Source organism: Sporomusa sp. (assembly GCF_035561155.1).
Taxonomy (GTDB): Bacteria; Bacillota; Negativicutes; order Sporomusales; family Sporomusaceae; genus Sporomusa.
Genome location: NZ_DATMYD010000100.1, coordinates 1 through 48,666 on the forward strand (window position 1 = coordinate 1; position 48,666 = coordinate 48,666).

44 protein-coding genes, 1 pseudogene and 1 riboswitch are annotated in these 48,666 nt (G+C 45.7%); of the genes and pseudogenes, 9 read left to right on the top strand and 36 right to left on the bottom strand.

Annotated features, from left to right (window positions below):
- Position 1 precedes the first annotated feature (1 nt).
- The 25 genes and pseudogenes from mttB to VN447_RS13890 form a co-directional block, all read right to left on the bottom strand.
- Positions 2–1,483: pseudogene (mttB, locus tag VN447_RS13770) on the bottom strand ([trimethylamine--corrinoid protein] Co-methyltransferase).
- A gap of 299 nt (positions 1,484–1,782) precedes the next feature.
- Positions 1,783–2,838, bottom strand: a complete 1,056-nt coding sequence (locus tag VN447_RS13775; RefSeq protein WP_325525917.1) for a 2,3-butanediol dehydrogenase — start codon at positions 2,836–2,838, stop codon at positions 1,783–1,785.
- Positions 2,839–3,096: 258 nt separating this feature from the next.
- On the bottom strand, positions 3,097–4,695 hold the full coding sequence (locus VN447_RS13780) for a lipoyl protein ligase domain-containing protein (protein WP_325525918.1): 1,599 nt from the start codon (positions 4,693–4,695) through the stop codon (positions 3,097–3,099).
- Positions 4,696–4,767: 72 nt separating this feature from the next.
- Entirely contained in the window at positions 4,768–5,652 is an 885-nt protein-coding gene (locus VN447_RS13785; RefSeq protein ID WP_325525919.1) for a radical SAM protein, read from the bottom strand.
- On the bottom strand, positions 5,645–6,718 hold the full coding sequence (locus tag VN447_RS13790) for a radical SAM protein (protein WP_325525920.1): 1,074 nt from the start codon (positions 6,716–6,718) through the stop codon (positions 5,645–5,647). The genes VN447_RS13785 and VN447_RS13790 overlap by 8 nt, the downstream gene beginning before the upstream one ends.
- 45 nt (positions 6,719–6,763) lie before the next feature.
- Positions 6,764–7,843, bottom strand: a complete 1,080-nt coding sequence (locus tag VN447_RS13795; protein ID WP_325525921.1) for a geranylgeranyl reductase family protein — start codon at positions 7,841–7,843, stop codon at positions 6,764–6,766.
- Positions 7,827–8,966 (bottom strand): lipoate--protein ligase, encoded by a 1,140-nt coding sequence (locus tag VN447_RS13800; protein ID WP_325525922.1) that lies wholly within the window; start codon positions 8,964–8,966, stop codon positions 7,827–7,829. The genes VN447_RS13795 and VN447_RS13800 overlap by 17 nt, the downstream gene beginning before the upstream one ends.
- A complete protein-coding gene (locus VN447_RS13805) occupies positions 8,959–9,369 on the bottom strand; it encodes a glycine cleavage system protein H (protein ID WP_325525923.1) in 411 nt (136 codons plus the stop codon). Before VN447_RS13805 ends, VN447_RS13800 begins: the two co-directional genes overlap by 8 nt.
- A gap of 32 nt (positions 9,370–9,401) precedes the next feature.
- The gene (locus VN447_RS13810) at positions 9,402–10,571 is read right to left on the bottom strand and encodes a (Fe-S)-binding protein (protein WP_325525924.1); all 1,170 of its coding nucleotides are present in this window, start codon (positions 10,569–10,571) and stop codon (positions 9,402–9,404) included.
- On the bottom strand, positions 10,568–12,028 hold the full coding sequence (locus VN447_RS13815) for an FAD-binding oxidoreductase (protein WP_325525925.1): 1,461 nt from the start codon (positions 12,026–12,028) through the stop codon (positions 10,568–10,570). The genes VN447_RS13810 and VN447_RS13815 overlap by 4 nt, the downstream gene beginning before the upstream one ends.
- A gap of 44 nt (positions 12,029–12,072) precedes the next feature.
- Positions 12,073–12,492 (bottom strand): glycine cleavage system protein H, encoded by a 420-nt coding sequence (locus VN447_RS13820; protein ID WP_325525926.1) that lies wholly within the window; start codon positions 12,490–12,492, stop codon positions 12,073–12,075.
- A gap of 19 nt (positions 12,493–12,511) precedes the next feature.
- Positions 12,512–13,603: a biotin/lipoate A/B protein ligase family protein gene (locus VN447_RS13825; protein ID WP_325525927.1), complete on the bottom strand. Its 1,092-nt coding sequence runs from the start codon at positions 13,601–13,603 to the stop codon at positions 12,512–12,514.
- 3 nt (positions 13,604–13,606) lie between these two features.
- A complete protein-coding gene (gene lipB, locus VN447_RS13830) occupies positions 13,607–14,317 on the bottom strand; it encodes a lipoyl(octanoyl) transferase LipB (RefSeq protein ID WP_325525928.1) in 711 nt (236 codons plus the stop codon).
- Complete coding sequence (locus VN447_RS13835; protein WP_325525929.1) at positions 14,314–14,613, bottom strand: DUF6506 family protein; 300 nt, start codon at positions 14,611–14,613, stop codon at positions 14,314–14,316. Before VN447_RS13835 ends, lipB begins: the two co-directional genes overlap by 4 nt.
- Positions 14,614–14,652: 39 nt before the next feature.
- Positions 14,653–15,516, bottom strand: a complete 864-nt coding sequence (gene lipA, locus VN447_RS13840; protein ID WP_325525930.1) for a lipoyl synthase — start codon at positions 15,514–15,516, stop codon at positions 14,653–14,655.
- A gap of 17 nt (positions 15,517–15,533) precedes the next feature.
- On the bottom strand, positions 15,534–15,860 hold the full coding sequence (locus tag VN447_RS13845) for a carboxymuconolactone decarboxylase family protein (protein ID WP_325525931.1): 327 nt from the start codon (positions 15,858–15,860) through the stop codon (positions 15,534–15,536).
- A gap of 57 nt (positions 15,861–15,917) precedes the next feature.
- A complete protein-coding gene (locus VN447_RS13850) occupies positions 15,918–17,114 on the bottom strand; it encodes a dihydrolipoamide acetyltransferase family protein (RefSeq protein WP_325525932.1) in 1,197 nt (398 codons plus the stop codon).
- Positions 17,115–17,143: 29 nt separating this feature from the next.
- Positions 17,144–18,142: an ATP-NAD kinase family protein gene (locus VN447_RS13855; protein ID WP_325525933.1), complete on the bottom strand. Its 999-nt coding sequence runs from the start codon at positions 18,140–18,142 to the stop codon at positions 17,144–17,146.
- A gap of 27 nt (positions 18,143–18,169) precedes the next feature.
- Complete coding sequence (locus tag VN447_RS13860; protein ID WP_349255166.1) at positions 18,170–19,138, bottom strand: alpha-ketoacid dehydrogenase subunit beta; 969 nt, start codon at positions 19,136–19,138, stop codon at positions 18,170–18,172.
- Positions 19,139–19,164: 26 nt separating this feature from the next.
- Positions 19,165–20,127, bottom strand: a complete 963-nt coding sequence (locus VN447_RS13865; RefSeq protein ID WP_325525935.1) for a thiamine pyrophosphate-dependent dehydrogenase E1 component subunit alpha — start codon at positions 20,125–20,127, stop codon at positions 19,165–19,167.
- 47 nt (positions 20,128–20,174) lie between these two features.
- Positions 20,175–20,546 (bottom strand): Lin0512 family protein, encoded by a 372-nt coding sequence (locus VN447_RS13870; RefSeq protein ID WP_325525936.1) that lies wholly within the window; start codon positions 20,544–20,546, stop codon positions 20,175–20,177.
- Positions 20,547–20,929: 383 nt separating this feature from the next.
- The gene (locus tag VN447_RS13875) at positions 20,930–22,909 is read right to left on the bottom strand and encodes a sigma-54-dependent Fis family transcriptional regulator (RefSeq protein ID WP_325525937.1); all 1,980 of its coding nucleotides are present in this window, start codon (positions 22,907–22,909) and stop codon (positions 20,930–20,932) included.
- A gap of 268 nt (positions 22,910–23,177) precedes the next feature.
- On the bottom strand, positions 23,178–23,675 hold the full coding sequence (gene msrA / locus VN447_RS13880; protein WP_325525938.1) for a peptide-methionine (S)-S-oxide reductase MsrA: 498 nt from the start codon (positions 23,673–23,675) through the stop codon (positions 23,178–23,180).
- A gap of 143 nt (positions 23,676–23,818) precedes the next feature.
- A complete protein-coding gene (locus VN447_RS13885; RefSeq protein ID WP_325525939.1) occupies positions 23,819–25,087 on the bottom strand; it encodes an MFS transporter in 1,269 nt (422 codons plus the stop codon).
- A gap of 183 nt (positions 25,088–25,270) precedes the next feature.
- A complete protein-coding gene (locus VN447_RS13890; RefSeq protein ID WP_325525940.1) occupies positions 25,271–26,035 on the bottom strand; it encodes an N-acetylmuramoyl-L-alanine amidase in 765 nt (254 codons plus the stop codon).
- Positions 26,036–26,186: 151 nt separating this feature from the next.
- Here VN447_RS13890 and VN447_RS13895 point away from each other — a divergent pair, with 151 nt between their 5' ends.
- The 3 genes from VN447_RS13895 (at position 26,187) to VN447_RS13905 (ending at position 28,297) form a co-directional block, all read left to right on the top strand.
- Positions 26,187–26,609 carry a PaaI family thioesterase gene (locus VN447_RS13895; protein WP_325525941.1) on the top strand — a complete coding sequence of 141 codons (423 nt, stop codon included), beginning with the start codon at positions 26,187–26,189 and terminating at the stop codon, positions 26,607–26,609.
- Between the two features lie 34 nt (positions 26,610–26,643).
- A complete protein-coding gene (locus VN447_RS13900) occupies positions 26,644–27,153 on the top strand; it encodes a hypothetical protein (RefSeq protein WP_325525942.1) in 510 nt (169 codons plus the stop codon).
- Between the two features lie 178 nt (positions 27,154–27,331).
- Complete coding sequence (locus tag VN447_RS13905; RefSeq protein ID WP_325525943.1) at positions 27,332–28,297, top strand: alpha/beta hydrolase; 966 nt, start codon at positions 27,332–27,334, stop codon at positions 28,295–28,297.
- 136 nt (positions 28,298–28,433) lie between these two features.
- On the opposite strand, the gene VN447_RS13910 is transcribed toward VN447_RS13905, so the two are convergent.
- The 5 genes from VN447_RS13910 to VN447_RS13930 form a co-directional block, all read right to left on the bottom strand.
- The gene (locus tag VN447_RS13910; RefSeq protein ID WP_325525944.1) at positions 28,434–28,748 is read right to left on the bottom strand and encodes a zinc-ribbon domain containing protein; all 315 of its coding nucleotides are present in this window, start codon (positions 28,746–28,748) and stop codon (positions 28,434–28,436) included.
- 290 nt (positions 28,749–29,038) lie between these two features.
- Complete coding sequence (locus tag VN447_RS13915) at positions 29,039–29,761, bottom strand: polysaccharide deacetylase family protein (RefSeq protein ID WP_325525945.1); 723 nt, start codon at positions 29,759–29,761, stop codon at positions 29,039–29,041.
- A 192-nt stretch (positions 29,762–29,953) separates the two neighbouring features.
- On the bottom strand, positions 29,954–32,560 hold the full coding sequence (locus VN447_RS13920; RefSeq protein WP_325525946.1) for a PAS domain S-box protein: 2,607 nt from the start codon (positions 32,558–32,560) through the stop codon (positions 29,954–29,956).
- Positions 32,561–32,685: 125 nt separating this feature from the next.
- Complete coding sequence (locus VN447_RS13925) at positions 32,686–32,988, bottom strand: STAS domain-containing protein (RefSeq protein ID WP_325525947.1); 303 nt, start codon at positions 32,986–32,988, stop codon at positions 32,686–32,688.
- Between the two features lie 22 nt (positions 32,989–33,010).
- Positions 33,011–34,702, bottom strand: a complete 1,692-nt coding sequence (locus tag VN447_RS13930; protein ID WP_325525948.1) for a methyl-accepting chemotaxis protein — start codon at positions 34,700–34,702, stop codon at positions 33,011–33,013.
- A gap of 440 nt (positions 34,703–35,142) precedes the next feature.
- Here VN447_RS13930 and VN447_RS13935 point away from each other — a divergent pair, with 440 nt between their 5' ends.
- The 4 genes from VN447_RS13935 to VN447_RS13950 are packed head-to-tail and all read left to right on the top strand — an operon-like array spanning position 35,143 to position 38,046.
- Entirely contained in the window at positions 35,143–35,868 is a 726-nt protein-coding gene (locus VN447_RS13935; protein WP_325525949.1) for an amino acid ABC transporter ATP-binding protein, read from the top strand.
- Positions 35,869–35,903: 35 nt separating this feature from the next.
- On the top strand, positions 35,904–36,728 hold the full coding sequence (locus VN447_RS13940; protein ID WP_325525950.1) for a transporter substrate-binding domain-containing protein: 825 nt from the start codon (positions 35,904–35,906) through the stop codon (positions 36,726–36,728).
- Positions 36,728–37,399, top strand: a complete 672-nt coding sequence (locus tag VN447_RS13945) for an amino acid ABC transporter permease (protein WP_325525951.1) — start codon at positions 36,728–36,730, stop codon at positions 37,397–37,399. Before VN447_RS13940 ends, VN447_RS13945 begins: the two co-directional genes overlap by 1 nt.
- Positions 37,396–38,046, top strand: coding sequence for an amino acid ABC transporter permease (locus VN447_RS13950; protein WP_325525952.1), 651 nt, complete (start codon positions 37,396–37,398; stop codon positions 38,044–38,046). The genes VN447_RS13945 and VN447_RS13950 overlap by 4 nt, the downstream gene beginning before the upstream one ends.
- 122 nt (positions 38,047–38,168) lie before the next feature.
- On the opposite strand, the gene VN447_RS13955 is transcribed toward VN447_RS13950, so the two are convergent.
- Positions 38,169–39,881, bottom strand: a complete 1,713-nt coding sequence (locus VN447_RS13955; RefSeq protein WP_325525953.1) for a HAMP domain-containing methyl-accepting chemotaxis protein — start codon at positions 39,879–39,881, stop codon at positions 38,169–38,171.
- Between the two features lie 249 nt (positions 39,882–40,130).
- Between VN447_RS13955 and VN447_RS13960 the strand changes: the two genes are divergently transcribed.
- Positions 40,131–40,640 (top strand): hypothetical protein, encoded by a 510-nt coding sequence (locus tag VN447_RS13960; protein ID WP_325525954.1) that lies wholly within the window; start codon positions 40,131–40,133, stop codon positions 40,638–40,640.
- A gap of 134 nt (positions 40,641–40,774) precedes the next feature.
- Here the strand turns inward: VN447_RS13960 and VN447_RS13965 are convergent, their stop codons facing one another.
- The 5 genes from VN447_RS13965 to VN447_RS13985 all read right to left on the bottom strand — a co-directional run bounded on the left by VN447_RS13965 (position 40,775) and on the right by VN447_RS13985 (position 47,416).
- The gene (locus VN447_RS13965; RefSeq protein WP_325525960.1) at positions 40,775–41,707 is read right to left on the bottom strand and encodes an ABC transporter permease; all 933 of its coding nucleotides are present in this window, start codon (positions 41,705–41,707) and stop codon (positions 40,775–40,777) included.
- Positions 41,707–42,768 carry an ABC transporter permease gene (locus VN447_RS13970; RefSeq protein ID WP_325525955.1) on the bottom strand — a complete coding sequence of 354 codons (1,062 nt, stop codon included), beginning with the start codon at positions 42,766–42,768 and terminating at the stop codon, positions 41,707–41,709. Before VN447_RS13970 ends, VN447_RS13965 begins: the two co-directional genes overlap by 1 nt.
- Positions 42,758–44,272, bottom strand: coding sequence for an ABC transporter ATP-binding protein (locus VN447_RS13975; RefSeq protein WP_325525956.1), 1,515 nt, complete (start codon positions 44,270–44,272; stop codon positions 42,758–42,760). The genes VN447_RS13970 and VN447_RS13975 overlap by 11 nt, the downstream gene beginning before the upstream one ends.
- Before the next feature lie 170 nt (positions 44,273–44,442).
- On the bottom strand, positions 44,443–45,561 hold the full coding sequence (locus VN447_RS13980; protein WP_325525957.1) for a BMP family ABC transporter substrate-binding protein: 1,119 nt from the start codon (positions 45,559–45,561) through the stop codon (positions 44,443–44,445).
- Positions 45,562–45,715: 154 nt separating this feature from the next.
- A riboswitch (purine riboswitch) is annotated at positions 45,716–45,817 on the bottom strand.
- Positions 45,818–45,940: 123 nt separating this feature from the next.
- On the bottom strand, positions 45,941–47,416 hold the full coding sequence (locus VN447_RS13985; protein WP_325525958.1) for an ATP-binding protein: 1,476 nt from the start codon (positions 47,414–47,416) through the stop codon (positions 45,941–45,943).
- A 217-nt stretch (positions 47,417–47,633) separates the two neighbouring features.
- Between VN447_RS13985 and VN447_RS13990 the strand changes: the two genes are divergently transcribed.
- Positions 47,634–48,494 carry an EamA family transporter gene (locus VN447_RS13990; protein WP_325525959.1) on the top strand — a complete coding sequence of 287 codons (861 nt, stop codon included), beginning with the start codon at positions 47,634–47,636 and terminating at the stop codon, positions 48,492–48,494.
- Positions 48,495–48,666 lie beyond the last annotated feature (172 nt).

Genomic DNA, 48,666 nt, shown 5'->3' on the forward strand with positions numbered 1-48,666 from the left:
ATTAGAACTTCGCTTTTTTCCTGGAAGCCTCTTTTTCTTTAGCCTTAATCTCAGTGGTTTCGGCTTCAGCTTCTTTAACAATTTCTTGGAGTTGCCGCTGAATACTCTCGGGTAGTGGGCTTGGATTCTTGAAGTTTTCGAGAATATCTTGCGCTTTAGTATAAGAGGTTTCGACGATATCTTTGCCGCCATCAGCTAACCAAGCCTCTCGGTTTCTGCGGTCAAGCAATTGTGATCTCGAAAGCTCTTTGAAATTCTTGAACGTATGATCATGGCTAATAAATTCTCCGCCGGGTCCTACCGAGCGAACAACTTCGATTGCCATTTTCTCATCTGTTACAGGAATTCCTTTAACTGTGTGCAGGATCATGCGGGCCATTTCATTCTGCATCACGAGTTGAGCATAGTCCCACGTGAGGCCACCTTCGAGCATCCCTAAGCCGTAAATCATGTTAGCGCCTGCTAACGCTGGTAATAAGGCAGTTAGAGTAAACTCATGGGCTGCTTGGGCATCAGGGACTTTGCTATCAGTCTATCCCCCGGCGACCCAGCTCGGCAAATTATAGAACTGGGAGAGTTTGGCTACCGCAGAACTAAAGAGTGCAAGCTCTGGGGTACCCACACAGGCAACTGTCGTCCGGAGGTCAATCATGGTCGTGGAAGTTCCATAGACCATTGGATAGCCCTTTTTCACCAACTGGGCAAGTACAAACATGCTAAGGATCTCAGCATTATGTGTCACCAGGGTGCTTGCTAAGTGGACACAAGTGGTTCCGCCTGCTAAGCCCATCGAGTTGATTTTCGCTGGGACTCCACAGCGAATGGCTTCGAGCAGCGTATCTGTCGCTCCTTTGGAATGAACTAAAGGACTGACAGGGTCAGTGCTTTGTGAGAAGAGCGGCCGTTCGCGGAACTTATCCTCGCCACCGGAGACCACATACCCCATCTTGGCAACAGCGCGCATATTCTCAGGACGATTCATCCCGATGTAGGCATGCTTTGTTGAGTAATTATAGAAGGACTCGGCAATGTGGACTTGAGCAACATCAGGATCTACTTCTGATGGGCCAATGGCCCGTTCAAAGATAATGATTTGATCCATCGCCTCGCAGAAGCGGGTAACGTCATCGACGTCTTTTTTAAATGGCTTGCGCAATTCACGGGAATAGGGGTCGATCATGCGCACTGCTTCACCAAAGTTGACGAAACCTGTGCGATTACCCTCATTCAACCAATCGTTTTCAGGATTTCTCCCACAAGCCCGAAAGGTTTTGGGAATAGAGTGCAGGGCGTCCTCTACTAAGTAAGCGGGGATCTTAACAATATTGGTCTCACGGTTTAAAGTACAACCATTACTGTAAAAAATCTCGCGGGCCTCTTCGCTCTCGACTTTGACACCGATGTTCCAAAGAACATCAAGAGTGGCAAGATGGATATCATAGAGCTCATCATAGGTAAACATGTTGAGTCCGATTCCTTCCATGCGGGTGGAACCGGCGCGTACCCCTCTGACTGTCAAATACTTCACCTCCGAAATTACTTATCATAAGCTAAAGTGTTGCCGTAGTACGGATTGAGAGAAAAGGGTTCACCTCCTTCAGATAACCATGCTTACACCATTACATTTCTATTTGATGCAATAAATATGCCAACTTATAACCGATAAAGTAGACTTAGCTTCAGGTGGGGTTTTAACCCCATCTGAAGGTTAGTCATCGGATAAACCAGGCCATAGGATGTAAGTTTCTTTTCTAACTTACATTCTATGGCCTTACTTCTATCCTAAAACGGTTTTACTATAATCTTGATATTTTGTTCTTTGCGATTTATTAACTCCTCAAAACCCTTTTCCACAATGTCATCAACGCTTATCTTGCCGGTAATCAACGGCTCAACGTCAATCCTGCCGTCAGAAACAAGTTGAATAGCCGGAGCAAACTCACCGTAATAGGCCAAAGATCCCACAACTTCTCGTTCCGTGAAAGACAAAGCATTGAAATTCAACGAAGAGGCTTTTTCAAAGATACCCACAATGACCACCTTCCCTGCTGAACGGGCAAGTTCTATGGCAACAGGGGCAGTTTTGTCACTTCCCACACACTCAAATACTACATCAGCACCCCCATTGGTAAGTTCCTTCACTTTTGCAATTACATCGACTTCCGTAGGGTCTAAAACAGCGGTAGCACCAGCCTTTAAGGCATACTCTTTCCTTGCCTTGGCAACCTCTACCGTATATACCTTACTGGCACCGGCGGCCTTTGCACACATTAAAGTAGCAAGACCGATTGTCCCCGCCCCCATAATTACTGCAGTATCCCCCTGAACCAGGGGCGCGCGTCGTACGGCATGCATCCCTACCGCCAACGGCTCAATGAGTGCGGCAACCTCATAGGACATGTCGTCCGGAATCTTGTATATTGTGTAGGCCGGTACATTTACATACTCTGCGAAAGCCCCGTCAGTCATTAGCCCGGTAAAGGCAAGTTTTTCACACAGACTGTAACGATTCTCTTTGCAACGCGGGCATTCCCAGCACACCTGACAGGCGTCAGGAGCAACCCGATCACCAATCTTTACGTTTGTTACCCCAGGTCCAACCTCTACTACATCGCCGGAAAACTCGTGACCGAGAATTACTGGGGCTGTACCACCGGTTAGGGCATGTGGCTCATCTACAGGAATAAAAATCGGACCGGCGAGGTATTCGTGAAGATCTGAGCCACAAATTCCACACCACTGTACTTTTACCTTGACCCAGCCTTCTTTCGGGCTGGGCGGTTCGGGAACATCCATAACCCGCACGTCTTTTTTACCATACCATACCGCTGCTTTCATTCAAACTCCTCCTTATAGTAAAGGAATATATATCCTCACAGTTTCTACTTTTGCAAAAAACGTGCCATAATGAAGCGTTATATTTAACAGCAAAAAAGCCATAAAATTGGCCTAATATTTTTATAATTAGCAATATTCAAAACATATGTTTGTTCTATTGTGTTCCATAATTATCCATAAATGTAGCCCTGCCGATCACCTTTGCTACACACAAAAAAATACCCCTGGCATTTAAGCCGGGATATCAAACAGTAATTTCTAACTGAAACCATGTAACGCTTCACCGCTATAGTTTGAAAGACCCTGCAAAATTCGTAAAAGCAGCTCATTTTTTAACCTAGTCTGGTTTTCAAAGCTGCCTTGGTAAGCTTCTTGCTCTTTTCCAAGGTCATAGCATGTACTGTTATCAACATTAACGAGTATACCTGGTAATCCAATTCGCTCGAAATCCTTGGCATGCTTGACCCAAAAAGATTCACAGCAAGTTCCTATAAAAAACCTACAGCCATTCTTCTTTAAATTTTCCAACTTTTCCTCAAGCATTTCGTAATTTTGGATGGTAATCGTCTCCAAGCCGTATTGTTCTGCCAGTATGTAAGCGCCGCTAATGTCACATTTTCCACACCGTCCGCAGCCCTCTATATAACGAAATTTGCAGCCTCTATCTTTTGCGCAGTAAGGAATAAGCAAAGGCGTTACCGGTTGCTTAAAAATATCTTTTGCTATACAATCACCAACTATCGTTATCTCGTTTAGTTCTTCGGGATAGGCGCCCCAGTCAAGGAATCGTAGTTTTTCGGCAGCCCTAATTATTGTTTGACTAAAACGGTCTGGTACTAATCCCGGTACATAGCCTTGGTGTTTGCTGAAACAATCATTCACTGTTTTTCTGATTAAACCAGGGTTAGCCATAATACCACATAACCCCCCCTCTAGCTCTTTAACTAATTCAAGGGGATAAGCATAAAAGTCTCCAGCTATGGATACAGCGTCAATCCGTTGTTGATGGACATCCATAGCTATCGAAACTGTAACTACAGCCTGTTCCTTTGAGGTATCCCGAAGTTGGTAATGCTCTGGATTGATGACTTCAGATTGACCGGAAACCCATTCTTGCGAAGAAGCCTCACTATATGCCGCCGAATAATAGTTGTCTTCGATGTCTTTAAGTCTCCCCGGAGTAGCAGCAGCATTAAAAACCTCGCAAAAACCTTCAACTATCGCCCACTTGACGCTAGCCAGCGGGGGAGGTTCACTGAGCACCCATTTAAGACTGGTACACTTCTTGCTGAACAAATCAACCTCTTTGTTTTTTAGCTTTTCCGTAGGAATACGCAAGGCATACAGCATTCTCTCAATATTAACATCCTTAACGCGAATATAGCCTTGATAAAGAACTGCGTTCCCGTGCCGGGTGCCACCAACCCAACAGAGTTCACGTCCAGCCACTTCTACAGTGCCAGGGTGTTTATATTGGGCATCTACCCCAAGTATGTTAAGACCCCGGGTGATAGCCACACTAAGCTGCATCGTCAATGTTTCTAGCTGTTCACCTGTAGCCAAGCCTTCACGATACACCACAATCTCCCAACCAAGGGTGGATTCATCGCAATAAACAGTATTGCCGCCTGTCAACCTGCGATTAATCTCAATACCCTGCTCGTAACAGAAGCTTAGCCTGACCTCCTGTTCGGCTATTTGATGGTAACCAAGCAAAACACAGTCAGACGTAAACTGAAAGAAACGTAGCGTGTCGGGAATTAATTGTTCTTTGCAAGCCATTAACAAAGCCTTATCCAATGCCACATTTTGAGCGCTCGTTCGGGGTCCAGTGTCTATTACGCGCACTGGTCTCATCTTTTAATCTCCCTCCAAAACGAATGTCCCGGCTACGCCGTTCGAAGCCGGGACTCTCTGGTAATATCCTACTTATGCCAATATGCCGCAACAGGTCTCCTGATAGGACACAGTGTATCCGAGTGAATGTACATAATCTACTGTTTCACGGGCCGGATAGGCAATCGCGTTAAAACCGGCTTCTACCGCCAGCCGTTCTACCGTTCGGGCATATAGTCCTGGCGGGCGGGCACACCCTAAAGCAATCGGGGTATTCGGCAATAGCTCTCTGGCAGTCTTAAAAATCTTAGCTACCGACTCGGTCGGCGGGGGAACAACATCTCGCATTGGGGTACTCCGTAAGGGATTCAGTAGTACTAAGACCAAACTTTCCGCCCCTTCAGCTGCGACCATCTTAAGAGCTTCATATTCTCCGCGAATTTCACCATAATGAAGTCCGATGACAATATGCGGTGAAGCCTTCAGACCTGCGAGACGTGCTGCTCGCAAGCTGTTCTGATAGTCTTCAGGGGTACGCGTTAGGTGATATACCTCGCGAATTGTAGCACTATCCCCAATTAAATCAAGGGCTACCCGCGTTACCGCTGAATGAGCCAATACTTTTGCCAGATCATCTGTCAGCAGCCCTGGGTGAACTACAACCGCCAAACCCATGCTGGCAACTTCTTTTAGTGCTCCGGCAAAACGCAGTAACGGCACACTGCCGTCCTGGCAGGCCCCACCGCTTATGAGCACACCGCGACAGTCACGCCTCCGTAAATCAGCGGCCAGTTCCACTAACAGTTCAGGCTCTGTAGCTGATAGCATGCTATTTAGCAACTGTCCCTGGCAGTGTTCACAGCGGCATTGACACTCGGAGCCGGTGATACTTATGTTAACAAAAGAGTTTGCGCTATTTTGATATAAGCCATTGTCATAGTGCCGTACTCCTGGCGCATAAAACGCAATATTATTCATCCCATATCTGTCCTTTAATGGTATCTATATCACTGTCCTCCGGCTGGAAAGGATAGTTACGCAAAACAGGGCCTGGCCGTTCGTTTCCATACGGACGATTGCAAGCTACACAGCCCTCCTTGTTAGGGCAGCCTGAGGTTCTGAAGGGCTCGCCTGCTGCCAGATCATCACCTAATAGTTCATGCAACCGGCTACCATAGCTAACTATTTTCCCATGAGAATTAAACTCAAAAGCATCAATTGTACTTTGTTTTTTATTAAGCAGGTATGCCGCCAATTGAATACGCCTGTATTGACCGTATGACGGCGGTTTATAGCTGCTCAACTTGCTGCCAGGTTCCGGACAGAATGAGAACAAGTGTGCCTGCGCACCGTATTGATTAGCTCTAGATATTGTCTGTACCATCGCTTGTTCTGTTTCACCAAGCCCTACAATCAAATGTACGCTTACATTATCGCGACCAAATACCATAACGGCTTGTTCGATTGCCTCCCAGTAGGTCTCCCACCGGTGAGGTCCTCCTACAGCTTGCCCCCGCATATCAAAAAACAATTCTGGGGTTGCAGCATCTACCGCTATCCCCACCCGGTCTGCACCGGCAGATTTAATTCTGTTAAAAAAGGCACTCGCTCCCTGCAATATGGTTGGTGATGCCAGTACACTAATCGGTAACTGAGTTGAAGCACTTAACCGTTTAACAATATCGATACAGTCATCCGCCGCGCGGGGATGAGTAATCATCGATATACAAATCCGGCCTAGTTTTTGAACTTTAGCGGCCGCAGCCTGCGGTGGCCGTGTCAAAATATCAATTATATTTGAAAGTTCATAAACCGGCCATTTTACTCTGATGAAGGTATTTTTATCAGGTTCAGCATACCGTTCTCTGGCTAATCCGCAGTAGCTGCAATTGGCCCGGCATCCGTCTTGATATGTCATTAATAAATTCAAGCTTCCCGGATAGGCGTTACGGTAAAAACTTCCTGGTTCCAGACCTAACGCCATAGCACCAGCCAAGCTGGTCTGCACATAATCCGGGCTTTCCAGTCTGCCAATATTGTCCATGAACCGGAACCCCCTCAACTTAAATAGTTCTTACTATGAAATTCACTATTGCATATAGTACTCCGGAAAAGCAATCCAACTGCGCCTTATGAGCGCACTGAATTCTTCCTGGTTATCTGTCCACCTTTGGTTACGGCTCATCAATCGGTCACTTGCAATAGTAAACTGTGTCCCGTACTCTTCAAGTAACGTGCGTGTGTAATTCTTGGAAACCTGCTCTCTACCGCTACTGCTAACTTGCAAGATCACTGCCCTGGCAGCCAAATCACCACTGACAACAGCATTCATAATGCCGGCACCGGTAATTGGATGAGTACAGCCGGCAGCATCACCAGCTACCAGCATATGGTCATTTGCCAGATTTTTTACTAAGCCGCCCGCCGGTATCAATCCACCTGTTGCGACTGAAGCGGCCCCAGCTTGTATTACCCCCATGCTAACAGTTTTCCGGCAGAAATCCGCTAATGCAGATTTCAATTTATCTTTATAAGAAGCATGGATGGCCACTCCGACATTGGCAGTTTTGCCTTTTGGAAAAACCCAGGCATAGCCACCGTAATAGGCCGGGTCAAAGTAAATCTCAGCATGGTCCAATGGCTTAGTGAGCATCCTTTCAACCTGTAGTGCAACACACATTTCCTGGGGTTCATTTTCCAACTTTTTGCTGACGATAGAACGCGGGCCATCGCAGCCAAGAATGAAGTCTGCGCTAATCTCCCTAGACTGAGCACCATTTGATACTCTTAAATCCTTACCGTCAATACCACTGACGCGTGTTGCGGTCATAATTGAAACTCCTGCTGCTTTTGCCAGCTGTGCCTGATATTCATCCCATAACACCCGATTAAGTACATAACCTGGGGCACGAAGTGTACTTACCAGCTTACCATTAATAAAGGTTTTAATTCCCTGGACATGCTGGGCTATATCGCTTGCCCGCAAAGCTGCATGGCGCGAAATAGTAAGTGGAACGAACTCCGCACACTGGACATTACTGCCGATTACCCTGCGTTGTTCAATCATCAACACTTTCAGCCCACCCTGCCCCAGACGTTTTGCAGCAATGCATCCAGCCGGTCCCGCCCCGACAACGATGACGTCATAGTGTTCACTTGTTGTTTTCACAGCAAACCTCCGTCGAGACTTTCTCTGCCAGGTGAGCTTCTTTGGCCTTCTCTACAGCAAGCAAGACGGCCTCAACAAAGTGTTCAGGCGAAACACCAGGAATCTCAGCCTGATTGGTAAGAAAAAAATTCTTAATAGTGTCAGTAATACGCTGTTCGCCAATAGGGGTGTTTTTAAGAGCAGCCTCAAGGTCGTTGATAACCCTGGCCGGGTAAGCGAAAAAGTCACCGCTGATAATCAAATATTTGATGACGCGGACACCTTCATCCAAGCGCATCTGAACCCTTATCAAACCTCCTGGCGCCTTATAATTGGCTATACAATCAACAGTATTTATTACACTGTCGGCTTTGCCATAAATCCAAGCCTCACTCTGAAAGTACGGCAAATATTCAGTGAGCATGTCGGTTTCCTGCGAAGTAAGGCCGCCGGGAGAAAATTCATAACCCAAGGTTTTCTGCAAACCTAGTAAGATTGCTTGCTTAATTAAACTAGCTTCAGGGACATAGCCTAGTTGCTCTTTAATCGAGGTTACCCGCTCCCTCATGGATTTGACAGCTTTGTCGCCCAGTTTTTCCAGAGGGAACCGCAAAACCCGCAACATTTGATCCACATCAAAATCAACCAGCAAACTGCATTGGAATACAAAAGAATCCGCTAATTCAGTTCCACCAGTACCGGATATTTTACGTCCCTTTATTTCAATATCATTGACCGGCCTATAGGCAGCATCTAGTCCTATTGTCTTTAGTCCCCGTGCCATTGCCTCACATAACAGACGATACATGCTTTCTACCTTCCGGGGAATGCCAGGGGTATTTTTACCGGCATACAGCTCCCAGCCTAATTCCAGCCGGCCCCAATATAGGCTTCCCCCTCCAGTAATCCGCCGGTTTATTTCAATGCCATTCTGCAGACAATAGGGGACATTTACTTCTAAAAACGTGTTTTGATGCGCCCCGACCAGAACGCAGGGTTTGAACTGCAAAAACCGCATCGTATTAGGAATGATGCCTTGACTGTGGGCACTTATGATTACCTTATCCAAAGCCATATGTTCAGCAGCAGTATAAGGCGCAGAATCCAAGACCCGGAAAGCGGTACTGTTGTCCACGCTAGGCATTTGCTTTCATATCCTCTGCTAGCCAACTGCGCAAATCGGCAGCTGACATCAGCTCACCAAGCTCCTCAGGCCGGGATATCTCAATTTCCGCAAACCAACAACTATAAGGAGAACGGCTAATAAGAGCAGGGCTGCAAAGTACTGCTTCATTTACGGTGGTTACCTTGCCGCTTACCGGGGCATATACACGACCTACCCATTTTCCTGCCTCCAGTGAACCGCAGGTACCGCCGCCATCCACCTCTGTTCCAACCGGTGGTAAAGATAGATATAAAACATCCCCGGTGATCTCAAGGCCATAAGGAGTCAATCCGAATAAAATTTTGTTTCCAGCTTTTTTAATCCACTGGTAATGTGTGTCATATAATAGTTCTTCAGGGAAATTCAACGTATTTGCATTCATCGGTCATACTCCTTTCTTACCACCTAACAAGACTACCCATCTATAGCCATTAACAACAATTCGGAAACATCCATCACCTGTAAAGGCAGTTTTTCCGTTCTTGCAGCTTTCTCCAGCATCTGTTCACACTGTTGACATGCTGATACTACAATCGACGCCCTTGTTGCGGCAGCCTCTTTGATACGCTTTTGGGCAATAGATTCAGCCAGCCCTTGGTCAGCTCCCTGTAAATTCCCCCCGCCGCCGCAACAGGTGGATTCTTCACCATAAGTAGCCATTTCAATAAACTTAACTCCAGGGATACTGTTAATAATAGCTCGCGGCGCATGTATAACCCCGCTGTTACGCCCCAAATCACAGGGGTCATGATAGGTAACCGTTTTATTTAACTCATTGGGAACTAATTTACCTTCATTGATCAACTCAGATAACATTTCTGTCGCGTGAACCAGCCGGAACCCAAGACTTTCTCCCAAAATTTCCGGATATACATGGCTCCATACGTGATAACAGGATGCACAGCCAGTGACTAAGGTTTTCGCACCAAGACTCCGCACCTTTTCTACATTATGCCGGGCAAACTCAGCGATCTCATCCCCATGTCCGGCAGCCAGCATAGGAAACCCGCAGCACCATTCTTCCGGCCCCAATGTTGTAAAGCTAACTTCTGCTTTTTCCAGTAATTGCACCATGGCAACAGGCACTTGTGCGGCACGAGGAAAAAAGGAAGATACACAACCAACAAAATAGACGATTTCAGCCCCTTGCTCCTGGTCGAGATAATCTGGCAGCTCATCGAGGTCCTCAGCCCAGTCAAGTCTGGTTGTATTCGCGAAGTTAGAAATATTTTTTCTGGTCTTTAAATTCCCGATCATAGCATTATAGGCTTCGGGCGCCTTGCCTGCTGTTACTAATTTTGTCCGTAGATCCTTCCATAGGCTTTGCAGATCAATCCTGGCGGCACAAGCCCGGGTACAAGCACCGCACATAGTGCATTGTGTAATCCGTTTGGCATATTCCGCACTAATCTTCGCATCGCCCTGTCTGGCAAATAACTCGCGAGCCATCGAAATCTTAGCTCGTGGCGCAGCCGACTCCCAGCCGATTTCCTGGTATACCGGGCAGTCACTGCGACAATTGCCACATCGGCCACAGATTAGGGTTTCATCAATTAGATTTTTATAAAAGCTGCCTGAGCTCATAGCTGTTCCCTCCCAACCTTACCCTTGTATACCAATGTAGTGGCTGCTAACAAATCCATGCCCAAACCAAAAAGTGCCGGTTGTAGCAGCAAGGGAGGCTGATATCTTTTGCCGGGATTCATAATATTGTTGGGGTCAAGCAACTTCTTCCGCCCTTTAAGTTCAGCAAGTTCCTCAGACGTTTGGCATCTGTTCAAATAGGGTGTGTTCCATAGGCCTATTCCGTAAGGGTTGCCGCCATGCCTTGCTCCGATGTCATGCAGTTTTTTTACTAAAGCCAAGCCTTGCAAATAGCCAATCGTATCGCGTTCATCGGCATTAAACATGGTCATGACCATCGCATGCCTTGCTGATACAATATGCCCGTAGCTTTTTAGGCCCAGACTCTTTTTACCTTCAAAAACAGCCACATCTGACAAATAGCCATCCAGGCTTTTAATGGGCAGCCAAATCTCTGCCCCTAATAATGATGGACCTTCGCGTTTTAGTACTAAAGAAAAGAAACGGTGCTGCCACTCGTGAGCGGCTTCTTCACCTAAGTCACAACCTTCTGCCCTCTGTAAACAGCGTTGATAGTCAAGGCACGCCGCATCGGTTTCCGCTTTTGAGCCATCTATATCGAACGCAACCGTGTAGGCAGCAGCGGCACGTTCACTTGCCATCCCCAGCCGCTGCCTGAGCGAGTTGCAACCAGGATCGCTGAAGTGCAGGTTAAAGGGTTTGTTACTTAATGCTACAGCATTTTCAATAAAACTCTGCATTTGTTCGGCATTCTGGAATTCCGCTAATCCATGCCACTCACTTTCAGGGTACGGCCGCACCTGCAATTCGACTTCGGTGACAATGCCTAATGTTCCCTCAGAAGCGGCAAGCCAGGAAACTGGCGGTTGACTTATTTTATTTAATTCTCTGACACTGCCGTCAGGCATGACTACCTGTGCTGAAATGACCTGTTCCATTACTGAACCGTATTTTAAACTACCAAGCCCATACCCCATCATAACCAGCCAGCCACCAACAGTAGCTGACTGAGCACTGCTCGGGTAGGAACAAGTAGCCAAACCAACTCTGTTTAGAGCACGTTCCAGTTTCCACCAAGTCAATCCTGCCCCCACCCTGACAAGGTTGTGCTCTTTGTCAACCACTAGTAGGCCGTCCATACCGTTTATGTCTACAACTATGCCTTTACGTGTACATACAGTGTTGAAATAGACGGTAGATCCCCCAGCCCTTGTAGTTACCGGAATATGCTGCTCAGCAGCCGTCTTCACGATGAAAGCTACTTCCTCGGTGGTTTTGGGTCTTATTACAATATCCGGCAGTGTATCCGCAATTGGCTTAACTAAAAAATCCGGTACTGGTGCCAGATCCCGCTCATAAAAACCTCGCTCGAATAAATCTGCAGTAGCACGATCTCCAAATGTTTGCTTTAATCTTTCCACTGTTTGAGCGTCCATATCTATACTCCTTCCTTAGAAAAGGTTGGATTTAGCCATTAATATTACTCTGTTTTTACAAACTTTGCATGTTCCTCAGTAAAAAATTTGTCGGCGTCATCACCGTGAATTAGGCTTTGCAGCCCTTCAGCCAGATTATCGGGTTCCATAACGCAAATCCAACCCGCACCATAGCTGTCGTTATTTAAAAGCTTAGGATTACCCGGCAATTCACTATTGGCCTCAAGAACCTTTCCCGCCATTGGCACCTGAATCTTGCCAGCCCACTTACCTGACTGGATTGAGCTGAGCGTTGCACCGGCCGCAAGTGCTTTTCCCACACGGGGAATCCGGATAAAGGTAATCTCTCCAGCCAATTTTTGCATAAAGTCGGTGATGCCAATACGAATTGTGTTCCCTTCCACCTTCACCCACGCATGATCGCTTGTATAATAGAGTCCTTGCGGAATCTCATACTGTGCCACTAAAAATCACTCCTATTTTCTATCTAGCTAGTATCCAATCGATTAGTGTATCTTTAAAAACTTTAACTGCGCCACTCTCATCATTGTGGAGCCATTGCGCCAAAGCATTCCTGACATCACGCTCGTGCCAATAGCTGCCAATCAGACTGGTTGCCAGCGAGTTTAAATTGTATTCCTCCAGGCATGTTAGCTCATGACTCTCAAATTCAACTATTTTATTATTCTGGACCACTAGGATAGCGTAACCTGAGCATGGCCCGCCGAGCCTGTTGCCGCAGCCACTTTGACCGGCAACGGTTGTCTTGATGCATTGGGGAAATGGATGCAGGCGTACATAAGTTCCTTCATTGATCTTTACCTGACGTACCCTGGTCTGCTTGCCGGGTAGATTTAAAAACTCTTGACTGGTTAAGTACTTCGACGCCTTACTGACGGCTTTCTGCAGATCTACGGAGTATTCACCCCGTTTTAGATCCAGCCATGCTGAAAAATGATAAACCAACCAGTCTTCGACTGTCTCGTAGTCCGGCATATAACCAAGTTCTTCACTCATAGATGTTAAATTCCGCTCCATAGACAACCTGAGCTGCTCTCGAAACCGGCTGCTGGGGACATTGAGGACATTGGCCATGGCTGTTCGGTCAAAGGCAAGTAGAATATTACCTGTATACACTGAAAAACCATTAATATCGCCGGCACCGTTCCCGGAAATTTTTTTACCGTTAACAACAATGTCGGCAGGAAGTTTAATTGAAGCCTTGATCGAAAAGTCTGCTAATGTTTTTATGGCAGGTTGTAAAAACTGTACAAAAAATGCCTCTCTCCGACCTGTCAGGAGCGGATTACCGGCACGTAGTACCAATTGAAAAAAGATTTGCTCCCCGGCCAGCAGCACCATACCACCGCCGATATCCCGCCTGATGATTGGAATATTATTTCCCTGGCAATAGTTCGTGTCGACTTCTTGCCGCAAGTCATCATGCAGCCCCAGACAAACACATCGTCCGGCAGGGCGGCAGATGACCAACCCTTCTTGTTGATTTTGTGCCAATGCATGATATATAGCCTGTGTCTCATCCCACGGTATAGCCCCCAGCCGATATAGGTCCATTCATTACCCTCCGTACCGGCTTCCCGGCCCAGCGTGTAAGCAATCACGCTTTATTAACGAAAACTCTACACCGAAAATATCGGCAAACTGCTCAACCATCTTTTTGCTAACTTCATCAAGGGTCACATCAACACCCAGCGCTTGCATTGACACAACTGGTCGATTGGTTATACCACAAGGATTAATTAAGCCAAAATAATTCATATCAGGATTTACATTCAAGGCAAAACCGTGCATGGTTACCCAGCCACGAGCCCCGATGCCGATAGCAGCTATTTTTCCACTATCGGTCCATACCCCAGTTAATCCATTTTCCCGGAAGCCCTTTATCCCATATTGGTCCAGTGTCCTGATAATGACTTCCTCAAGCATCTCTGAATAGCGGTGCAAGTCCTGTTTGTATCCTCTGAGGTCCAAAATCGGATACCCTACCAGTTGACCGGGGCCATGATAAGTGACATCCCCGCCCCGATCAACTTCAATGACCTCAAGTCCCTCTGTTAACAGGACCTCATCTGAGACCTTAATATTTGACTTACTGCCAGACCTTCCCATCGTGTACACAGGCATATGCTCAACAAGCAGTAAGGTATCTTTGCCGCTGCCGCAGCGGCGTGCCGCTGCAATCTCTTGTTGTAATTGCCACGCCTCAGTGTAAGGAATGCGTCCTAACAGTAATAACTTGCAGGCTTTACGTCTAATCTTCTCTCTCAAAAAACATCATCGCCGCTTTTTCCATCAAGTCCGGGGTGAACATCAAACCGTACTACGCCGACAACCGCCTTCTTATTAGCCGCCTTTTTAACGGCTGCCACCCCTTGATGTCCAAAACCACCGCATAATTCAATAGCTCCTATGCCTTGTTCAACAAGCTCTTCCACTGCCGCAACAGCAGACTGAACATCGCTTACCCCCACAACGGTCAATTCCACAGCAGGGGTAGTTATGACCGACCTATGCTGCTTGCTGTTGGCCTCAGGCGCAACAAAAACAAAGGCTGCTTTAAGCATTCGTGTCCCTCCTAATGAATACTGATAAAACTGGTTGTCTCACGCCTGGCTAAGTTCGGCAAAAGAATAACCGGCGTGATAAGAACTACGCACCATCGGTCCGGCACTCACATGAGAAAAGCCGATTCTTTGAGCTTCTTGCCCCAGCCATTTAAATACATCGGGATGTATGTATTCCTCAACAGGTAAATGATCTGGTGATGGGCTAAGATATTGTCCAAGGGTCAGCATCTTACAGCCGCAATTATACAAATCTTTCATTACCTCAACTACTTCAGCGATTTCTTCACCTAGTCCCAGCATCAATCCTGATTTTGGCAGTATCCCTGAACCAACTCGACTGGTCCGGTTTATTAGTTCCAATGAGCGCGAATAGACCGCCTGCGGCCTAACAACCGAATAAAGTCTAGGAACAGTTTCAATATTATGGTTAAGAATGTTGGGTTTAGCCTGGAGCACTGTTTGCAAGGCTTCCATACTTCCTTTAAAATCCGGAATAAGTACCTCTATACCGGCCTTAGGCAACTGCGCCCGCACCGCCCCTATAGCAGCGGCAAACTGCCCAGCCCCCCCATCAGAGAGGTCATCACGGGTTACCGATGTAATAACAACGTGTTTTAACCCTAAATGCTTAGCAGTCGCCGCCAGCATGTGTGGTTCATTACTATCTACCGCATCCGGGATCCCGTGGTTCACGGCGCAAAAGCGGCAATTCCGGGTACAGTGGTTTCCTAAAATCATAAACGTACATGTCTTGTTGCCAAAGCATTCGCCGATATTGGGACAGTCGGCGCTTTCACACACGGTATGTAACCGGCCTTGGTCCAGAAGCTCTTTCATACGGTTGAGCGCCAGTTCTTCAGGAACTGGCAAAGTCAACCACTGTGGTCTGTCTGTATGCATACCGGCAGTTTTGTCCACTACTCGAAAGCGTCAAGCGCTTTCATAATAGTGGTGGATAAGTAGGCCATTGCCGGTGACCCGCCAAAGGCTACTGCAACAGCTGCCGCTTCCAGGATTTCCTCTCTGGTAGCTCCCTCGGCCAAGGCATTTTTAACATGAATATTCATACAATATTCGCAGCGTACCGCAAGGGCGATGCCTATACCAATCAGTTCTTTATACTTGCGCTCTAATTCCCCTTCCACATAAGCTGCCTGATCCATCTGCACGAACGCGGCCATAAGCTCCGGGCTCTCAGCTTGCACTTGACCCATTCCAGCCTGTAGTTCACTCACTAATTCCATGCAATCTCCTGCCATTGTATCTCCCTGCCTTTTCTTTTTTTATTTTCAGAGTAAAGATTAAATAAAGATTTTGTGTGGTTGTTCTATAAGTTTAATTAACAAGGCCAAAAATTCGGCAGCAGGTGCACCGTCAATCACCCTGTGGTCAAATGCGAGCGACAAACCCATGATTGGTTTAATCACAATCTGTTCTCCTTGGACAACAGGCTGCCTGACAGTCCTGCCAACACCCAAGATGGCCGACTCAGGTTGATTGATGATGGGAGTAAAGTAATCGACTGATCCATATCCTCCCAGGTTAGTAATCGTAAAGGTACCACCGGTCATCTCTTCAGGATCCAGCTTATTTTTCCGGGCTCGTTTAGCAAAATCCTTAACTTGCTTGCTTACATCGGCCAAACTCTTCTGATTGGCGTTTTTAACGACCGGAACGACTAATCCATCCGGAATAGCGATAGCAACCCCGACATTGATATCTTGCAACACTCTGATCTCATCCCCGCTCAAGGTCGAGTTAATCTTGGGGTAAGCCTGCAGCACTTTAGCAACAGCTTTAACAAGAATGTCGGTGACGGAGATTTTTTCGGTATCTTTTACATCGGCATTGATGGTGGCACGCAAAGTCTGCAGTGCAGATAAGTCAACGCCGACATGGTGAGTAACCTTAGGCGCTACAGCCCAACTATTGGCCATGTTTTCACCGATAGCCTGACGCATTCCCTCATAGGGAATGACCTCGATGACAGCGCGGTCGTCTGCTGCTGCACTCAGGTCAGCTATGGCCTGTTCTACATCTTCTCTGACAATCCGCCCTTCGGGACCTGTTCCTGCAATCACGGTGTAATCAATTCCATTTGCTTCAGCCAACGCCCGGGCTGCCGGAGAAATCTTAACCCTTGCTCCCGGTACGGCTACGACAGTCTTATTCGCGACTTTGGCTTGTGCCCCCTTAGCAGACGGCGCCGCCTTGGCAGAACTACTGGCAGAAGCTTTCAGCAATTCACTAATATCTTCACCTGCCGCGCCGATGACTCCTAAGAGACCGCCAACCGGAAGCTTAGCTTTCTTATTAGCAACAATCTTCAGCAATACCCCATCCGCAGGAGCGTCAATTTTATTAGCGATTTTGTCTGTCATAACTTCGAGCAGAGCATCGCCCTTTTTGACTGTGTCCCCCTCATTTATTAACCATTTGCCGACAGTGCCTTCTTTCATGGACAGGCCTAGTTTCGGCATGTTTATTTCTGTTGCCATTACTGCTCCTCCTCATAGTTGAACTGTTTTCAGTTGATGTTTACGTTACTGTAGCCTTTTGTGACGGCTGCCCGTAGCGCCGCCTCGGCATCTATCACTTTAGGCCCGTCAAAAGTCAGCTCAATTTGTGCCTTTTCGCCTTCACGGATTTCAACTTCCCGCTCTCCGTCCAAAGCAATTACACAAGCTTCACTGACGTCAATAACCTGACCAATCTCGATATATCCATAATTCCGGACCGGTACACGTTCAATCAGGCCTGGTGCAATCGGTGCGCGTAATTGAATATTGCCTGTACCGACTTCAATATCAACCCCTCTGGGGTCACTAGGCAATACCGGTGCCAGATTACCTGCAATCGAAGATATTCCTATATTGTGCGGCTCTCCTCTGGTCACTACGATGCGCCTTATTTTTGCGGCATCCCAGATTGCCCTTGAGCCGATAAAGGGTTCATTAAGTACGACCGCGTCAACAATTGCAATATCAATCAGTTGACCATTTTTATAGATGTTCAACTTTTTACTGGGGTTTATCGCCGGAGTTCCAGCGATCAACCCTTTAGCGACAACTGCGGCCGCCAGACCAGCGATTGTGCCTTCGACCAAAGTGGGAAAAACATTGTTAGTCCCAGTGGAAATAGGAAGAATGGGCACATCCCGGCATCCCTTTGCCACCATTCGGTTCGTGCCATCACCGCCCAGCGTAATTATGCAGCTAACCCCGCATTTGGCCATAAAGTCTGCGGCATGAAAGCTATCAATCTGTGTACCTGTCATGCATATGTCTGCCGCAACAAATTCCATATCAGGCCGGTGCTGACTGCAAATACTCTCTGCCGCACCCGGGACAATGCCATAGTACTCAGGCATATACGTGATTTTGGTAATTCCAGTAGCGGCTAGACTTAAGATCAGGCGCCGGACAATATTCACTTTCTCAAGATTATCCACAACAGTTCCATAGGCTACAAGCCGCCGGATATCTTTACCAGATGCCGGGTTAGCGATTATACCAACATGCCCCATACTTCCCTCACCACCTTGTACCGCTAGTTAGAACAAGCTTTTAACTGCAGCAATAATTTTTTCTTCGCTCGGAATAACAGTGCCTTCCAGCGCCGGGCTGAACGGAATAGGGGCAAAAGGCATGGCAACCCGCTTAATCGGGCCATCCAAAAGATCCATTCCTTCTTCAGCAACAATCGCTGCGATTTCTCCACCAAAGCCGCTGGTTTTAACCGCTTCATGGACGATAACCAGTTTACCGGTCTTACCTACCGATTGTAAGATGCTTTCGGTATCAAGCGGGATAAGGGTACGCGGATCAAGCACTTCAGCATTAATGCCTTCTTCCGCGAGAGCTTCGGCGGCAGCTAAGGCTTTTTGTACCATCCACGACCAGGCCACGATAGTGACATCAGAGCCGGCTTTCTTTATATCAGCCTTGCCGAGCGGAATAATGTACTCGCCCTCAGGCACATCGCCTTTGACACCTAAAAGCTGTTTGTGTTCAATGTACATCACCGGGTTGTCATCCCTGATAGCGGCAGCCATCAGGCCCTTGGCATCAGCCGGGGTCGAAGGCATAACCGTTTTTACGCCGGGAATATGAGTAAACCAGGCTTCCATGGACTGCGAATGCTGAGCTGCCGCGCCCATACCGGCGCCACAAGGAGTTCTGAGCACCATAGGAATTTTGGCCTTGCCGCCGAACATATAATGCATCTTTGCCGCCTGATTGAATAACTCATCCATGCAAACGCCCATAAAGTCTACAAACATAATTTCGGCAATCGGACGAAGACCGGCGGCAGCCGCGCCTACGGCCGCCCCGACAATGGCCGTTTCACTGATCGGAGTGTCAAGAACCCGACCGGGGAACTCTGCAAACAAGTTGCCTGTCACGCCAAAACAGCCGCCAAACTTGGCCACATCCTCGCCCCAAATGAATACATTGGGATCTCTTTGCATCTCAACGCGCATTCCATCTCTAATGGCTTCAGAATAAGTCATTTCTTTCATCATATTTCACCCTCTCCTAAATTAGATTATTCTGCGTATACGTCGGTTAAAGCGTCTTCCGGGTTAGGATACGGACTGTCTTGAGAGAATTTAATAGCCGCAGCAATTTGAGCGTCCACTTTGGCCTTGATTTCCTCTAATTCAGCAATGGTAGCATATTTAAGTTCCACCAGTTTTTGTTCAAACCGGGGAATGGGATCTTTCTGTATCCAGGCTTCTTGCTCTGCCGGGTCTTTGTACGCGCCGGGGTCGCCCTCAAAGTGGCCGCGCCATCTCCAGGTCTTGCATTCAATCAGGCTGGGACCATCCCCTTTTCTTGCCCGTGCAATAGCCTCAGCGGCCGCTTCGTAAACAGCAATCACATCATTGCCGTCCACCGTCACGCCCGGTATGCCATAAGCGCCGGCCCGATCTGAGACATCAGTAAGCCGCATATGATCCCGCTGACAATTGGAAATACCGTACATATTATTTTCACAAATAAAGACCAGCGGCAGCTTCCATATGGAAGCCATATTCAAGGCTTCATGGAAAGTACCGCGGTTGGATGCAGCATCGCCGAAGAAGCATACGGCCACAGCGTCGGTTTTCTTGTACTGGCAGGCAAACGCCGCACCGGCCGAAATCGGTTGTCCGGCGCCAACAATGCCGTTAGCTCCCAAAATTCCCAGTTCAACGTCAGCGATATGCATGGAACCGCCTTTGCCTTTGCAATAGCCGGTTGCCTTGCCAAACAATTCAGCCATCATCAGGTCAACCTTGCCGCCTTTGGCGAGCAAGTGCCCATGGCCACGGTGCGTACTGGTAATATAGTCTTTATCTGTTAAACTGCCACAGACACCGGTGGCGACTGCCTCTTCACCAAGATACAAATGCACGAACCCCGGCAGTTGATTGTCGGCAAACAACTCTACCGCTTTGCTCTCAAACGCTCTGATTGTGAGCATGGTTTCATAAAACCCCAGCAATTTCTCCTTCGTAAGTTCCATAATTCTCCCCCCGTTTTTCTATTCTTTGATAGTACATGGTACTAAACCTAAACAGTTTGAGGCATTTCAACATATACAGTAAGTGCTGCTACAGCAACAACAATGGTATCCCCTTCTCCTAATGCCGGCAGGTGTAGGCCTTTTACATCAATCCCCCCTAATACAGTTTCCACAGTTACAGAGCCAAATGGTACTATCCCTTTTACCTCATCGCGTTTGACTTTTTCCGGTTGCGGACAACCGATCCTCACTTCAACATGCATCTGGTTTGGATCACTGATTTTAGCAATATCAAATAAACCACAGAGACAACTTCTTGACATTGCGTCTTTTACTGCCCGCTGAGCGGCTTTAGTGACATCTCCTCCATGCAAATCAGCGCCCATACCTATCTCGACAATAAATCGCTTGCGTTTCACCCTATCACCTCCGTTTCAAAAAAGTTTTATCCGATGACTAACCCGCTCTAAGACTCCCAATGGGAGTTAAGAGCGGCTAAGTCCCTGGATAAGGGCGACTAACCTTCAGATGGGGTTAAAACCCCACCTGAAGCTAAGTCTTCTTTATACTGTAGCTGCAAGAATGACCATGCAACCTACTATAATTGCAAATCTTATGCCAACAATAAAAAAGGAACTGATTATCTCCCGTTCAGGAGCTTCAGTTCCTTTTATTATCACTATTCTGAAATATCTATTTGTTTTCCGCTAACAGTACTGATATATCTGTTACTGTAGCGTTGATTGTAGCACGCTGTAGCGTTCACGTACTACACGCTACACTTTGCAACAATGGTGTAGCATTAGTTAATTGAGTGTTTCCGTATTTTGCGATAGAGCGTACTGCGGGCAATACCAAGTATACCTGCCACCCTGCTTATATTCCCACGTTCTGACTCAAGTAAGGCTCTAATTTCCTCGATCTCCTGTTCAAGTATTCCCCGCTTTATCTCCTTATTGCCTGCTATTGCCGGGTTTCCGGTATTGCGGGAACAGCAAAGCTCAGGCGGCAAACATAGAATTGAAATAACACCGTTTTCTGCCATATTGCAGGCTCTTTCGGCTACATTGTGAAGTTCTCGAACATTCCCTGGCCAATTATACCGGTTTATCAGATCCACTACACTTGCATTGATCGTATACTCATGTCCCTGCTCACTCGCGATCTGATTAACAAAACTACGAAACAGTAATTCGATGTCATCGCGACGCTGCCGTAAAGGCGGAATTTCAATCTTAAATACATTCAGACGGTAGTATAAATCTTGCCGGAAAGTCCCGTTTTCAACAAGCTTGTTTAAATCTTTATTAGTGGCACAGATGATTCGCACATCAACAGGGATAACTTTATTACTGCCAATACGGGCAACTTTCTTTTCTTGCAGTACCCTGAGTAGAGCAACCTGCTGTTCTAAAGGCATATCACCAATTTCATCAAGAAACAATGTACCACCTGAAGCTAATTCAAAATTGCCAGGCCTACCACCACGCTTTGCCCCGGTAAATGCGCCGTCTTCGTAGCCAAACAATTCGCTTCCTACCAATTCTCTGGGGATGGCGCCGCAGTTTAACGCAATAAAAGGACCGCTACACCTTGCGCTCTTGTTGTGGATTGCCTGGGCAAACATCTCTTTTCCAGTACCGCTTTCCCCCTGCAAAATGACATTAGATGCGGTAACGGCAGCCGCGGACGCTTGACGCACAGCCTCTAAAATCGCAATACTGTTTCCTAGGATGCTCTTGAATTGAAAAGTCGTATAATGACCGCTTAACCTGTTGATTAAGCTATGTACTTTTTCAGCAGGCCGCAAGATAATAACCCCGCCATTGATGCAGCCTTGTTTATCAACTATGGACTCACCCGAGATGACGCACCGGTTTGGCCCTGAATCAAAGACAGTCTGAAACTCTATCTCAGAGTGTGTCTCTTTGCCGTTTAGCAACTTTTGTATCAATTGATTATTGCCTTTGAAAATTGTCTGCACCGAAGCTCCACAGAGCATATCTCCGCTCTGTCCCAGTAGTTTTTTTGCAATTGGGTTGTACTCTTTTACTAAGCCTAATCGATCAAATAAAATTACACCATCTGACATTGTGTTAAATATACTCGATAGGTGCTTATTCATCAGAGACAGTTCGTAATTCTTTTGCTGAATGCCGATTTGCATGCTAATTGCGTTTGCTGCAGCCGCAACCATACCCAATGTATGAGAGTAGGCTGCTTGAGCCGGTCCTGATAAATCGAGAAAGGCTACAATTTGACCATCAGCCCCATAAATAGGTGCAGCAGAACAAGTCCACCAGTGATGCTTTGCACAGTAGTGCTCTGCACCAGAAACTTGTACCGGTTTACCGGTAGCTAACCCAATTGCAATTGCATTTGTTCCTACGTCACACTCCCGCCAGCTTGCTCCCCGTACAAAGTGCAACTTCTTCGCGCTTGTTAAAGAATCTCTATCGCCAAAGCATTCCATTACATAACCGTTCACATCAGCCAACACTACAATAAATCCTGAGTTGCGAAAAAACTCGTAAATATTAGCCATAAACGGCTTTGCTATATTAATAATCTCCTGATTCTTTTCCAATAATCTACAGACATCTGCGTGTTCCAGAACGTTTTGAGCTCTGCCATCATCGGGATTAAGACCTACCTGGGAGCATCTTACCCACGAGTCTGCAATCTCCGGCAAGATGATCTGGCTTTCTATTTTTCCATTATTAATAAACTTTTTCCAAACCAAATCTTTACTAGGCATGTCTGCCGGTTTGTCTCTAAACATTTACAACAACCACCTATCTGTGCAAAAAGCAATTTCCTGCTTTTCTCCAAATCCTTTTCACACTGAATCCATACATAAACCGAATACTATTGTTGTAGAATTCTAAGACCATCACTAAATTCCTGCAATAGCAGCACTTGAATTAAAGTATTAACCTATCCCTAACACTATTAATAGGCCATATAAAAAAACTTAAGCACCTGTTCTGCGAGGAACAGGTGCTTACACATAATATTGCGCGCCATAAATTCTATTAGAAATGGTATTCTTATTTACGCTCCTCAGGCTTGGCTAAGCCAAGGTCTATATGGCAGTACCCTCCAGGCGTCTTCCGCAAGTAATCCTGATGATAGTCTTCTGCAGGGTAAAAGTTCTTTAACTGCCCGACTTCTACAACAATTGGGGCCTCATATTGAGACTGCATTGTCTGAATAAATTCAACTATGACTTGCTTTTCTGTTTCATCATTATAATACACACCAGATCTATACTGTGTTCCCCGGTCCGGGCCCTGACGGTTAAGACTGGTTGGGTCGATGATCCGGAAAAAGTTCTCCAGCACCTTCCTGGTTGGCAACAGATCTTCATCGTAAACTATTTCGCATATCTCAGTATGTCCAGTTCTCCCCGAACATACCTGCTCATAAGTGGGTTTGTCCGTATTGCCCTGCCCATACCCTACCCTTGTGCCCAAAACGCCTTTGAGTTGTTGAAAGTATGCCTCTACTCCCCAGAAGCAGCCTCCTGCAAGCCATAGTTTCTTCATTAGTCAATCCCCCTCACATATGAAATTATGAATCCCTAGCTACTTCAAAACCTAAAGAATTGTTACTACCCAGCAATATATACTTTACCAGCTGCCACTATTTTAATCATCGCTGCTTTGTGCAAATCCAGCAATATATCATTTTAAAAACGACATTCATCACGTGAGGATAGACTGCCTGACTGGACGTAAATAGGGCAGGCCTGAAGACGGAACACTGCCAGATGCCTTGCAAAGTAAGCCGCACCTGCTAAAGAGCACACACCCCCTATCGCCAGGGTATAGATTACACCAATCTGGCTTGCCAGAAAACCGGCAAGCAGGCTGCCGATCGGCCCCACCCCCATCAGAGTCATAGTATAAAAACTCATTACCCTGCCACGCATTGAATCATTTACCATACATTGCAGCAAGGTATTACTGCCGACTACCAGAATTAAAAAACCTACACCGAGAATAAACATCAGCACACTAGAAAACCAGAGGCTGCCGGGTAGCATAAAACTAATCAATCCGAAGCCAATGGTTGCCGCTGCCACCACTAATAGCTTTTCCAGCCCCTGAAATTCAGACCGGGCGGTAACTCCGATAGCCGCAACGAGTGAACCACAGCCGGCAACCGCCATTAAGAACCCCATAGTTCCCGCGCTCGCTCCTAATTTTTGGGATACGAAAACCGGCAGCAGTACCGTATACTGCATAGCGGTCAGGCTGATAATACCGAGAAGTACCAGGATATTTCGCAGTGGCAGTTGTTTAAAGGTATATGCATAGCCTGCTTGAAAATGCTGAAGCATATTATCATGCTGCTTTTCGTCATTACTTACCTTCAGCCGTAAGGCAGCGAGTGATATAACCGAAATAAAATAGCTGGCGACATTCAGCAGAAAACAATAGCCTTCGCCGATAATAGGGATAAGGATGCCTGCTGCCGAGGGACCAAGCAGTCGTGCCATATTGTATGTAACCGAATTTAAAGCAATGGCATTCTGGCGTTCGTCCTGGGTATCCATCATCTCTACAGAGATAGCATTGCGGGCCGGTACGTCAAAAGCAGTAACACAACCAAGCAATAGACTTAAGAGCAAGATATGCTCAATCTCCAGCCTGTTTCCGAGGGTAAGCCAGGCTAACAGGGAAGCTTGAACAAGACTGAGCAGCTGAGTGACAACAAGGACACTGCGTTTGCTCCACCGGTCAATCCATACTCCGGCAAAGGGCACCAGAACAAAGTTTGGGATCTGCCCTATAAAAGCCACTAATCCCAGCATGAAAGCTGAATCAGTCAGGCGATAAATCAACCAGCTTAAGGCAATATTCTGGATCCATGTTCCAATAATTGACAGTCCCTGTCCGGCAAAAAAAATCCGGTAGTTCCGGTTGTAGAGAGCCTTTATCATATTCTTCAACATATGAATTCCCTCCTGAATGGTACTATTCGCGGCAGGAAGAAAATATCCTACCTTTCGCCATAGCAACACCAAAATCCAGATTTAAAGCCTGGAATCCAATCACTTCCTTCTTGCAAATACAAAGGCGACCCTTTCACAGATCGCCCAGTGTTCCAGTTCCCACACTCTTCATGGAGGTATAGTTTATTGTGTTAAAAAGTATTGACTAATACCGTTATATAAACCTGCTGCCACTTTTTTATCAAAACTACGGTTGGCGAGTAGCTTCGCTTCTTTGGGGTTAGAGATGAACGCTGCCTCAACCAAGACAGCGGGCATGTTGGCCATCTCGAGAACAAGATAGTCATTTTGCTGGACACCACGGTCATATAGCTGCAATTTTGCAACCATATTGTTCTGCACTACACGGGCAAGTTCATCGTCGCTTTCCGTTGCATCATAAAAGTAGGTTGTCGTACCACCGGCAGACCCGTCAAAAGCATCGGCATGGATGCTGATAAACAAGTCCGCTTTAGCTTGATTGGCAATACCGATCCGGGCTGCCAATTCCTCCTTATCAGACGCTCCGGAGTAAGCCACATCCTGATCGGCTGCCCGGGTCATAATTACGGTTGCGCCATCGGCTGTAAGCAAATTACGCAGTTCTTGGGCAATCGCCAGTGTAATATTTTTTTCCATAACATGATTAGGACCAATCGCCCCGGTATCACTGCCGCCGTGGCCAGGATCAACCACAATAAGTTTGCTTTGAAGTGAAGTGTTCCGGGACTGATATATTTGTTTATTTGCGGGGTATGTAGACGGTTGCCTACTTTCCAAAGACCACCAAGTACCAGTAATCTGAGTTCGCGCATCATTAGCTGCCGCGTTCACTGGTGACGCCACTAACAATAAAATAAGCAGTAATACAGTCGCCAATGTGGTGGGGATCGATATTGCTCTTTTCATACTCTCATCCTTGCCAATTACTAAGTTTATAAGACAATACTTAGTATACTTTATCCTAGCGCTACAGGGCAAAGCGTAATATTTTCCGTTTTCTATATGGAGCGTGCAAGATTGTGGTAAAATAATATCACTAATTTATAGGAGGCAGAATATGACAGAGCAACTTTCGCTGCTAAAAGACCACGTAACTACACTTTATTCGCACAACCCTTTTGTAACCTTGCTTCAAATGGAAATAGTAGAACTGGAAGCAGGTATGGCAAAATTGTCGATGCCGGTGATCGATGGCAAACATACTAACTTTTACAATATGGCCCACGGCGGCGCGTTGGCCTCTCTGGCAGATACCGCCATGGGAATGGCCTGTGTAACTACTGGTAAAAAAGTAGTTACACTAGATATGAATCTAAATTATATCCGCAGCGCCGAATGTCAAGAAGCCATCATCGCTGTTGGTACCCTAATACACAATGGCAGCCAGACGATGGTTGCAGAGGCAGATATTTTTGACGGCACACATAACCTGATCGTTAAAGCCAGAGGCACTTTTTTCGTAACAGGAACGTTTTTGTAAGAATATCATGTAGTAAACAAACAAGGGTGGGCGTATGCATAACCGAAATATCGCAGGCTTGTGGAGTATTCAAGCACGGGCCTTCAAAATTCCATATACGCCATTTAGTCACAATTTTTGGGCCCTTACTGACCCATCTGGACAAGTTGTCGACCAAATTCACGGTCTGGCCTTTGACCCAAAAGCAGGCACGACCAAAGCAATCGGCAATTCTTCGCATTTTCTGCGAGTTGTTCATGATCCCACCATTATCTGGTCATTGCAGCCAGATCAACCAACTGTAGTGTGCACCGCCGGACCCGAATCGGAAATTCGCGAGCGTTGGCAAGCAGCATTAAATTCGATTTTTGCCATCAATGCATTAAACCTGCATTATCCAAATTTATGGCAGCATCTGTACAAAAAGAATAGCAATACAATATTTAATACAATTGGCCAAATTATGGGGTATTCTCAACCTGCAAAACTCCTCCCGACACTGGCCCCGGGAATAAAACTGGTTGTTTCCCAGGATATTATTGATCTTTATTGCTATAAGTCCTAGCATGAAAAATGAGCAGTTGCCAATCGATTAGAGCCCTACAATCCACAAGGAATGTAGGGCTCTTTTGATTTACGGTGTTTTTTTCATCCTGTTAGAAGTATAACTTTCCGCCTGGATAATGACAACATATTCGCCGCCGATTTGTGAAATACTTTTACAGTATCGGAGGTTACTGCGGATGGACACTGCCCTACAAGCACACAAGCGCAAAGTTTATTACAACACCTTCATAGTTCTTTCAGTATTGATCCTGGTCATTTTAAATATTATACTTCTTTTTCTTGGCTTAATACTCCACAATGAGCTCAGTGTATTGAACACAAGGGTTGATTTCATACATTATACCAATGTACAAGCCCGACTAAAACAAGGACTACAAACTAAAGGCTGGCAAACTGTCAGCCTAAATTCGCGTTTTGGCTATGTTCTTGAAGGTACCTTTATACCAAATTCAAAACCCTCGAACAAAACTATCATCTTTGTCCATGGGATAGCGGCCACTCAAGCCATGGGGATACACTGTCTGGAGATGTACCTTAACAGAGGGTACAACCTGCTAATTTATGATTCTCGCGGCCACGGCGTAAGCGGCGGTTCTTGCGTAACATGGGGCTATTATGAGCAGTATGATCTTGACAAATGGGTCGACTGGCTCGAAAAAAAACACCCTGACGGCATCATCGGAGTACATGGTGTGTCAATGGGTGCGGCAACAGCGTTAATGCATGCAGCTCTGAATGAATCCTCAAAGCGTGTGAAATTCTATATTGCTGATAGTGCCTATAGTGAACTATCAAAGTTGCTAGCCCAACAGCTCGCTAAACACACCAAGTCACATCACCCGCTGTGGATAAATATACTTTTGAAATACGCCAGCCTCGTTGCTTATATTCAGTCTGACTTCTCCTACGAAGAGATATCTCCTATTACCGCAGTGAATAATGTCACTACTCCCATTTTATATCTTCATGGTGAAGCGGACGCAGTTGTACCTGTAGAAATGAGCCTTGATTTATACCAAGCCACAAGAGGTTACCGGGAGCTACACACATTTCCTGGTATTAAACATGGCCGCGCTGTTTTGGATCGAAAATATGACTATCAAGACATAGTTACAAACTTCTTAAACTCGATAGACCGTTAGTTATCATTAACCTGACAAATGCTAATTTACAAAATGCCGCCGGCATGGCCGGGACAAGCTATTCTGCAACTCTTTGTCTCTAGAAAGCTGCCTTAAACAGAAAACTCCCCTGCTGAACGCAGGGGAGTTGAAAATTCTAGTATCTGTTGTTGTTTTGAGTGAAGCAATCTCTGCAGTAAACAGGACGATCGCTGCTTGGACGGAACGGAACTTGGGTTTGTACGCCACAAGCTGCACAGGTTACATTGTGCATTTCACGTTGTTGGAAGTTATTGCTGCGGCCGCCGAAACCACCGCGGTTATTGTTTTGTTGTTTACGAGCTGCTCTGCACTCAGGGCAACGGCCTGGTTCGTTGGTGAAACCTTTCTCTGCAAAGAAATCTTGCTCAGATGCTGTGAATACGAATCCAGCACCACAGTCACGGCAGGTTAAGTTTTTGTCTTGATTCATTATAAAATTCCTCCTAAATTAAGATTGTACCCGGATAGCTTTTCGTAAATTACTCACTGGGCTTCTCTTAATGAGAAGGACTAATGATCAATTAACTGGGCCTTCAACTGGGCTATTTCATTATACTTCTATTCAAAATAAAAGTAAAGGGCTAAACTGGTTTTTTTTTGTTATTTTTGCATTTTTTTGATTAAATTCCTTCCTTGCTGCCCATACTTCCAGCTAGATTGACCAGCAACCAGCCTTTCTGCCATAGTGGCAGCCGTATTACAGCATTTATGAACGGCTTATCAGAAACTCCCGTTGACCAAACTGAACGAATGCCGAACTTCATTGTACTGAAATAGCTCGCTTACAGTGACAAACTCATAGCCTCGTTCGCGAAGACGATCAATGATAATCCCTAGTGCTTTTGGTGTAGGTAACGGGTACTGACCATCATGCAGCAAGATGATGCTGCCAGGTTTAATATCTGTTAACACTTTTTCAACAACTCTATCCGTAGGTGGGCAACTCCAATCTTTCGGGTCAATTGACCATAGAACTACAGTATAGCCTCGCTGGCGGGCTATCTCAATTACCTGGGTATTGTAAAAACCTCCAGGCGGCCGGAATAATGTAGGCTTAGGCGCTATCGCTAAAATTGCCTTCTCTGCCTTGTCAAATTCCTCTGATATTTCTTGGGGGCTCAATTTAGGTAATGACAGGTGGCTGTAAGTATGAGCGCCAATCTCGTGACCATCAGCCACTTCTTGAGCCAGAAAATCTGGAAAGCGCTCGACATTCTGTCCAAGAACGAAAAAGGTTGCTCTAACGTGCTTTTCTCTTAGAACTGCTAAAATCTCCGGTGTTGCCTTATAATTAGGTCCGTCATCGATAGTCAATGCCACTACTTTATGAGTAGTAGGAACCTTAGAGATTGTCTGAGCGTCGTCTGATAAATGCTTCTCAGACACACTGGCTAAAGCTACAGTAAGGGCTATCGTGCAAACCATCAAATAACGTCTTTTCACAAGGAGCTCCCCTTTCAGTTAGCCGCACTTAATCATTATTAATACTTACAGCAATCGATTCGGCCAGTTTTATCCTAGCGGATTTCACTTCATGGCTAAATATATGCAAGAATCAATAAGATATATCTGCAGCGCGCGGCTAATGACGATTTTACACCGCTCCGTGTTGGGAAGGATGAAGTACGTAGCTATTTAAATCCTCTTCATCAGCAGAACTTCGTTTCCCTTAGCATTATAGATCAGTTGATCACAAAACATTTTCATCATCATCATCCCTCGGCCTCTTTCTGCCAGCCCTAACTGGTCAAACTCATTATCTAAGTCATTTTTTAATTGAGTGTTTATCTTTCCAGGGCTAAAACCAGGACCGGTGTCCTTGATCCTTACGATAATTCTACCACCTGCCCGTCTCATTTTGACATCAACCCGTCCACCGGCACATAGGCCATTGTTGACGGCTTCATTAACGGCTACCTCCAGCAGACCAGCACAAGTTGGCGCGTTGTGCTCAAGAAATTCAGCAATCATTTCTTGAGCCTTTTCAACCTCGTCCTGTTTTTGGATATCGCGTATGCTTATCCCCGTACTTTTCTCAAGAATTTCGATACAAACAACAGAGAAATCGTCACTCCGCTCTGGGCTTTGGGCTAGTTTTTCCAACCATTCTTTATACCGGATAAACCCTGTCTGCCTGCTTATGCCATGTGTTTCGATCAGATCTGATACGCCATCGCTCATCATGCAATATATTTCTCCCGGTTTAAAGGGCGTTGTCATTGTTTGGACCTCAGCCTTATCAAACATCCCCAGGTAGCCACTAAATACAGATATTAATTCACACCCATCCGGTTTTGCTCCCAGGAAAAAATGTATACCGCCTGTAATAACTTTAAGCATGAAAGAACTAAAGTCAAATTCAAAGTATATTAAACCGGCAAAAGATTCTTCGTATAAATACTGTACCATACTCCGGTTGATATGCTGGAAGTCCTCCTCATTAATCGCCCTGCCGCCAAGCAGCCTCTGATCCAGCAGCATTTTAACCGTGGCTGTTTGCAGTGCCGTAGCCATACCGTGTCCGCTCACATCAACAATATAGCCCCGCAGTTTTTGTTGCTCTTCAAACCACTGATAGTTAATAAGGTCGCCACTGACAGTATGGTAGGGCAGAAAAATTGGGCTGACGCGAACTTTTGTCCCGTTAAATGGCTGCGGTAGAGCATCCTGTTGCACCCGAGCCGCCAAATTAAGTTCACGCTGGGTTTGTTCATCTCGCTGGCGAAGTTGTTCTTCTATGCGTTTGCGATCAGTTATATCAGCAATAGTAATCGCCTTCTGCTTTCCGCTTCCTACCCCGGCAAGAATAGGATACGACCGCAGCCATGCCCATCGTATATCACCGTCTGACCGAAAAAACCTAAACTCCTCATTGCTGGATTCATCCATATGCTGACCGTCTTGGATCAAATTGGCCCGCACTTTTTCACGATCATCCGGATGAGCGATCTCAGTCATCGCCATGGGATTGTCTAAACAGCTCTGTATAGAGTGACCAGTTAATTTTTCGTACGCCGGACTAACATAGAGAAATTTTTCTTCATCCCTAATCATTAGAACCTCATTGATGTTTTCGACAACCTGCCTGAATCTTTCCTCGCTTTCCCGCAGCTTTGCCTCTACTTTTTTCTTTTCGGTCACATCAATTAAAACCATTAAATTGGCCTGTTCACCCCCCAATGTTATTCTTGCGGCTTTCACAAGCCCGTTCCTAATATCTCCGAATTTATCCCTAAATTCAATATCATAGGCAGCAACTGCTTCTCCCTTGGATGTTTTTTTCATGGCTTCAGCAACACACGCTATCGATGTTTTAGTAAGAAAACAATTTATATGGCTGCCAACAATGATATCTCGAGTATATCCTATGGTCTTTATTCCGACATCATTGATAAACCTAATAATACCATCGCGATGGATAATGACAATTTCCGGCGCGTTATTTACAATGGCAGCATATCTTTCCTGACTTTCCTTTAGCTGTCGTTCAAGCCTTTTCCTGGCGGTAATATCTCTGGAGATGCCTATAAGCCCTGCTACTTTGCCATCATCATCGAAAAAAGGGCTCTTAATTGTTTCAAACTCAAGTATAGTACCATCAACTAACGCCATCTTTTCTTCATTTTTCACCATGGTCCCGTTTGCTAGCACTTCCCGATCGTGTTCCAGGCAATCTTTCGCAAAGTCATGATTTTTTACAATATCCGAAATGGTTTTGCCGACAGCTGCCTCCTCCGTTACTCCGTAAAGCCTTTCCAAGCATGCTTTGTTACATCCTAGCAAGCTACTGTTAACATCTTTATAAAATATAAAATCCGGTATGGTGTCAATCATAGTTTTTAAAAATTCTTTTTGCCTGTTTAGTTCTAGCTCAAGCTGTTTTCGTCTTGAGATTCTCCGTGCGAAACCGATAGTTCCACTAACCGTGCCATTATCCTCTACAACCGGCGCAATATACGTCTCGTACCATACATTACCTGTTTGGCTTTCGTAGAGTTGATCTGTAAACTGTGATTTCCGGGATTGTATTACTGCCTCTTCGCCTTTCCGGAATTGAAGCGCAATGTCATTAGGGAAAATATCAAAATCGGTTTTTCCGATAATTTTAAACCCTTTCCTGATACCGAATTTTTCAAAGCGCTTGTTTATTACAAGATATGTCCCGTCCCAATCTTTCATCCAGGCCATACTAGGCATCGTATCAAATATTAATTGTACTTGCTCTAATCTTTTACTCGTCACGGCACTACCTCTCCCTAAATCAACTGTACAAGATTTAATAAGTTTGGCTCTAGACTGAAATTAATCATCAGCCTAGAGCCTTATTACTTTCGCTTATTTATTTTAACCGTTATATAAATTCAACTCTATTCGATATGTAAAACCTTATCAAGCCTGGTTCGCTTTAATATTTCGGCAGCCATCCCCTGAACACCGGTGAGCACAAGCCTGCCGTTTTTCTCTATGGTACGTTTATGAACTGTTACTAATACCCCTAGCCCCGAGCTATCTATGTAATTAAGTTTAGAGAGATCAAAACGAATATCTTTGACACCCTGCTCTATTGCTTCCAAAAGCTCATCCCGAATTATTCCTGCATCATGAGCGTATATCTTCCCGTCTAACGATACAGTGGCATAATTACCGCTAACGTTAAGCGAATGTTTCATTTTTCTGCATCCTTCCTCTGCTTTATACTTGAAATTTACTAATTAGGTTTTGCAGATTTTGCGCCATCGCGCTTGTCTGCTCGGAGCTTGCTGCTATTGTTTCAATTGTTGCAGTAGTTTCTTCAGTAGACGCTGAAACCTGTTGGGCATCCCGTTCTGTTCGTTCAATGTCTTCCGCCACAACCTCGATAAGCTGCACAATCTTGTCAGATGAAGCAATTTCATCTTCAGTTACTCTGACAATTCCGCTGATGTCACTGACTGTTTCCGCGACAGCCGCCAATATGCTCTCAAGTGACATATCCGCCTTATTAACAGCTTGCACACCTATTTCCACCTCGGCCAAACTGTGCTTCATAGCAACCACTGCACTGTCTGTGTTCTCAATAATCTTATTAATAAGCTGTGTAATACTCCCTGCCTCGGTATTGGATTGTTCCGCCAATTTTCTGACCTCGTCAGCAACAACAGCAAACCCTTTACCAGCTTCCCCGGCCCGGGCAGCCTCGATCGCGGCATTTAGCGCTAAGAGATTAGTTTGCTTTGCGATACCGGTAATAGTTTCATTAATCATGCCTATTTGCTGTGAATATTTGTTCAGAAGAGTAATTATCTTTTCCGCTTCTATCGTCTTGGTGTAAATTGTGTCCATACTTTGCTTTACTTCGGTGACAACTGCCTTACCGCCCCTGGCCGTCTCAACCGTAATGTGTGAATTATTAGTGGCCGATGTTGCCTTATCCTTGGCGATTTGGATAAGTGAGGATAATTGGACTAAGATCTGGGCAGTATCGGTACTTGAATCTGAAGCCTCTACCATTGAACGCGCCACATCCTGAATTTCTTCAGAAATATTTGCTGACGCTGTTGAAACTTCATTGGCGGACGCGGCCATCTGTTGCGACGCCGCAGCCAACTCAACCGCGCTGTTTCTCACCGCTCTGACAATCTCGAGCTCTGACGCAATCATCGTATTGAATGATTCACACAACTGTCCGATCTCATCCCGTGTCGTTACAGCCGCTGTTACTAACAAATTTCCTTTACTGGCCTCAGCCATCAAGCCCTGTAGTTCTTTTATCGGCCTTGTAATCCGGCGAGCAGCAAATATAGCAACAGCAATTCCAACAATTGTGGCTAAGGTTGCTGCTATGATGGCCGCTGACTTGGCTTGTTGAGCATTTGTTACTGTCCCGGCTACTGCTTGACCAATACTTGATTTCCGGGATTTTTTGGCTTCATCGATCTTTGCAAGAAGTTCACCGGCTAAAGGTGCTAATTCATTAACAAGGGCACGCATTGCCTCCTCTTTATTCCCCCTCTTGATTGATGCAATAACCTTTTTATCGGCAACTTCAGAATATTTGTCATCAAGCACTTTAATTTCGGTTATTAAATGCCGTGTTGCTTCGGTACGGGCCCGCCCAATCATTTCCTCCTCAAGTTTAGCATTTAATTCAGCTGCGTGTTTGTATTCATTGAGATAACGTTCGTCTCCATATATAAAGTAAGCCCGGACATTTGCAGTCTTTGCCATTGCATTAAATGCAATCTCGTTAATTATCTCCAAATGGGGAATATCATAGTTACCTAGAGCATTGATTTTATCTTCAGACTCACTGCTCAAATAAATAGTATAGGTAAACCCTGCTGTCGCTACTAAAATGACTAATAAAAAATACCCTATCATTTTTTTTGTTAATGTTAATTTCATTCAGTCCTGATTTCACACGCCTAGAAATCAGTGTTCCCCCCCCTAATATTCAAATAGTTTGACCGGAAATATATGAAATCTACACCGCTTACAATACCTATATATGGAGCTAAACTCATCCTTGTACTAGGAAATTATACCATCTATTATATCATCTACATATAGATTTTTTATAAAATCTTGTTCATTTTTATTATCCTGTTTACTAAATCTTGTTTCTTGCTTACGATAAAATAGTTTTCGCCAATTGGACACATTTCCTCTATTTCGCTTAAAATATTACACTTTTTATATAATACAGCTTGATTTCCGGGTGATATGAATATATAATTATGAAATATCAGCAGCATATCACGACTAGGCTGAGCAAAGGCGCTCAATCCATATCTGGATTGAGCGCCTTTTTTCTACCAATTTTTACAAGGGAGGAGGAATGCTACTTGATTACCTTAGCTAAGGTAAATAAGTCTTTCGGAAACAACCACGTACTAAAAGACATTGATTTAACTGTCAAAACCGGTGAGAAGCTTGTCGTTATCGGGCCTAGCGGCTCTGGTAAAAGCACAATGATCAGGTGTATGAACCTATTAGAGCGCCCCAATAGCGGCAGCGTAATCGTTGACGGGGTAGATATCACCGCACCTAACTCATCTGTAAATCAAATACGACAGTCAGCCGCTATGGTTTTCCAGCAATTTAATCTCTATCCCCACAAAACGGTACTGGAAAACCTAACTCTTGCTCCCATTCTTTTAAAAGGAGTCAAGAAAGAAGAAGCTGTAGAAACAGGCTTGGCCTTCCTTGAACGGGTAGGCCTCAAAGAAAAGGCCTCTGCTTATCCGTCTCAATTGTCAGGCGGTCAGCAGCAGCGGGTCGCTATCGCGCGAGCCCTGAACATGCACCCTAAAATAATGTTGTTTGATGAACCCACTTCTGCTCTAGACCCGGAAATGATTAAAGAGGTTCTTGACGTTATGGTTGACTTGGCAAACGAGGGCATCACCATGGTTGTAGTCACTCATGAGATGGGATTCGCCCGCAGGGTTGCCGATAGAGTCATTTTTATGGATGAAGGACGAATTATGGAACAAGGAACGCCGGAACATTTTTTTGTTAATCCCGATCATGATCGTACAAAACTGTTCTTGAGCCGCATTTTGCATTAACATTTAACATAAAAAAATACGGAGGCGATTTTATTATGAAGCTTATGAAAAAATCTGTATTCATTTCTTTTGTTATGTTGCTGGCTTTCAGCCTATTCCTGGCTGGCTGCGGCGGTTCGTCAACACAACCGGCTGCATCCAAGGAAGAAGTCCCCGCTGATATTAAAGCCATCAAAGACCGTGGCGTATTCAAGGCCGGCGTAAAAGTAGACGTGCCTAAGTTTGGCTATAAAGATCCTAAAACAGGCAACGTTGAGGGCTTCGAAATTGATCTGGTTAAAGCGTTAGCTAAAAAAATCGTTGGTGACGAAAACAAGATTGAGTTGATAGGTACTGTTGCTAAGACCAGGGGTCCACTGCTTGATAATGGCGATGTCGACGTTGTACTTGCCACCTTTACCATTACCGAAGAGCGTAAGAACAGCTACAACTTCTCTGATCCCTATTATACTGACGGTGTCGCTTTAATGGTTAAAAAGGCATCTGGCGCCCAAGGGTTAAAAGACCTCGCCGGTAAAAAGATCGGTGTTGCCCAGAGTTCTACCAGCCGTAAAGCAATACAGGAAGCGGCTGATAAGCAAGGCGTTAAGGTTAGCTTCCTGGAATTTGGCACCTATGCTGAAGTAAAAGCTGCCTTGGATTCCGGCCGCGTGGACTGCTTTAGTGTTGACGCCGCTATCCTCTTTGGTTATTTAGACGATTCTACTACCATCCTTGCTGAACGTTTTAGCCCCCAAGAGTATGGAGCAGCCACCAAGAAAACCAATACAGCTCTGGCTAAGTTAGTAAACGATACATTAAACGACATGAAAAAATCCGGTGAAATTGATAAACTGCTTGCGAAATGGGGACTTAAATAGTGCCAGGCCCTTTCGCCGGGTTTAAGTGGCTGGCGTTATTCCAGGATTGGACAGTCTTTGCCGAAGGTTTTATTACAACACTTATGGTAGCAGCCTTAGGTTTGACGTTGGCATTAACCCTTGGCATTCTGTTCGGCATCCTTGGCACCGCCCCCGGGCGATTGTTCCGCGTTATTAACCGGATTTATGTCGAATTTATCCAGAATACCCCTTTAGTCATCCAGGTCATCTTTTTATACCATGGCCTGCCGCATCTAGGTATTATGCTCCCGGTATTTTCAATTGGAGTGCTGGGACTTGGTGTGTATCACGGTGCTTATGTAGCAGAAGCAATCAGGGCAGGGCTTCAGGCAGTCCCACGTGGTCAATTGGAATCCGCCTATTCGCAGGGGTTTAATTATTGGCAGGCTATGCGTTATATCGTCTTGCCTCAGGCCAAAAGGATTGTACTCCCCCCGATAACCAATCAGTCTGTAAGCCTGATAAAAAACACCTCAGTGTTAGCCATGGTTGCAGGTGGAGATCTTATGTATCATGCTGACTCCTGGTCCAGCAGCAACCTGTATTATGGACCGGCCTATGTCATTACAGGGCTTCTCTATCTCTGTCTTTGCTATCCGCTAGCCAATCTGGCCCGGCGAATGGAAAAGAAACTGGAGGTCTCATTATGATCCAAGACCTTCTTAAACCTGAAATTGCTTTATTCCTTATGGATGGGCTCTATGTTACCTTGAAAATAGCGATCGTGTCTATTATCCTTAGCTTAGTCTTTGGTACAGTATTAGGGGTAGCCCAATTCTCCGGCCATCCACTATATAGCAGACTTGCCACAGTCTATATCGACTCAATCCGCAACACGCCGCTACTGCTCTTCATTCTCGCTGCCAGATTTTCCACCAATCTGCAGCCTGTCAACTCAGGAATTCTTGCCATGACAATCTTCACTTCGGCTGTTATGGCTGAAATCATCCGGGGCGGACTGAATTCGGTCCACAAGGGTCAGTGGGAAGCCGCCCGCTCCCAGGGTTTTAACTATTGGCAAACACTCATTCACATTGTCCTGCCGCAAGCCTTCCGTAACATGATTCCGCCCCTGTTATCTCAATTCACGACTGTCATTAAAGACACTTCCTTTGTTTGGGCAGTCGGTGTCGAGGATTTGACAGGCAAAGGCATGATTATTATGGGTAAATATGGTTCGACAGCGCAAGTATTTTCGATATTCGCTGCAATTGCCGGGCTATATTTTATAGTGAACTATTCTCTTTCGTTCATCGCCCGCTACCAGCAAAGACGGCTTGCTGCCAGAAGTTATTAGACAATTTTTTTGCTTCTAACGATAACGATGAACCCTGTTACTGACACTGCAAAAAATGGTTTTAGGCTTCACCCACAACAGAGGTGAAGCCTAAACATTTTGTAGAAAGATCTTAAAACTATTTACATTTTAAAAGCTTTAACGGCATTTTGCAATTCTTCCGCCATCTTAGCCAGCATATTGCTTGCTGCGGAAATTTCCTCCATCGTTGCTGATTGTTCTTCGGTAGCTGCCGAGACGGTCTCGGTCTGAGCAACTGAATGCTTTGATGCTGCTTCGATGTTTTTGACAGAATCGACAATTCGCTGGCTGCCTGCGGCGACTTCTTGGGTGGCGGCAGAAATTTCCCGCACTTGATTAACCATGGAGTTAATTTGGTTGGCAATAGATTCAAAAGCTTGCCCTGCATCATACACAACACTCACACCAGCCTTGATATCTTCGGCACCTGTCCGCATTGTTGTGACGGCGCCATCAATACTTATGCTATTTTGTCCGATAAGGGCAGCTATTTCTTTGGCTGCCGTCTGTGATTGTTCGGCTAATTTGCGCACTTCCTCAGCAACTACTGCAAACCCCCGGCCGGCATCACCGGCGCGGGCCGCCTCTATAGCGGCATTTAAGGCCAAGAGATTGGTTTGAGCGGCGATACCGCTTATAACATCAACGATCTGAGTAATCTGACCAGCACTTTCGGCCAGTTTTTCTACTGAATTTTGAACTTCAGCCGAGCCTTTTCCCACTCGATCCATTTGATTGACAGCAATATCGACAGCCTGTTTTCCAGCCTTCACCGCATCGATTGTCTGCGCTGCCGCTGCTGCTACACTACCAGCAGTAGCAGCAGTCTCCTCTATCGCTGCCGAGATTTGTTCCACAATAGCCACCGTTTCATTTACAGCGCGCAGTTGCTGCCCGGCGGCACCGGCTACATCAGAGATGGATGCAGCAACTTGCTGCGATACTTCAGCTGACTCCTGAGCGCTTGCCGTCAACTCTTCCGAAGATGCAGCCACCCGCTCGGAAGCATCAGCTGCTGTTACAACAAAAGAGCGTAATTGATTTATGAGGGTGTTGAGCGAATCGGCAAGATAACCGAGTTCGTCCTTCGACTGAACATCTATTTGTTGGATTGATATTTGACCTGTAGCATCCTTGGCAATACTTGAAACCATTCTGCCAAGAGGTTGCGTAATCAGTCTGATAATAATCATGCCAAGGATAATAGCAGCAATAATAATAGCTAATGTTGCCCCAATACTAACCTTTGTCGCAAAAGCGAAATCGATATCGTTTTGCGTATTCACCCTGTCGGCTTCTTGGGCATTAAATTCTGCCAGTGCATCAACTATTCGCTGATATTCGGCTTGTTTGTATCCATTAACCAACAGATATGACTTGGCTTCCTCAATTTGACCTGCTTCAATCAGTTTAATATACTGGCTGCGGGCCTCGCGCCATTCAGCTTGTGCTTTTTTTAAATTAGCCAGATTTTCTACTTCAAAAGGTTGCAGTTTAACTCTTTCATACTCGGTCATAAGCTTATTGTTTGTAGCAACAATCTCACTGATCTGTTTAATATATTCTTGGCGTTTTGACTGTTCATTGGTAAAAACCATGTATACCAGCAATTTTTCGGCATTTGCTGAATTCACCCGTATCTGGTTGAGCCACTTAACAGGCAATAAGTTGTCTGCATATATACCAGATATGTCCATATTGGCTTTCTTCTGATAGTAGTAGCCTAGGCAACCGATACCCATCATCCCAATTACCATTATGAGCATAAGAGTTACAATTTTTTTTCCGATGCTCATATTCCTAAATAAGTCCATTCGTCTTCTCCCCTTTTATTTTTCTCTAAGCGGTAAACCTTTCGCTGCCTCTTTTCTCAATCCTATCGCAGATCGCAGCCACATATATTTAATATCGAAGCATATATTGCTTTTGTTAACAACTTTTTCAAAGTTTACTACATAGTAAACTTTGAAAATAAATTGTCTTTTTTTTCACTTGCATACTTTACTAAATATGGAATAATTTTTATAATATATTAAAGTTGTCATTTCTGAGGAGGATGTTTAATGCCAGAACCCTTTACCACTCAGTGGCGGGAATTTATTGAAGAATGCGCTCTTCTAAGCGAAAAATTTAGTTTTTCGCGAATGCATGGTCGAATAGTTGCATGTTTAGTCTTAGCACCGCAGCCGCATCTTTCTTCCGGCGAACTATGTGCTCTGCTGTCTGTCACTAAAGGCGCTCTGAGTAAAGAACTCCGCATAATGGTTGATGAGAAAATATTAAAAAAGGTTTTGATTCCTGGGCAACGTTCTGATTACTATACTCTCAGCGAACACCTCTGGGCCAATCGGCTCAGCGTACTTTTGCCACCGCTTCAGGCAAGTGTAGATATGATAGTCAGAGCCAAGCAAATGGTTGATGAGTCTGCTAGGCCGGTTAATCTGGAGCATTTGGTAGAAATGTATGCTTATTTTAAATGGCGTAACGAAATGCAATGTCGTATGATTGAGGATTGGCAGGATCGACGTCCACAAATAATTGCCGAAACCCGGGCTTACTTCAAGTCATTATAAAAAGCTTGTGGAGTACTTACTCCACAAGCTTTATGTTTAAGCAACCTATTAGAATGCCAATATCTCTTTTGCTGTAAGATCAGCAAAGATTCATAAAAAGTACCCCACATAGCAATCAAGGTACAGAAACGTTATCACCGCTCTTCCCGGTTATAAGGAATACCAAGCGCTTCCGGCGCAGCCACCCGCCGCTTCTTGGTTTCGCGGGTAACAATGATTAAAACAACAATGGTAATCGCGTAAGGCAACATCTTAAGAAAAAAGGACGGCACGGCAATCCCAAAGTTTTGCATATGAAAACCAAGCACGTCAATTGTCCCAAACAGAAAACTGCCGAGGAAGGCTTTTGCCGGATGCCACGTAGCGAATATGACCAAGGCCACTGCAATCCAGCCACGGCCTGCTGTCATGTTCTCAAGCCAGGACGGCGCGTAAGCCAAGGATAGATAAGCTCCGGCCATACCGGCAAGCATCCCGCCGATGACAACGAAAAGATACCGTACTGCAAACACATTAATCCCTGCGGTGTCGGCCGCCCCGGGATTCTCACCCACAGCTCTCATTTCCAGCCCTTTTCTGGTGCGGAATAAGAAAAACCACAGCAAGGCTACTAACCCGTAACTAAGATAAACAAGGGCATCGTGTTGAAACAGGATTTTGCCAACGGCTGGCAGTTCACTGAGCCCAGGCAGGGCAAACGGTTTAAACGTATTGGCCAGCGGCACCCCAATCAGGGATTTTCCAATATAACCACTCAACCCTGTTCCGAAAATGGTCAGCGCCAAACCGCTAACAACCTGATTTGCCCGTAGAGTAATGGTTAGAAAGGCGTGGATGAGGGCCATTAACCCGCCGGCAACGACGGCAGCCAGCAAGCCTAGCCAGGGGTCAGCTGTGTGCATGGCAACCATAAAGCCTGTAACCGCACCGACCAACATCATGCCTTCAACCCCAAGATTCATTACTCCGGCAAGCTCGGAAACGATTTCCCCTAGGGCAGCCAGAAGAATGGGCGTACCGGCAATAATTCCTGTAGCTAAAATAGCTACCCATACTGACTGTTCCATCACACACTCCGCTCCTTCTCACGCCAGTTTAGTCGATACTGCACAAAGATTTCTCCACCAACCACAAAAAACAAGATGGCTCCCTGCAGCATTGCCACCGTCGCGGCCGGAAATCCGCTGGTCTGGATACTAAAACCGCCCACCAACATCCCGCCAAAGACAAAGGACACTAGAACAATCGCAAACGGATTCAGACGGGCCAGCCACGCAATGATGATCGCCGAATAGCCGTAGCCCGGCGAAATGCCGTGCTGAAGTCGCTGGGTAATACCAGAAACCTCAGTCATACCCGCCAGACCAGCCAAACCGCCGCTGATGAACATCACCAATAAAATATTTCGCACATAATTCATGCCTGCGTATTGGGCCGCTGCGGCGCTTTCGCCGCTGACCCGGATCTCAAACCCCCAGCGGGTATAACGGAGTACAACATATAATATAAAAACTGCCAGCAGTGCAAATACAATTCCTAAATGAATACGGGTAACCCCAAAAGAAGGTAAAATGGCGCCCTCAGAAAACGGAGCGGTAATGGGAAACCCGAGTCCTTTGGGATCTTTCCAGGGACCATAGACCAGGTAATCCACCCAGAGCATGGCAATATAATTAAGCAGTAATGTCGTTATTGTCTCATTGACTTTAAAATAAGCCCGGGGAATCGCAGGCAGCAGTCCCCACAGACCGCCCATGAGAAATCCGGCCAAAAGCATGGCAGGTAACAGCAGCCAGGCAGGCCACTGGGGATAGGTTAAGGCGACCCAAGTGGCGCCAAACGCCCCCATATAGAGCTGCCCCTCTGCGCCGATATTCCATAATTGCATACGAAATGCGATCGAAACAGCTAAACTAGCCAAAATCAGGGGCACTGCTTTTACCAGGGTCTCGGATAGTCCATAAACTGACCCAAAGGCCCCTGTGAACATCAAATGATACACCTCAAGCGGATCTTTGCCAGAGAGTGCGATAAAAAGACCTGCAAAAACAAGGCCAATAACAATCGACAGAATCGGTACGGCCACGATCATCTTCTTCGAAACTGCGTCCCGTTTTTCAAACCGCATGCTTTGTCACCATCCTCTCACCGGCCATCATCAGTCCGACATCTTCAACAGATACCATACAGGGATCGACAACCCCCATTAATTCACCCCGGTGAAGCACCGCTAATCGATCTGACAAAGCAAATAATTCATCAAGCTCCTCGGAAATAAGCAGTATAGCCTTACCGGCTGCCCGCTCTTTAAGCAGCAACTGACGTACTGTTTCCATGGCTCCCACATCAAGGCCGCGCATCGGATACACGACTACGATCAGTCGAGGATCTGCCGTAATTTCCCGGGCCAACAACAGCTTCTGCAGATTTCCGCCAGACAACATCCGAACAGGATTAGCCACATTGGCAATCTTTATTCCAAAACGTTGAATGACCTGCTGGGTTTCCTCTAAGGCTGCTTTCCAGTTGATAAAGTAACCTTTTTGGCCATAGCTCTTTAAGAGGTAGTTGTCTACAGCATCCAGTCCGGGCACCAGTCCTGTACCTAGGCGGTCTTCCGGAACATAGCTGACACCGGCTTCGATAAATTCTTTTGGGCTGCCGGCTGAGAGATCAATTCCCTTAATAAGCCGCTTTCCTGCCTCAAGCTCCCGTAGTCCAGCCACTGTCTCTGCCAGTTCGCTTTGACCATTGCCAGCCACCCCGGCAATCCCCAGAATCTCACCTTCATGAATGTCAAGCGATAGCGCCCGAATAGCGAGTTGACCACGGTTATTTAAACAGGAGATGTTCTCCAGCTCTAATACCTTTGCACCTAGCGTGGCAGGACTTTTCGCACAACTGAGCGCCACACTCTTTCCAACCATCATTCTGGTTAACAATTGTTCATCAGCTCTTTCAGTCCGGGTCTGACCAACAGACTGACCGCCGCGTAAAACTGTGATTGCATCAGTGCCTTCCAATACTTCACTAAGCTTATGCGAAATGACAATAATGGCCTTGCCTTGTTTGGCCATCAGCCTGAGGGTCCTGTATAGGTCTCTGGCCTCCTGCGGGGTCAATACTGCTGTTGGCTCGTCCAGAATCAAGATCTCAGCACCACGGAATAAAGCCTTCAGAATCTCTACACGCTGCTGCTCTCCCACAGATAACTGCCATACCTTGGCAGCGGGGTCAATCAACATGCCATATTGCTGGCAAAACTTTCCTACCTGTTCCTCAACCTCGGTCTTGTTGAAAAATACCCCTGTATTACGAAGCCCAAGAGTAATGTTTTCCGCCACAGTAAAGGATTTAATCAACTTAAAATGCTGATGCACCATACCGATGCCGTGAGCGACAGCGTCTTTCGGGGACCGCAGGTCTACCTTTTGCCCGCGAAGGTAGATCTCCCCCTCGTCTGGTCGGTATAGACCTGTAAGAATGCTCATTAGGGTACTTTTCCCTGCCCCATTCTCGCCAAGCAACGCATGAATTTCGGATTTATTAATGGTCAAGCTGACACGATCATTCGCAATTACTCCCGGAAATCGTTTCGTTACATTAATCATTTCCACCATGGGAATTGTCACTACATAAACCACCCTTCTGGATTAAACTTGATCCTTGGCGGTGGGCACTTTTAGATCAAATGCCCACTGCCAATCATCCAGCAATCTCCCCAGACACAGTTTGTACAGCCTTTAGCCGGTATTAACATCAGAGAAGGCCGTTTCGATTACAAAACGGCCTCCGCAGCACCTTACTTAGGAATAGTTCCTTCCACACCCTGTACAAACCAGTTAAACTCGAGCATGTCCTTGTCAGCCATTTTTTGACCGGCTTGAACTTTTACATTGCCTTGCTGGTCTTTGATGGGGCCTGTGAATACATCCCATTGTCCCTTAACGATTTCTTCCTTCTTCTTAGCGATCATAGCTTTGGTATCTTCAGCAACCATTGGTCCGTAAGGCCCAAGGTCAACGATGTTATCAGCCATCGGTCCCCAGTATTGATCTGATTTCCAGGTCTTATCCAAGATGGACTTAACTGTCTTCACGTAATATGGTCCCCAGTTCCACACAGGACCAGTCAGTATAGCTTTGGGAGCAAAATTACGCATATCGGTGTTATATGACACGGCAAATTTACCTTTTTCTTCAGCTGCTTGCATTGGAGCAGGAGTGTCCTGATGCATAGCGATCACATCAGCACCTGTGTCAAGGAGGCTCTTAGCCGCATCTTTTTCAGTAGCTGGGTTATACCAGGTATTAGTCCAGACTACTTTTACCTTGGCATCCGGGTTGACGGCTTGTACCCCCAGGGTAAAGGCGTTGATGCCACGCACAACTTCAGGAATCGGGAACGCAGCTACATAGCCAATCGTATTGCTTTTGGTTTGCTTACCGGCAGCAATACCGGATAAGTACCTGGCTTGATACATTCTACCAAAATATGTACCTACGTTGTTGGCTGTTTTGAAGCCGGAACAGTGCAAGAAGGTAACATCGGGAAACTTCTGAGCCACTTTTTGCACATAATCCATATAACCGAAGCTGGTGGCAAAAATGATTTTATTGCCTTTCATCGCGAGCTCCGTAAGTACCCGCTCTGCGTCAGCACCCTCAGGAACTGCTTCTACATAAGTTGTTTCCACATTGGGCATGTCTTTTTCCAATTGCTTACGGCCTTGATCATGGGCATATGACCAGCCTGCATCCCCAACCGGTCCTACATAAATGAATGCCACTTTCACCTTTTCCGCTTTTGCGGGCTGGTTTTCTGCCGGTTTTTGTCCACTACAGCCTGCGATCAGGATGGCTAAGACCAATAGTGTAACCAGCATCAGTAGACCTGTATTCCGTTTTCCTTGCCTTACCACCGTATCTCCTCCTGTTACTTTAAGATTGCCACTCGCTCTATGTAAGGGATTAACCCAGAGCAGCCCCAATAAACACAAAAGCCCGAGCAAAGACAGGTCAGCACTCAACTTTGAGAGCGGACCTCCTGCCGGGCTTTTCCATGGTTTTCCCATAGAATAGGACACTTCCACTCATAGTAAGGGCATTTACGGTTCCCTTGTAGAAACTCCCAGACCATATCTCCAGGATTATACGAGCACATATTCAATTCAGCTTAACATACAAAAAATACTGTTTTCGGATTGAGTATACCGCATAATGAGACAAATGTCTATAAAACTACTGCATTTATGCTCTAAGTCTAGCCTATTTAAATTCCAAACGAGATCTTCACTAATACTATGCATTTGTTGGTAGAAGAACAAGCCTAAAGACGGTTCCCTGGCTTGAGGTTTCGACCTCCAACTTTGCATTATGCCTGTCTGCTATGCGATAGCAAACCGGTAAGCCAAGACCGGTTCCGTTTTCTTTAGTTGTTATGAATGGAGTACCTAGATTCTCCATAACGTAGGGCGGAATCCCTGATCCAGTGTCTATTACAGACATCATTACCTTGCCGCAGTCGTAGGCAGTTACTAATGTTACAATCCCTTTATTTTTCATTGCTTCCAACCCGTTTCTAACCAGGTTTAATAAGCATTGCCGGAGATCTTTTTCATCACCCAGTATTTCCGGGATATCTCCTAGCTGCAAATCAACGTTGTGACCTTGACAAAAAGCATCTGCTTGCAGCAGAGGAAAAAGGCTTTCAATAATCCGGTTTAGGCTGACGGGAGATAGCAATACAGGCTTGTTTTTTGCAAGTGATAAAAATTCGGTGATAATTCCATTTGCCCGGTCTAACTCGTCAATCATAATCTCGAAGGATTCTTTATAGTCGGAGAACTGTTGCTTCCTATGAAACATTTGCAAATACCCACGAACTATTGTCATCGGGTTTCTTACCTCGTGACCGATGCCAGCAGCCATTTCAGCGATAAGATTAAGCCTGCCAAGCCGGCTCATTTCATTCAAAATTCGTAAATTCTCCGTTATATTGGTCATTGTAATAACCCAGCCGTCATACTCCCCCGACTGACGAAATCGCATAGGCCCAATGGTCAGAATAAATGAATATTGCCTGCCATCCTGTGCTAATAAGCAGACCTCTGTTCCTTTTACAACACCTGTTTGCTTATTAAGAAACAACTGCTCCCCTGACTGTAGGAAGAGGGGTAAGGCTTCATTAAAATTCCTGTTGATTATTTCAGGCCCAAATAACTTTAGAGCAGAGTTGTTAGCCCGAATGATACGAACTTGTTTGTCGCAGATAATAATTGGTTCTATTGCTTGCTCAAAGATCAGGCTTGTAAATCTTTCATCACTTTTCTGCTGAGTAAGATCTGTTACAACAACACAAACCATTCGCTCTAATCCACTGTCAACCCAGGTAGATGATAGTTTTGTTGGTATGTATGTGCCATTGGAACATAGCACATCGCCTTCAAGTTTTACCTTCAAATTACTTAGCGAGAGTATCTCATCTAATACATCAGTGTTCGGTGAATAGTTATATACCGATGTCCCACATATCTGCTCTTTTGATAAGCCGACCATGTCTGAAAAATTGTCATTACAAAATAGGACGTTGCCTGCAGGACTTAGAACAATACACCCTTCTTGCATCGATTCAACAAACACCTTATACAACCCGTCTGCACTTTCAGAAAAATATCCGCTTTTCTGTTTGTCCTTATCGATTAGAAGAGCATCAACTTCGCCGTTTCTGATAGCTTCAAGCCTCCTATTCATCCGCCTGCCGCATTGTCTTTCCACAGCCGGCCGCCTCACATATTAGAGCCTGACAATTACACACTTCTAAATTATACTATTTGATATTGATCGACTAAATCCTCCTGCAAAATAATCAGTTGTATCACTATTCCAGCCTGTGCTTTTAATGCAAAGAGATACTAGCCAAAAATTACCTGTACGGTTACAATTATTATGATAAAATCATTAGTCAACAAGCATTTTACTGGAGGGAATAGTTATGACCGGTCTGGCTATCACGCTTGTCTTGGCAGCCGCCTTTGGCCATGCTGCCTGGAATTATTTATCAAAAAAGGCGAGTGGCGGAACTGCCTTCATTTGGTTGTTCGCCAGCATGTCTGTTCTACTTTATTTACCCTTAGCGGTTTGGATACTTGTCGTACAAAAACCAGTTATCGGCTGGTATCAGTTAGGCTTCATGCTCGGCAGTGCCGCGCTTCATTCCTTGTATTTTGTCTTGCTGGATAAAGGCTATACCATCGGCGACCTTTCTCTCATCTACCCTTTAGCCCGAGGCACAGGCCCGATGCTCTCGACCATTGCCGCCATTGTATTTCTTGGAGAACATCCATCCCTCATCGCACTTTCCGGAGCTGGTTTAATTGGATTGGGTATTATTGTGATTACCGGCAATCCTATAAAAATGAAAGACCCTGCCGCCCGTAAGCCAATGATCTTTGCCATTCTCTGCGGCATTGTCATTGCAGGATATACGATTTCGGACAAATTGGCAGTCAGCAGCTTCCTGATTCCGCCGTTACTGCTGGATTGGTCATCAAATTTGGGCCGAGTATTTCTGCTAACCCCATATGCGCTCAAAAATTGGGATAAGGTAAAAGAGCAATGGACCCTTCACAAGTTTGAGGCTCTTGGTGTAGCTATTTTGTGCCCGTTAGCCTACATTTTAGTGCTAACCGCCATGGTATACAGTCCTGTAAGCTATATTGCGCCGGCAAGAGAAGTCAGCATTCTAATCGGTACTGCGATGGGAGCCAAACTTCTCGCTGAAGGCAATGTTAAAGTACGCCTCGCAGGAGCTAGTGCAATGGTTGTTGGTTTAGCAGCGCTGTCTATTGGATAGCCACAGTAAAGATTCGGCCATAATTTAGCAATAAGAAAAACCGCTAACGCGGTCCTTTGGTATCGAGCACATCCGAAATCCGGTACTCGAATCCATGGACCCCTTTATAGTAACGTGGATGCATTACCCCGCCACAAGATTCACAACTAAACTGTGGTGGGTAGCTTAGATC

What these genes read in the sequence shown, in the direction of transcription:
- VN447_RS13775 (WP_325525917.1), bottom strand. Translation starts at nt 2,838, where the DNA reads ATGAAAGCAGCGGTATGGTATGGTAAAAAAGACGTGCGGGTTATGGAT.
- VN447_RS13780 (WP_325525918.1), bottom strand. Translation starts at nt 4,695, where the DNA reads ATGAGACCAGTGCGCGTAATAGACACTGGACCCCGAACGAGCGCTCAA.
- VN447_RS13785 (WP_325525919.1), bottom strand. Translation starts at nt 5,652, where the DNA reads ATGAATAATATTGCGTTTTATGCGCCAGGAGTACGGCACTATGACAAT.
- VN447_RS13790 (WP_325525920.1), bottom strand. Translation starts at nt 6,718, where the DNA reads ATGGACAATATTGGCAGACTGGAAAGCCCGGATTATGTGCAGACCAGC.
- VN447_RS13800 (WP_325525922.1), bottom strand. Translation starts at nt 8,966, where the DNA reads ATGCCTAGCGTGGACAACAGTACCGCTTTCCGGGTCTTGGATTCTGCG.
- VN447_RS13805 (WP_325525923.1), bottom strand. Translation starts at nt 9,369, where the DNA reads ATGAATGCAAATACGTTGAATTTCCCTGAAGAACTATTATATGACACA.
- VN447_RS13810 (WP_325525924.1), bottom strand. Translation starts at nt 10,571, where the DNA reads ATGAGCTCAGGCAGCTTTTATAAAAATCTAATTGATGAAACCCTAATC.
- VN447_RS13815 (WP_325525925.1), bottom strand. Translation starts at nt 12,028, where the DNA reads ATGGACGCTCAAACAGTGGAAAGATTAAAGCAAACATTTGGAGATCGT.
- VN447_RS13825 (WP_325525927.1), bottom strand. Translation starts at nt 13,603, where the DNA reads ATGGACCTATATCGGCTGGGGGCTATACCGTGGGATGAGACACAGGCT.
- VN447_RS13835 (WP_325525929.1), bottom strand. Translation starts at nt 14,613, where the DNA reads ATGCTTAAAGCAGCCTTTGTTTTTGTTGCGCCTGAGGCCAACAGCAAG.
- lipA (WP_325525930.1), bottom strand. Translation starts at nt 15,516, where the DNA reads ATGCATACAGACAGACCACAGTGGTTGACTTTGCCAGTTCCTGAAGAA.
- VN447_RS13845 (WP_325525931.1), bottom strand. Translation starts at nt 15,860, where the DNA reads ATGGAATTAGTGAGTGAACTACAGGCTGGAATGGGTCAAGTGCAAGCT.
- VN447_RS13850 (WP_325525932.1), bottom strand. Translation starts at nt 17,114, where the DNA reads ATGGCAACAGAAATAAACATGCCGAAACTAGGCCTGTCCATGAAAGAA.
- VN447_RS13855 (WP_325525933.1), bottom strand. Translation starts at nt 18,142, where the DNA reads ATGGGGCATGTTGGTATAATCGCTAACCCGGCATCTGGTAAAGATATC.
- VN447_RS13860 (WP_349255166.1), bottom strand. Translation starts at nt 19,138, where the DNA reads ATGAAAGAAATGACTTATTCTGAAGCCATTAGAGATGGAATGCGCGTT.
- VN447_RS13865 (WP_325525935.1), bottom strand. Translation starts at nt 20,127, where the DNA reads ATGGAACTTACGAAGGAGAAATTGCTGGGGTTTTATGAAACCATGCTC.
- VN447_RS13875 (WP_325525937.1), bottom strand. Translation starts at nt 22,909, where the DNA reads ATGTTTAGAGACAAACCGGCAGACATGCCTAGTAAAGATTTGGTTTGG.
- msrA (WP_325525938.1), bottom strand. Translation starts at nt 23,675, where the DNA reads ATGAAGAAACTATGGCTTGCAGGAGGCTGCTTCTGGGGAGTAGAGGCA.
- VN447_RS13885 (WP_325525939.1), bottom strand. Translation starts at nt 25,087, where the DNA reads ATGTTGAAGAATATGATAAAGGCTCTCTACAACCGGAACTACCGGATT.
- VN447_RS13890 (WP_325525940.1), bottom strand. Translation starts at nt 26,035, where the DNA reads ATGAAAAGAGCAATATCGATCCCCACCACATTGGCGACTGTATTACTG.
- VN447_RS13895 (WP_325525941.1), top strand. Translation starts at nt 26,187, where the DNA reads ATGACAGAGCAACTTTCGCTGCTAAAAGACCACGTAACTACACTTTAT.
- VN447_RS13900 (WP_325525942.1), top strand. Translation starts at nt 26,644, where the DNA reads ATGCATAACCGAAATATCGCAGGCTTGTGGAGTATTCAAGCACGGGCC.
- VN447_RS13905 (WP_325525943.1), top strand. Translation starts at nt 27,332, where the DNA reads ATGGACACTGCCCTACAAGCACACAAGCGCAAAGTTTATTACAACACC.
- VN447_RS13910 (WP_325525944.1), bottom strand. Translation starts at nt 28,748, where the DNA reads ATGAATCAAGACAAAAACTTAACCTGCCGTGACTGTGGTGCTGGATTC.
- VN447_RS13925 (WP_325525947.1), bottom strand. Translation starts at nt 32,988, where the DNA reads ATGAAACATTCGCTTAACGTTAGCGGTAATTATGCCACTGTATCGTTA.
- VN447_RS13930 (WP_325525948.1), bottom strand. Translation starts at nt 34,702, where the DNA reads ATGAAATTAACATTAACAAAAAAAATGATAGGGTATTTTTTATTAGTC.
- VN447_RS13940 (WP_325525950.1), top strand. Translation starts at nt 35,904, where the DNA reads ATGAAGCTTATGAAAAAATCTGTATTCATTTCTTTTGTTATGTTGCTG.
- VN447_RS13950 (WP_325525952.1), top strand. Translation starts at nt 37,396, where the DNA reads ATGATCCAAGACCTTCTTAAACCTGAAATTGCTTTATTCCTTATGGAT.
- VN447_RS13955 (WP_325525953.1), bottom strand. Translation starts at nt 39,881, where the DNA reads ATGGACTTATTTAGGAATATGAGCATCGGAAAAAAAATTGTAACTCTT.
- VN447_RS13960 (WP_325525954.1), top strand. Translation starts at nt 40,131, where the DNA reads ATGCCAGAACCCTTTACCACTCAGTGGCGGGAATTTATTGAAGAATGC.
- VN447_RS13965 (WP_325525960.1), bottom strand. Translation starts at nt 41,707, where the DNA reads ATGGAACAGTCAGTATGGGTAGCTATTTTAGCTACAGGAATTATTGCC.
- VN447_RS13970 (WP_325525955.1), bottom strand. Translation starts at nt 42,768, where the DNA reads ATGCGGTTTGAAAAACGGGACGCAGTTTCGAAGAAGATGATCGTGGCC.
- VN447_RS13990 (WP_325525959.1), top strand. Translation starts at nt 47,634, where the DNA reads ATGACCGGTCTGGCTATCACGCTTGTCTTGGCAGCCGCCTTTGGCCAT.